Genomic DNA, 57,671 nt, shown 5'->3' on the forward strand with positions numbered 1-57,671 from the left:
CAATAGTGAAAGTCTTAATGCTGATACGGTAAAAAAGCTATCAGAAAAAATTCTTGATAACCGCAAAAATTACTCCAATGATATCCTAGCCAAGGTGTTTTTACTCGCGGCTAATGTGGCTAGCAATCAAGCAAATATCAACCAAGTACATGACTTTGCTCAAAGTGGCTTATCGGTCAATAGTCGGGATAAAAAAATAAAGTTGGCGCTTTTGTTAAAACTTGCGGAAGTTTATGTTGCCAGAGAAAAGTATCAACAGCTACTCATTCTGATTCAAACGGCAGTAAATAATAGTGAATATAGCCGTAATATAAAACATCAATTACTCTTGCTTAGTTATCGTAGCGTCGCGTTTGCTATGCTGGGAGAACATCAAGCTGCTTTAGCTGATTTACAACAAGTTGAACGAGGAATTAACAAAAGTGAATTGACTGAACATATTGAGTTATTAACTATTTTGTCCTTGGCCTATCACTACTTGGGTGATTATCAAACATCATTGACTATGCAGTTAAAGATTTTGAAATTAAGGTTTGAAATGGGGCTATTGGACAATCTGGATCAAACCTATTTATATTTAGGCTATGCCTATTTCTACTTACAGCGCTTTGATGATGCTTATAATGCTTTTTGGCAGTCTAAAAGCTATGCGGAAAATAAGACTGCGCCAATTAGTGCTGCTTATGCCAGTAAAGGTTTAGGTATTGTTTTAATTTCTCAACAGCAGTTTGATGAAGCCATTGAATCACTAGAGCCAACTATTGCTATATTTAAGCACAATGACATGCTTGATGAACAAATTGAAAGTATGGTCGCTTTAGCCAGCGCAAGGTTAGCAATAGCACAAAATAGTGCCGGTTATGCACTGCTAGTTGAGGTATTACAATTACTGGACGGTGAAGATATTTCCTTAGAGTACGCTGGCTTTTATCGTATGGTTGCCGAAATGTACCTTGCCGATAATAATTATCAAAGCGCTTACCTCTGGCGGGAAAAACATAGCAAGGTACTATTAACGAAACTGAAAGATATGAAAAAATCTGCCACTTTAGCTCATGGGTTATCATATTTAATCACCGACCCACAGGCAATCGTTGAGCCTTTGCATGAGTCAAGAAATTTGGCAGTTAAATTAGCACAAAACAGTGAGCTATCGAGTAGTTTTGTTGGTAAATACCAAAAGCAACGCACCATTATTATTAGTTTATCTGCCCTGGTTTGTTTATTGTTGATTACCTTACTTGGCTTTTTCTTGAGGTTAAAAACACAACGAATAAATTTAGCCTATGAAGAAATTGAAAAACCGAGTTATATCATGACTGGGCCGATGCAAACTAAATTTGATTATCAATTGGCTTTTAAAAAAGCCCGTAAATTTCAATACCCCTTGAGTGTCGGCTATCTAGTGGTAGAAAACTGGCAAGAGTTGACTTTTCATTTCAATAATAAAAGCATTAAGGAAGTAACTAAAGATATAGCCAGCTTAATCAATGAACAATTAACTGAGTTTGATTACGCTGGCTTACTTAATCAAGGGGAGTATTTATTGATGTTTGAACACGTAAGTAGTGCGGAGGCGCATATGAAACTGGATAAACTGGTACAAGCCTTAAATAGTCGAGCCTTTGCTAATTTAGGTCGTTTTAGCATCACAATGAAATATTCATTAAAGACGCCGGACTATAAAGATATTGATCCCTATCTATTTTTGGCACATATAGCTGAATCTGTTAACATCAAGCCAGTTAATCAGTCTAAGGTGTCTTAATGTTTTTTGTTTTAATTATAACCGCTGCCTTTGTAGTGATTAGTATCTTTTTTTTCCTTCGCGCTGAGAAGCTACAGCGACAGTTAATAAGCCAAAAACGCGACAGTATAGCTACCCGCAAAGAAAATAAAGCCTTAGTTGACTCTATGATACTCGTTGCTACCCGAGGTCAAGAATTTGCTAAAGCTAGATTGGCAAGTTTAAAAGTGCAGGCAACAGCAAGTGAATATGAACAGCTCATTACACACCTTGAGTTGATTAGCCCATTAATCAATAATTACAGTATTATTTTTAGGGAATGTCTGAAAGGAAAAGGCCGCCTTAAAGCGGTAAGCAAAAAGTGCTTTGAAAACCATAATAGTGCGGCTTATAAGAAATTTGTCGCATTAATCGTCACTGATGATAAACAGCTACAGCGTTATTGGTCTAGTGAAAATTTAAACGGTTTTCTTTTTTTAGTTGAAGCCTTACTAACTATTGATGATAGTAATAATGTATCATCAAAAAATAAAAAAAGTGTTTGTATCTCTTAAGCATAGCGCTTAAGTAATTAGAATTTCTGTACAATAGCCTCTTTTTTATTAGGCTGTTTTTTGTATTAGTAAAATTTCCCAGGATGGGCTGTGGTTAAATATGAGTCATTTTAACGCCAAGTACTTTTTTTTATTTATTGTTGTTATCGTCGTAGTCGCTCTGTCAGCACTATTTTCCCAGCTTTATCGAGAGCAATTACCGATGGGATTAATGGCAATGACTGGCTATATTGTTGCTATTATTATCGCCATTACTTTAGTTTGGTTGCTTACCCAAAAGCTCTTTAGCGCAGAAACTAGCCATACTGGCAATGAAACCATCAGTGTCGAAGAACTCTTTAGTTATACCCATGATCCGGTAACTAACTTACCTACCGCCCAACAAGCATTAAAAATCTTTGCATCTGCAATCAAAGCAAGTACCGGGCAACGTTATGCTGCTGTGGTATTCAAACCTATTAATTTTGAACAAGTAAATAGTTTATTAGGCTATCACAATTCAGATATTTTATTACTTCAGCTTGCTTATTGTTTACGACAAAAAATAGTTAACAATAAAAAATTATTGAGCTTTGCTCATAACCTTGAGCCAGTCCGTATTGCTCGCTTGCAAAGCTTACAGTTTTTAGTGGTATATAATTTAACTGACAATCGCTTCGATGATAAAAGTATGTTGAATGAGTTGTGTCAACAGCTTGGTGATGCAGTTCCGGATGCTTTGAGCTTTAAAAGTTTTTCTTTAAACTTTGAACTGGCCTTTGGTATCGCCATTTCGGGAGAGCATGGTAATAGTGTTGAAGAGGTAATTGCCCATGCTGGAGACGCATTACTTAACGGACTACAATCTCAGCAAGTGATTAGTTATTTTGATAATAGTAGTATTTTATATACACAAAGTCAGCTGGCGCGGATGGAATCACTTCGTCAAGATATAGAAGATGAAAAGTTGTTTTGCTATTTAAAGCCGCAAGTTAATATAAATAATTACCATATTGTTGGCTTTCAATTAAACGTGCATTGGTATGAGAGAAATGATCATAAACCACTTGAATTGTCTGAATTTTCAACCCTCGCTGAGCAAAGTGGCGAACTGTATCGTTTAACAAAGTATATGTTTGAGCAAGCTTTCACCACGCTTGAAACTTTACACCGTATTGGTGTCTATCAGCGTATTTCCGTCAGTTTAGCGAGTGAAAACTTGTTTGAAGTCGATTTAGTTGACTTTATTGAACAAAAGCTACAACAGCATGGCATAGCGGGTAAATATTTAATGATTGAGCTGAATGAACAAGTCATGCTTAATGCAAGTCAGCGGGTAAAAAATATAATAGATCAACTTAAATCATTAGAGATAAAAATTTCTATTGCTAACTTTTCTGGCAGTTATGAATCATTACGATATGTCCGTAAAATGGCCATACATCAATTAAAGGTAGATTGTCAGCAATTAACCAATGACAGTAGCAATCGAGTAGATAAGGCCATTACCAATGCACTTGTTACCTTAACACGCAGCATGAAAATCCCACTTGTTGGTACTAACATTGACCGGCATGATGCCTCACAAGCTTATATAGCTATGGGCGGAGAGTTAATTCAGGGAGATATTATTCATTCAGGTGTAATACCTGAGGAAATAGAACTTTGGTTAGAAAAGTGGTATTTACAGCACCCAGAGTCAATTCCTCCTGAAGCTAAACCGTCAATTTATTAAGCTCATTGGCTTATATAATTAAGGCTGATGCCTTAGCATCAGCCTTGAGGTCATTCAATATCTAGCGCTTCAGGTGACAGTATAATGCCAGTATTATCGGCATAAATATGGTCATCAGGTAGTATAGTCACGCCAGCAAAGTTGATGGCAATATCAGTTTCGCCAATACTTTGATCACTTGCCCCTACAGGAATTGCCACGAGTGCCTGAATACCCATATCGATATCTTCTAAAGCATCGACATCGCGAACACTACCATTGCAAATAATACCTTCCCAGCCGTTGCTAGCAGCACACTGGGCAATATTAATATCAATAAGCGCACGGCGGGTTGAACCACCACCATCAATAACTAGCACCTTTCCTTTGCCATTAAGCTTCACTAACTCAGCTATCAAACCTAAATTTTCAAAACACTTTACCGTGACAACTTGGCCAGCAAATGAGCTGACACCACCATAGTTACAAAAAATAGGATCAACAACATCAATTAAATCGGCATAAAAGTCACATAATTCAGAGGTGTTATATTGCATGCTAGCTCTCTTTTTATTTGAAGATAATATTCAAGGTCAGTATATATTGTTATGAATAAAATAAAACCTATTATATATTTAGCGGGTATTACTTGAATTCAAAGGTAAAAGCCTTTTTAATAGCACTACCTTTGGCTACTAAAACCTCAATTCATTTGTCGACAACGACTGGCTTTAAGTGGATCTCTTGATAGTTATGATTAAACATTTTTTATGATAGATTATATTACGCCACGGACTTTTTTATTCGCGACGCAAGCCGTAGTTTTTTCGGTGTTGTTATTTGTCTTTGTTGTTTACTATCGCACTTTCTTGCGTAAATATGTCATGTATTGGTTAGTCAGTATAGCCATGTTAAGTCTTAGCTATTTTATTAAGGCTTTTCTCCCGTATACCAGTGTGGATTTGGCCAGTAACAACTGGCACTTTATCGCAGAATTCATTCTGCAAACTTGTCAGTATTCGTTTTTATTTTTCCTGGTGCTGGGTGTGTTTAATGCTAAAACGCATAAAGCAATCCCTAATAAGATACCAATAGCTGGACTGAGTTTAATTATAGTTGTCAGTTTAACCACCACACTGTGGTTTTCTTTTGACCCCAGCCAGGCGTTCAATCATTTTTATTTAACGATTAGCCTGCCTAGTTTTATTTTTGGTTGTAGCTTTCTCGCTTTAGCAAGTTACCTTTTATTTGATAAAACGAGTTACTTTTCTAGCAAAGTATTAATGTACTTTGCTGCGGTTATTGGTCTTCGTTATTTAATCCATTCTTTCATTTCTATTGTGGCTTTAACTGAGCCTTGGTTTCGTCAGTTAGAGTTGTTTTTATTATATTTCGATGTCGCTGCCCACAGTATTCTTGGTTTTATTTTACTTATTTGGATGCAAGGTGCAGAGAGGTTTGCCGCTATAAATGCCATTAATAGAGCGCAATACTTAGGTAAACATGACTCGTTAACCGGAGCACTCAATCGCGAACAAGTGATGGCTAAGTTATCCGATAAAATACATGAGCTAAGCCAAGCAAATAAAACCAACAAAAATCAGTTAAAACTGTCGGTTTTCTTAATCGATATAAAACAATTTAAATTTGTTAACGATACCTACGGCTTAAAAATAGGTGATTATATTCTCGGGGAAATTGCCAGCAGACTTAATCACAGTGTTTTTATGCCTCAGGCGGTAGGACGCTTAAGTGGTGATTCTTTTATGTTTGTTATTGAATTTGAGCAGGCTTCCCATGTAGATAGAGCGGTAAGCCATATCCACGAACTTATTGAACGAACCTTTCGTTATGAACAGCAAGAAATATCAATCCAAGCGAGTATTGGTTACTGCTTTTACCCGGACGATGCTGATAAAGCAGAGGAACTTTTACAAAAAGCTAACCTTGCCTTGCATCATGCAGAAACTAACAATATTGCCACTGTCGCCTTTAAAGAAGGAATGCAAGCACAGGGACGACATTTGTTGATCATGGAAAAGCAGTTAAGAGCAGCATTAGAGCATGATGAGTTTATTTTATATTACCAGCCGCAATTAAACTTATTAACAAATAAACTCGAAGGTGTTGAAGCATTAGTTCGTTGGCAGCACCCTGAGAAAGGCCTGCTTGCTCCGAGTGAATTCTTGAGTGAAATTGAAGCTTTGAATATGCATAATGAATTTGATAATTATATTTTAGACAAGGCTTGCCAAGCGAGTGAGCGCTGGTTCAATTTATACCAACGTCGTATTGCTATCGCGGTAAATATAACGGCTATTGAATTTCAAAATGAGCAACTGGTCACGAATATTCAAAATCTATTGCATAAATATAGTATACCTTCTCGCTATCTAGAATTAGAAATCACTGAAAACGTGGTTATGACTGATATTGCCCGAGCAATGGACAGCATTGTTAAATTACAAAGCATGGGCATTAAGGTGTCAATTGATGACTTTGGTACTGGCTATTCATCTCTCGCTTACTTACGAGAGTTACCTATTGATAAAATAAAAATTGATCGTAGCTTTATTCACGAGGTGGCTATTAATGACTCAGATCTAACCATAGTTAAGTCTATGATAGACCTTTCACACGGTTTAGGTAAACGTGTCTTAGCTGAGGGTGTTGAAACTGTCGAGCAACTTAACCTATTACGCCATTTAGGTTGTGATGCGGTGCAAGGCTACTTTATTAGCAAGCCCTTGCCTGAAGATGAACTGGTACTTTACCTTAAAAGAAAAAAACGCTAGGACAAGCTTCTTTATAACCCCATGAACGCTATATTATCTCTCATTAACTTATCTCAGGAAAACTACTAAATTGTAGGAAAATTAGCCATTAATTATAAAGTGTGAATTTAAGTGAAAATAAATTAAAAAAAATCGGATACTTACCGATACAGTCTATACTAAACAAAGAAATAACCTAAGTAACACCTCCTTTTTACACCCTGTGTTTTGTATTATTATTATCATGGCAAGGTGAATTTGGGGTCGCAGATAAGCTGAAAATGGCTTCTGGATAAGTACACCTTTTGTTTTTTTTCTATCTAAGTTCATTTTTAAGGTTAAAAGCTATGCTTATAAAACATAAACTAATCGCCAATACCACAATATTAGTACTCGCAATGAGCCTAATGTTAGTGTTATTGAACTACGCAAGCTCATCGTTACAACACGATATAACTATAGCTAAGGATATTGGCAATATTAAAGTGGCTATTTTAGAGCTAAGGCGTGATGAAAAAGATTTTTCTGCCCGTAAAAAGTTGAAATATTCGCAAAAATTCGATAATAAAATGATGGCTGTGCAACAGCAAATTACGACCCTGAGCAATGACTTTGCGCAAGTGGGCTTGCCTATGCCGGAATTAACCAGTACCGGCAATATTTTAATTGAGTATCAGAGTCAATTTAATAAGATTGTTACTTTGCAAAAGAAAATTGGTTTGGATGCCAAATCTGGCTTATATGGTGAACTTCGCACCGCGGTTCATAATGTTGAAAGCCTCATTGGCACAAATAACTATCGTTTGCGCAGTGAAATGTTACAGCTAAGACGTAATGAAAAAGACTTTATGTTAAGACTCGATGACAAATATGTCGATAAACTGCAACGTAACGTTAGCAAGCTACTAGCAAGTGTGCAAAGTAGTAATTTTTCATCAGCTAAAAGGCAAGACGTTAGTAAGTTAATTAAAGTATACCAAAGGGTTTTCTTAAATTTAGTGACCGCCCAAAAAGAGCTCGGCTATCACGAGAACATGGGCGTGAAGAATGATATGCGTAATATAGTTCACCAAGTTGATAGTGAGCTGTCCAAACTGTTTTTGGCTAGTGATGCGGCGGTAAAAGAAGATGTTGCTTTTGTTAAGACCTTGGCATATAGCCTGTTTACTGTTGTACTTGTGGTCGCTTTAGTCAGTGCCTGGCTAATAGGAAAAAGTATTTTAGATCGCATTAATAACTTACAGCAGACCATGAATAAAATTGCTCAAAGTAATGATTTAACCACTAAAGTTGACGTTAGTGGTGGCGATGAATTATCGGATATGGCCGAAGTATTTAACCACATGTTAACCAACTTCCGTTCACTTATTGTGGAAGTTAATCACTCAGTAAATACCCTTAATTCTGCCACAGGCAGCCTGGCTGAAAATATCTACAATGCTAATGAAGGGGTGGAAACCCAAATGCAGCAAACTGATCTTGTGGCAACCGCCGTCACCGAAATGGTGGCAACCATAGATGAAATTGCAACTAACACGCGAGAAGCCGCTCATAAAGCTGAGTTAACCAATAAGAATGCTGAAAAAGGTAAGGCAGGAGTAGAGCAGACCATAGATAAAATCGGTCAGCTTTCTGCAAAACTTTTAGACTCAGAAAATGTGGTCAAAGAGTTAGAAAAAGAAAGTATCACAATTGCCTCGGTCTTAGGTGTTATTCGTGGCATTGCCGAACAAACTAACTTGCTTGCGTTAAACGCAGCGATTGAAGCGGCAAGAGCCGGAGAGCAGGGTCGAGGTTTTGCCGTGGTCGCTGATGAAGTAAGAACGCTAGCGAGTAGAACACAAGACTCGACTCAAGAAATTGAAACCATTATTAGTTTATTACAAAAACGTACTCAAGAGATTGTTTTGTTAATGGCTGAGTGTCGAAACCAAGGCGAAGAGAGTGCCGAGCAAGCAAGCTCTGCTGGTGCTATGTTAGATGAAATAACCCAAGATGTCGCTTTGATTATGGATATGAACAGTGCTATTGCTACGGCTATTCAAGAGCAAAGTACCGTTGCCTCAGAAGTTAACCAACACGTAGTGATGATCAGAGATGTTACCGAAAAATCTGGAGAGTCAGCTAAGCAAAATGAGCATATGAGTGAAGAGTTATCACAGCAGGCGCAAGTGCTAACTAAAGAAGTCAGCCGATTTACTGTCTAGTTTAATCCTCTAAAAGAGTTAAATGAAAATGCCCTGATTTGTGGCGTCAGGGCATTTTTTATTGGGCTTAAAAGAGCAAACCCTTATTGAATAAAACTTAATTAGTTATTTTATAACTGTTTAATATCAATCATGGCTTCACGGGAGTGACCACTGGCTTTTAGCTCAGTTAAATAATGCTGCCAACGAACTTTATATTCACTGGCTAATATTTGTATATATTGCTCACTATAGATAGCGTTATGGCCATCATCGAAAATCAAGCGATAACCATGTTTTGCGACACTCTCAATTTTAACTAAGCGCACCGCCTTTTTATGACTAGTAATCGCAGCCGGCCCAGTTTTTAGTTTTTTAGCTGAGCTTGCTGGTGAGCTAATACGCAAATATTCAAAACTTAGTAGCGCACTCTCTATCGTCTGGCTAGCAGCAAACTCAATAGCTAGATTGTGCTGGTTATTATCTATAATAAAATGGGTAATATTCATAACAGTACAGTATCTAACCTTTGAGTTATCTTCATTAATTTAATAATAGTCTGGTAATTAAAGAATAAAGCGACTTAAATCTTCGTTTTTAATGACATCGCTTAATATGTTATTAACATAAGCTTGGTCTATGCTAATAGTCTCACCACTACGTTGGTCAGCATTAAAGGATAAATCTTCAACCAAACGTTCCATCATGGTATGTAAACGACGTGCTCCAATGTTTTCAGTGCTCTCATTTACTTGCCATGCAGCATCAGCAATAGCCTTAATACCATCATCGGTAAAGGTTACTTCCACGCCTTCAGTACCGAGTAAAGCAATATACTGTTCGGTTAACGAAGCAAAAGGTTCGGTTAAAATACGCACGAAATCGTCAGCCGTTAACGCTTTTAACTCAACACGAATAGGCAAACGACCTTGTAACTCAGGGATCAAGTCTGAAGGTTTGCACATTTGAAAGGCACCCGAGGCGATAAATAAGATATGATCAGTTTTGATCATGCCATGCTTAGTGCTTACCGTACAACCTTCAATTAAGGGTAACAAGTCTCGTTGCACACCCTCACGAGAAACATCTCCGCCGCCTGAGTTCTCGGCGCGTTTACAGATTTTGTCGATTTCATCGATAAAGACAATACCATTTTGTTCTACCGCATCAATAGCCTTTTGCTTGATGTCATCTTGATTAACGATTTTAGCGGCTTCTTCTTCTTGTAAAGCTTTAAAGGCATCTTTAATTTTAAGTTTACGTTTGCTGGTTTTATCACTCGACATGTTTTGGAACATGCTTTGTAATTGTGAGGTCATGTCTTCCATACCAGGAGGAGCCATGATTTCAACACCCACTTGCGGTGAGGCTAAATCTAGTTCAATTTCTTTATCATCTAGTTTACCTTCACGCAGTTTTTTACGGAATATTTGCCGAGTATTGGTGTTTTCGCTGGTTTCATCATTACCAAAACCGTCACGAGCTGGCGGTAAAAGTACATCTAAAATACGTTCTTCAGCGGCTTCTTCAGCGATATGTTTAACACGTTCCATCTCACTTTCTTTAACCATCTTTATGGCCATATCGGCAAGGTCACGAATAATAGATTCTACTTCTTTACCAACATATCCTACTTCGGTGAACTTAGTCGCTTCTACCTTGATAAACGGTGCATTAGCAAGCTTTGCTAAACGGCGAGCAATTTCAGTTTTGCCAACACCGGTAGGGCCTATCATGAGAATGTTTTTAGGGGTAACTTCGTTACGTAAATCTTTATCAAGTTGCATTCTACGCCAGCGGTTTCGCAGCGCGATGGCAACAGCACGTTTGGCATCACTTTGACCAACAATGTGGCTATCTAATTCATGGACAATTTCGCGTGGGGTCATATCTGACATTTTTATTCCTCTTTACGGCCAGAGGAGTGTTTGACTCATACTCTGGCAGCATATTAATCAGGTTGCTCTTTTGCAAGAGCGAAGGCTAGAGTTCGTCTATGGTGTGTTCTTGGTTGGTAAAAACACAGATATTGCCAGCAATAGTTAATGATTTCTCTACTATCTCTTTGGCACTTAAGTCGGTATTTTCTAACAGTGCTATGGCGGCAGCCTGGGCAAAGTTACCACCACTACCAATGGCGATAAGGTCATTTTCGGGCTGAATAACATCGCCATTACCGGTAATTATTAATGAGGCGGTTTCATCAGCAACGGCAAGTAAAGCTTCTAGCTTTCTTAATGCTCTATCACTGCGCCAGTCTTTAGCAAGCTCTACTGCCGCTTTGGTTAAATGACCTTGATGTTGCTCTAATTTACTTTCAAAACGCTCAAATAGAGTAAATGCATCGGCGGTGCCACCGGCAAAACCTGCCAACACCTTATTATTATACAAACGGCGAACTTTTAGGGCATTGCCTTTCATTATGGTATTGCCAAGTGATACTTGACCATCGCCACCAATAGCCACTTTGCCATTACGTCTTACTGAAATAATAGTAGTCACATTAACCTCATTTTAACTCAATTCATTGATGCTAATGTAATTGGGCTCTTTGTGGTTTTTTCAAGGAGTAGACAAGATATTAATTATCGCCACAACCATATTTGACAATAATTTATATTGTTGCGTTTAAGCTTATGTTTATCTTTTTCTGCAAGGCGTTTACGGGGGTAGGGACCTAAGAAAACTTTATGCCAGAGGCCACTCTTTCCAGTAACACTTTTGACTTGTGCTTCGAGTCCAGTAAAGGCAATTCTTGCTTTTAATGTTTCAGCTTGCTTTTGTGTTCTAAATGAACCGCACTGCATTTTATAAGGGCCTTTTTCGACCACCTTATATTCACCAACTTCAATTTCTTTGCTTGCTAAATTTTTAACATAAGTCCACTTTTCTTTAGGTGGCTCAGGTAACGCTGTACTTTTGTTTATTGCCTTTTGAGCTGGCACTGTTTTAACGGACTCTGCTAAGGGGGTTTTAGTGCTAGGATCTGTCTTTAACGACCATAAACCATAAGAAAACGCGCCAATTAATATCACTAATATTAAGCTGGCTAGTTTAGTTTTTAGTGTTAGTACGTTGGCGTTTTTTGCTGCTCTTTTACCGTTACGGGGTTTTTTTTTATTTTTTGCAGGCGTGCGGGAAACATAATCTTGATTAGCCATGAAAAGGGGAGGGTTACTAGAGGAAAATTTTAGCTAGTGTAACCGAGCTGACAGTAAAAAACATGATTAATACCATTCCATAGAGTAAGTGAGTACTTTGTTTATGAAAATTGCACTATGGCTGTTACCAATTTAAATCGATTGGATCGATATCTAAACTCCAGCGTACCTTGCCTTGCCATTCATTGTTAGGTATCTGGCTAAGGAGTTGCAAAATTGCACGGTGCAAATCTTTTCGGGATTTAGCTTGAATGATTAAGTGGTAACGAAATTTACCGGCTTTTTTCTCCATTGCCGCCGGAACTGGGCCAGCAAACTCACAACCCGCTAATGGCTGTTGGGTAAGCGCACGTAAAAACTTTTCTGGGTACGAAGGGTAATTGGCATCGGCACGTAATAATGCTTGGAAAGTAAAAGGCGGCAGTAGTGCTTGTTTTCTTTCGGTGAGTGCTTGGTGGGCAAAGTGATGATAACCATTATGCACCAAATCTTGCAATAAGGGATGATTAACATAATTACTTTGCACCAATACTTTTCCAGGTTTACTGGCGCGGCCAGCTCGTCCTGCTACTTGTATAAGTAGTTGTGCCATTTGCTCGCTGGCACGAAAATCAAAACTAAATAGAGCACCATCAACATCGAGTACCGCCACTAGAGTCACATCGGGGAAGTGATGGCCCTTGGCCAGCATTTGTGTGCCAACCAGCAGTTGATGTTTTTTATCGATGACTTCTTGCAGTAATTTGGCTAGTTCACCTTTTTTTCGGGTGCTATCACGGTCAATACGCACGATAGAGGCATCAGGAAACAACTCCCCTAAGCGCGATTCTAATTGCTCGGTACCTTGACCTAATGGCGCGATGCGCACACTACCACAACTAGGGCACTGAGGAGGTATACGCTTTTGACTACCACAATGGTGGCAAATAAGTAGCTGCTGTTTTTGGTGTAAAGTGTAGGGTTTATCACATCGCTGACACTCAGCTAGCCAATGACATTCTTGACAGTTGATAGCAGGCGCATAGCCACGTCGGTTCAAAAATAATAGTACTTGCTCACCGCGCGCTAAGGTTTGTTTTATTTCATATTTAAGTGTGCCTGATAAACCATATTCAACTTGCTGATGATTCATATCAATAAGCGCTATTTTAGCCTTATTACTTTTACCGGCTCGATTGAGCAATTGGTGGTAGCGATATTTTCCTGACAAGGCATTTTGTAGCGATTCAAAACTTGGCGTAGCACTACCCAATACAATAGGAATATCTAGCTGTCTGGCACGAAGGATGGCCATATCTCTACCATGATAGCGAAAACTGTCTTGCTGTTTTAATGACGAGTCATGTTCTTCATCGATAATGATCAAGCCTAGACGGTGCAGGGGGGTAAAAATTGCCGAGCGCGTGCCAATAACAATGGCGGCACTGCCTTGCTGAGCACTTAACCAAGTGGCTAAACGTTCTTTATCGTTTAGCCCTGAATGGTGTAGAGCAATAGGCACGTTAAAGCGTTGTTCAAAGCGACTTAGCGTTTGTGGTGTTAAACCAATCTCAGGGACTATCACTAATACTTGTTTGTTATTAGCAAGTACAGTTTCCATGGCTTGTAAATATACTTCGGTTTTGCCACTGCCGGTAACCCCATCAATCAAGTGACAAGAAAACTCTGTTAAGGCGTTATTAATAGCACTGACAATGATGGCTTGTTCACTGGAAAGTCGTAACTTGTCAGCTTTATTTAGGGTATCCTTCTGCCAAGAATATTGGCTAGCAATTTGTTCTTGCTCAATGATTAAACCCTTGCTCTGTAGGGCATTTAACTGGGCTTTGTTATAGCCTAACATGCGAAGTTCAACCCAGCTAATACCATGGTGACTCTGTATTATTTGATATAAGGCATACTGTTTAGCGGCTTTGTTGGCTAATTTAGCCAGTATGTCATTAGCCTTTTCATCTCGCGATTCAGCTAGCCACACCATGGGTGGACTTAAGGTAATGTTGTCTATTTTTCGCAGCAGTACAGGTAGGGCTTGTTGAAAAACATCGCCAATGGGATGGTGATAGTAATGAGCGCATAATTGTAAAAAATTAACTAATGGCGTACTTAAATTAAAGTTATCATTGAGGCGCCCGGCAATATTTTTAACTCGACTGACGTCGAAATTACATTGTGCTTGTTCATCAATAACAATACCAATAACCTTGCGATGACCAAAAGGTACCACGACCCGTTCACCGACTTTAATCGCGGGAGAGCCTAGTGCATCTGGTACTTGATAAGTAAATAACTGCCGCATAGGCACAGGAATAGCAACTTGAATATAATGTTCTGACACTTTTAATGAGTTGATGTAGTGAGTAATTGTTGAGGCTATTTTGCCCGCTGTAATGGAGCCTGCCAAGTAACATTATTGTTTTGTTACTAAATAATGCCAATAAGTCTTTTTTTAGCCGCATTACGCTCTTTTATGTTGAAGTTACTGAAACTATCCTTTACAATTCGCCCCCATTAATTCTTAACTACGTATGGTGCTTAGCATTTCGTCTATGATAAAAATAGACAAGAGGAAATGGCTGAGTGGCGATGCGCCCAAATTCTCATAAAGAGATAGAGGTCCCCATGAAAGACGGTATTCATCCTAAGTACACTGAGTTCACTGCAAATTGTTCTTGTGGTAATGTGATAACAACGCGTTCTACTTTAAGTCAAGATATTCACCTTGACGTATGTTCTGCTTGTCATCCATTCTACACCGGTAAGCAAAAATCTGCTGAGAGCGGTGGTCGTGTTGATAAATTCAACAAACGTTTTGGTGCACTTAGCAAGAAGTAAATTCTGCGTATTTGCAATAAACGTAAAAAGCGCCTCTGGCGCTTTTTTTGTGTCTGCAAGTTGAGGACAGTTCTTATCGCTAAACTCAGGCCTATAAATTAATAGCCAGACAAACTAGAGATAAAAAGCCCAACAAACTTTTTATTTACCGTGCTTGTCGGGCTTTTGTTTTGCTATGCTTAGTTGTGCTAAGTCATTAAACTTTTAGTGCTTTGTTTATCATCAAGCTGATATAAGCATCTTGAGCCTTTGCTTCTACACTCTTACCAAAGCTCATTGACGAGCTATTATCCAAAATTTCGCTAAGCTGGCCTAGTGCGGCAGCTTTTGCTAGGTTGTCGTAAGCGGATGATTTAGCAACACCTGCAATCGCAATTAAGCGCTCGACATACTCTACTTGAATGTTACGACTAATAGAGCTAGCTTTTTTACTCGCCACAAAAATAGCCGCAGTTAAATCTGACAGTACTGCTGTTAATGAATAATCATTGCCGTACAAGCTAGTATCCGAAATACGTTTTAACACCTTTTTATGCAGTAATTGGTTTAATACCGACTTTTGCATATTTAAGATCATATCGTGCGCTTTCGGATCTTCATTTTTATCAAAATGATTAAAACCACGGCGCTGGTGTTGCATGTAATTATAAAGAGGTTGCATGCTTGCTAAGGTATCACCGGCAAAGACATAGCTAGTAAGCGCTTGCATAGCGGCTTGCTGTTTTTCTTTTGGTACTGGCGTATAAGGTAGACTTTGAGTTTTGCTATGATCAACTACGTTACGCTCAATATAAACGCCGCCAATTTGGCGTGAAATAACCTCGGCTTGGCGTCGATATTGACCAAAAAGTGAATTGACTGAAATTAATAACTGCTGATGTGACTGACCGTCAATAAGTGTTTTATCTTTTAGCTCGCTAAGTAAACTTTGGATTAAAGCCATACGATCGCTGGCGTAAGCAACAGGGTTAGATGATAAATCACTGGTCATAATACGTGGATCTATATGACGACCTGGGGCGCGCATATCATCGGCATCATTACCAAAAGCTAAACCCTTTTCATTCGAGCGCGCTAATATTGTTGCTAAGCGCTCGGCTTCTTCTGTTGAGTCCTCAAGAGCAATGGAATAACCATATTCAATGGCCCAATCATCATATAAACCCGGCTCTGTTTGAAAGTAATCACCTTGGGTCGTGCCTCTAGGGGCAACATTAATGGGGGCATAATCCATTACTGAGCCAGTTAGCGCACCCTGGGTCAGTGATTTATCGTGAATTTCTTTTTCATCCCACAAAATGGATGCTTTCATATTGTGGTTTAATCCTAGGGTATGGCCTACTTCATGTAGTACCAAATGACGTAAGCCTTCTTTTAGCACGGCTTTATTTTCTATGTCGCTACCCTTTGACATGGCTTGGCTAAGTAACAAGCCTTGTTGCAATTCATAACCAGCACTACAGTTGAGTGCACCGATTGACCCCGGTCCTTGATGCAATTGCTCTATGTCACTAAAGCCAACACTCACCGCGCCTTGACTATATAAGCTGTTATATATCCAACGGTTTTTCATAAAAACAAATTCAAGCATGATATCAGCGCCGAGCAGCTGACCGGTTAAGGGGTTGGCTAAAGATGGCCCGTAGCCACCAAAGCGTGGTTGTGGTGAAGAGGTCCAGCGTAGGACATTGTAATTTAGGTCGCCAGCTTGCCAGGTGGCATCATCGGGCTGAATTTTAACTTGTAGGGCATTTTTAAAGCCAGCTTTTTCAAAAGATGAATTCCACGCTAATACCGCTTCGCTAATGGTGTTACGCCACTCAATAGGGGTGGTATTTTCAATCCACCACACTATTGGCTCTACAGGCTCAGATAATGCTGCACTTGGATCTTTTTTGACTAAATTCCAGCGGTTAATGACATCTTTATAAGGCGCCCAACTACTTGAGGTCATTTGATCATATTGTTGACCAAAGTAACCAATACGAGCATCTTGATAACGCGGGGTAAATTCATTTTTAGGAAGTTCTATAAAAGAGTGTTGTAGTTTAATTGAGACCGAACGTGGATCTGAAACCGCTTTAGAGCCATAAACACTAGGGTTAGGGTTATTGAAAACATAATCGACAACAATATCAACATTATTATCGTAAGCTCGTTTGGATAGGATGCGTGATTTTTTACTGTTTAACTTACCTAATTTAAAACGTTTTTTAGCATCTTTATCATCAACTCGCGCCCATGGCGAAACTTTATGCAGTGCTTCACTTAAGAAAAGTTTATCGACTTTTAAGACAATTTTGCCATTTTCTACTTTTTCAATTTTTATACTGGCGAGTACTGCTTCACTAATATTGGCATCTTTAGCACGGCTGATGGGATTATTTTCATCAAACTGATAGCGATAGGTTTTTGTGACTATGTCGATACGGTCAAAGTAACGTCTAAATTCAATGATTTTTTCACCACGATAGCCACCGCGGAAATGTCCAGCATCAGCAAGCCCATCAACGGTTTGGGCAAAATGCAAAAAAGGTGTGTCTAATTGACTTTCATCAAGCAACATTAATGTTTCACCTGTCTCTTTATCTTGATAAAAATCAAACAAGCCTAAGGTCGCTGTTTTATTTTCAATCATTTGTGCAATAGTTTGCTCTTCTTTCTTCGCTTTATCTTTTTCAGCATCATCGGCTAATGCTATTTGGCTACTACCTAAAGCGAGGGTAAGTGCTATGGCGAGACGGGTTAATTTCATTGGAATTTCCTTAAGGGGCGGCTGTTGTTATAGTTCTGAAATACTTATGCTAATTTACACATGATTATAGCGAAAGTAACTAAGCAGAATAAGCAAAGCGTAACAAGATGTTACCAATAGTGATTTGACTAGCTATCTATGTACCACTATTTTCAGCTTAATAAATTAACCTTATAAAAGTTAATTTATTAAATATCCTTTAAACCTTTTTATCACCTTCGGTATCTTAGTTAATATTGGACATCACTTTAGCGAGTGATTTTAGCTAGTTATTCTTAGAGAGTAACTTTGCAGCAGAGTGAGGCTTTAGCATTTGGATAGTGAAATAATACAACATAAACAAGTCATCGATGGACCGGCGATATTTCGTGGCAATAAGACGGCGGATGACGGTGAGCAAGTGTGGATAGCACAAGCAAAAGAAGGCAGTCAAAGTGCTTTCTACCATCTTTATGAAAAACATCATAAGCCAATTTATGCCTTGTGCTGGCGCATGTTGGCAGATAAAGACAGCGCCGAGGATGTTTGTCAGGAAGTCTTTGTGGTGCTCTGGCAAAAAATTAATAACTTTCGCGGCGAAAGTAAGTTTAGTACCTGGCTGCATAGTGTTGCGACCAATGTAGTACTGGGACATTTACGGAAACACAAAAACTGGCTGCAGCGGGTGTTTAGTATTGAAGAGCAAGGGACAAATTTTGTCGAGCCAAGTGTCAGTTTAACGGATGACTCAACCTTAATGTTGTTAGACCAGCACATTGCTCGATTACCTGAACGAGCACGTTTAGTGTTTGTTTTATTTGCCGTTGAAGGTTATCGCCATGAGGAAATTGCCAACATGTTGAACATGGCGGTTGGTTCAAGTAAGTCGCAATACCACAGAGCAAGAAATTTATTACAAGCATCATTAAAAGAGCTTGAGTTGTCATCGGGTGAACAGGAGATGAATCATGAATAATCATACGTCCCAAGGCCATTTACCTCAAGACAAGGTGCTTGCAGATAAAGCACTTGCCGAGCAGGTGGCAAAGTTACCTGATGAAATGACCCCCGACAGAGATTTATGGCCGGGTATTGAACGTGCCATTAACGCTAAAAGACAACAAAAACCAGCTGATAAACACAGCAATATTTTTATACCAAGTGCTTGGGCGGCATCTATGGCCATGGTTATGCTGATGTCGTGGTTTACTTTTTCACCCGAGACAAATGAAAAGACCGTGCCGACACTGGTGAAAATACCCAAACAAGCTAGCCCGGCATCAGCACAGTTAGTCAATTTTATGCAGCAAAACTTTATACAACAAAAGCAGATATTACTCGCCAGTTACGGCCAACCCATGGTTGATAGATTGCCAGCGGCGATGCAACAGGAGTTAACGCAATTAGCAGAGGCTAGAGCATCTATAAGAAAAGCACTGTTAGTGGATGAAAATAATAACGACTTATTGAATTTATTAGACTTTACCCAACAACAAGAATTGAAGTTATTACAACAATTATATCACCAATATCAAGTGATTTAGCTAAAGGCTCTTTAATAACGAGCAAGGTTAATTTAAAGCCGAGTGAGCTAAACACAGTAAAATACCCAACAGCAGAGGTTTCTATGAACAGATTAAGCAGAAAAGTACAGCAATGCGCCAATATCATCACAATGGCGACTTGTCTGCTATTCAGTAGCCAATTACTCGCCGCCACCGAGATAGCGCAAAGCTTACCCAGTGAAACGGTTACTAACGTAGCTATCAGTAATCACGGTGGTTTTATTACTGTTATCGGCTGGGATAAAGATAAAATATCGGTTTCCGGAACTTTAGACGACGATGCAGAAAAACTTATTTTTGAACAAAAAGGCGCACAAGTTATTATCGAGGTTGAATATCCAAGAATGGATAATTGGCGCGCGGATGGTTCAAAAATCATCGTCTTTATGCCTAAAAATATTCGCATGAAATCTTCAAGTATTTCTAGCGAGATACATGTATCTAACTTACATGGTGGTGTAGAAGTTAATACGGTAAGTGGTGATATTTTGGCGAAAAACCTAACACAAAGTGTTGAGCTAAATAGTATTAGTGGCAATATCAATAGTCATAACTTAGCTGGCAAGGTGTCGTTAGCTGCGGTCAGTGGTGATATTCAAGATAATAACTCTACGGGGCGTTTAGAAATTAGATCGGTTAGTGGTGAAGTTGTTATTAATAGCCAAGCCAAAGAAGTCTTTTTTAATAATGTTTCCGGCAATAGTGAGCTTAATTTAGCGGAAGTTATTGAGTTGCGTATCAGAACGGTCAGTGGCGATATACAAGCAACACTCACTTTAGTTGAAAAAGCCCTGCTAAAAGCATCTACGGTCAGTGGCGACTTAACTTTCACCTTCCAAAAAGGTGTTGATGCTGATTTTTCCCTAAAATCGAGTGTTGGCGGTGACATAGACAATAATATTACCAAGGAAAAAACCGAACATGCAGAATATGGTCCGGGTGCTAAGTTAAATTTTCAAACCCTAAACGGTAGTGCCTTAGTTAGAGTGTCAACCGTTAGCGGTAATATCGAGGTTAGTAGTAAATAACCTATTTACTCTTTAAGCCCTTTTAGGGAAATATTTTATATTCCCATAAGGCAATTTCTGCTACATTAACACTCCTTTTTAGATACTCGTTATTGCTGTTTTAAGCTAGTTAAAGCTAGCGTTAAAACCAGCGCGAGTATAGTAATGTAGCAGAGTAGGGTTAAGGTAATGGCCGACAAAAAGCCACGTAAATTTGCGAAAGAACAGCAATTGATTAGAGATAAACAAATTGATGAGTTAAAAGTACCTCCGCACTCGTTAGAGGCTGAACAGTCGGTGCTTGGTGGTTTGTTACTTGATAATGAAACCTGGGACCGTGTGGCGGAAAAAGTGGTTGCCGATGATTTTTATAGTCGCTCTCATCGCCTTATCTTTGAAACTATCGCTAGCTTAATTGAGTTAAGTGAACCAGTTGATTTAATTACCCTGTCGGAAGCTTTAGAAAACGATCAAAAACTTGAGGACGCCGGCGGTTTTGTTTATCTCGCCGAGATGATGAAAAACACCCCAAGTGCCGCGAACATTACCGCTTATGCCGACATTGTTCGCGAACGAGCGGTAACCCGTGAAATGATCAGTGTTGCCAATGAAATTGCCGAAGCGGGTTATGATCCCCAAGGGCGTAGCAGCGCAGACTTGCTCGATTTTGCTGAAACCAAAGTTTTCGCTATTGCAGAAAAACGTGCCATTAAATCTCAAGGACCAGAAAGCCTAAATTCGGTCTTAGAAAAAACCGTTGACCGTATTGAAAAGCTTTGTTCAACACCATCAGGTGGTGTTACCGGCGTCCCCAGTGGCTATCCAGACTTAGATAAAATGACTGCTGGTTTACAAAAATCTGATCTTATTATTATTGCCGCGCGTCCATCCATGGGTAAAACCACCTTTGCCATGAACTTGGTCGAGCATGCTGCGATGACACAAGAATACCCCGCATTAGTGTTTAGTTTGGAGATGCCCGCGGAGCAGTTAATGATGCGTATGTTAGCCTCATTAGGTCGTATCGACCAAACTAAAATCCGTACCGGTCAACTAGAAGATGAAGATTGGGCGCGGTTATCATCAACCATGGGCTTGTTGATGGAAAAAGGTAAAATGTTCATTGATGATGCGTCTGCGTTAACGCCGACAGAATTACGAGCCAGAGCACGTAGGATTCACCGCGATCATGGCGGTATCTCTATGATCATGATTGATTATTTACAACTGATGCGCGCACCGCAGTTTTCTGATAACCGAACGTTAGAAATTGCTGAAATATCTCGTTCACTGAAAGCCTTAGCGAAAGAATTAAAAGTACCTGTTGTCGCGCTCTCTCAGTTAAACCGTGGCTTGGAGCAACGCTCTGATAAACGTCCTATTAACTCTGATTTACGTGAGTCGGGTTCAATTGAGCAAGATGCCGATTTAATCATGTTTATTTACCGTGATGAGGTTTATAACGACGATAGTGAATTTAAAGGCATGGCTGAAATCATTATTGGTAAACAACGTAATGGACCTATTGGTCGTATCGCACTAACCTTCCAAGGTAAGTACTCGCGCTTTGACACTTATGCCGGACCACATGTATTACAAGAAGATTAATATGGTCATACTTGGTGTGTTCAAAGTGGTAAACAAAGTAACGGAATAAACTAGTTCAGCTCGTATCGCACTAAGCTTCCAAGGTAAGTACTCGCGCTTTGACACTTATGCCGGACCACATGTATTACAAGAAGATTAATATGGTCATACTTGGTGTGTTCAAAGTGGTAAACAAAGTAACGGAATAAACTAGTTCAGCTCGTATCGCACTAAGCTTCCAAGGTAAGTACTCGCGCTTTGACACTTATGCCGGACCACATGTATTACAAGAAGATTAAATGAATAGTTTAATAGTATTGATATTGTCGTTGTATTGCTCAATTTATGCGTAAAAAGCACTCATTGACTAACGTCATCCCCGTGGTGTTTTAGTCGGGGATCCAGTTTGCGAATAGCTTCGATTTCTAAACATTGGATTCCCGTTCAGTAACTTCGGGAATGACGCCTTAAGTTTAAAAGCATCTAACTTTGTTTGCTATTTAAGTGCTATTCGCCATTGATGGTCGCCACAATCGTGCGGCTACTGGCATGGTTTCTATGCTCACCTAAATATATTCCCTGCCAAATACCTATATTTAATTGCCCGCCGCTAATGGGTAAACTCAAACTATTACCTAGCAGGCTAGCTTTTATATGGGCAGGCATATCATCATCACCTTCATAAGTATGTTGATAATACGGTGCTCTTTCTGGGACAAAATGATTAAAGTGCGCTTCCATGTCGCTGCGTACCGTTGGGTCAGCATTTTCATTCAGGGTTATGGAAGCCGAGCTGTGTTTTATAAAAAGGTGCAGAATGCCACAGTGCACTTTATTTAGCTTAGGCAGCTGGCTTAGTACCTCCTCGGTGATTAAGTGAAAACCACGCTTTCTTGCTTTTAATAATAATTCAGTTTGCTGCCACATAGCTTACTCCAATAATTTAATTCAATTGTCTAAGTCTTCTTCGCATATAAGTTAGCAAATTCCTTGATCGCTTCAGGCAAGAGCTTTTCTATCATGTCTAACTGTTTACTATTTTTATTATAACGGGCATAGAGCTTTTTATGAATGCCGGTCTCGCCTAAGCGCATACAATGAAATAGTGACGGAGCCTTTAATACGGCATTTACTTGTTTAATCTTAGGTAATATCTCTTCGCCAAGGTTCAGGAGCAGTTTACCCGCCTTGGTAAATTCCACCGGCGAAGTGTTACGAATAAATAATGGCGTGTTTAATCTTTGCTCTAAGTCTTTTATTTGATGTGATAAAGCCGATTGACTACTAAATAAAACCTCCGCCGCTTTACGGATATTTGCAGTATTGGCAAGGGTTGCCAGTGTTTATAAATATTTTATTTCGAACATAATGAATTTATTTTATGGGTAAACCCAGATTGTGGGTTAAAAACACGTGGCTGGACAGAAACTAAGCTGGCCTTAGAAAATATGGTCAATGCCGCTAAGCAATTGCGTAAAGAGTATCAGGCTTAGCTTGAGTTAGCTAAAAGCTAATGGCAAAATAAAAAGCCCGCTAGTGAAAACTGGGGGCTTTTTTAGTGCTAGGTCTCGGTGTTAAAAAGAGAGTCCCGTGCTGAAAGGTAGTTCATTTTTCCCACAGCAGTTTAATCTAGCTGGTGCAACCAAGCTGCATGACGTGGCGCACGTTTAGTCACTGACCATTCTTCAATCATCTCATAAGCCACTCTATTCAGTTCTTTAAACTGTTCGGCAGTACCGGTATTGGTCGCAAGTTCTAAACGATGGCCGTTTGGATCGAAAAAATAAATAGACTTAAATACGCCGTGATTTACCGGGCCTAAAACGTCAACACCTTTACTTTCAAGCTCTTCTTTCGCTGATACCAAGGCATCATAACTAGCAACTCTTAGGGCAATATGTTGCACCCAAGTAGGAGTATTTTGATCTCTGTCCATGGCTGGCGAATTAGGCAGTTCAAAAAAGGCTAAAACATTCTCATTACCTGCATCAAGAAAAATGTGCATGTAAGGATCTGGTGCCTTGGTAGAAGGCACTTCATTTTCAGCAATAGCAAGCACTAAGTCCATGTTTAACTTATCTTTGTACCAGTCAGTCGTTTCTTTGGCATCTTTGCAGCGATAGGCAACGTGATGAATTTTTTCAACATTAATCATAATGAGGACTTTTATTAAAATAGGTTATAGAGTAATTTTAATCATAAAGTGGACAATTAGGCGAATTTTAGCGCCATTTAGTGCCTTGCTATACGTCAGGGGGAGTTGACGGCTGTAAATAATTACTTACAGTCGAATTAATTCGCTAGATATTCGCTCAGCTAAAGTTAAGCAAGAATTACCGTTTTATCACCATTTAGACAGACTCGCTGTTCAGCATGCAGCCTTACCGCATGGCTTAAAGCCGTGGCTTCTAAGTCATGTCCCATATGCACCATCTGCTCTATGGTGAAAGTGTGATTAATGGGCTTTACTTCCTGAGCGATAATAGGACCTTCGTCAAGGTGAGCAGTAACATAATGAGCAGTAGCGCCAATGACTTTAACACCACGAGCATGTGCTTGATGATAAGGGCGAGCCCCTTTAAAGCTTGGTAAAAAAGAGTGATGGATATTAATTGCTCGGCCTGATAATTGCTGACAAAAGTCATCAGAGAGTATCTGCATATAGCGTGCTAATACTAATAAGTCCACTTTCAGCTCTGTCATCAAAGCAGTAATTTGTGCTTCTTGCTGCCGCTTAGTTTCTGCGGTTACCGGTAAGTAAAAAAATGGAATATTATGCCATTCACTTAGCGCCTGACAGTTTTGATGATTCGAGATGACGCCAACGATATTAATGGGTAATACGCCGGATTTCCACTTAGTCAATAATGACACTAAACAGTGATCATCTTTAGACACGGCAATCAAAATATTGGGCACATCATCACGTTTACGTAATTGATATTGCATGGCGAGCGGCTTTGCTAATTCATCCAAGGCGGCAACAAATTCACGGCTAGAAACCGTTAAATTACGATCATCAAAAGCAATACGTGAAAAGAAGGTTTCACTATAAGGGTCACTGTACTGTGATGTTTCGGTAATAAAAGCTCCGTGTGAAAAGAGGCTTTGTGATACTTTGGCGAGTACGCCACTATTATCAGGGCATTGCCAAGTTAAAATATAATGGCTGGCTGAAGACATAAGGCACTTATTTCTAATGAGTATTACTGCCATCATTAGACATTTTTCTGCACATTACCAGTGCTTTAATAGCTTGTCTGGCTATATGTTATAGAATTAGTAAGCTGCTAATTAGATGATTATTTAAGCTTAAGTGTGGATTTTATTTTTATTGTTAAGGTAAAGCTGCTCAACCTTCTCTCTGGCCCAGGGAGTTTTTCGTAAAAATTTCAAGCTTGATTGAATGCTGGGATTGTCAGTAAAACATTTTATTTTAATGGTTTTACCTAAGGTCTCAAAGCCAAAATGGCCTTCTAATTCAGTGACTATGGTCTTTAAATTAATACCATGAAGCGGGTTATAAGGCTGGTTATCCATTATTAATTCCAATAAGTAACATTCGTGCTAGCGCTAAGGTGCAGCAGTAGTTGTAAACAAAAACACAATAACGACAGTATATCATTACTGTGTTTTTATTGGGATATTGCTTGCTTTCAGGCTTTAGGCTTAAAGCAAGCAAAGGGCGACTAGCTAAAGTATTTAGTTAACTCATCATTACCACCAATATGTTTACCATCAATAAATATCTGTGGTGTGGTATCCGCTTGGGTAATGGCGCGCATGGCGGTAATGCTGACATCTTCACCTAATACTAGCTCTTCATATTGTAAACCTTGCTCGGCTAATAATGCTTTGGTTTTTGCACAATGTGAACAACCGTGTTTGGTGAATATAGCCACTTCTGTGCTTTGCACTGCTGCAGGGTTGATGAAATTAAGCATGGTATCGGCATCGGAAACTTCAAAGGGGTCGCCGGGTAAATCTGGCTCAATAAACATTTTTTCAACGATGCCATTTTTAACTAACATGGCGTAACGCCAGCTTCGTTTACCAAAACCAATCTCTGCTTTATCAACTAACAAGCCCATGCCTTGGGTAAACTCACCATTTCCATCGGGAATAAAACTAATGTTGTCGGCATCTTGGTCTTTTGCCCACGCATTCATGACAAAGGTATCGTTTACTGAGATACAAATAATCTCATCAACACCATTGGCAAAAAACTTCGGTGCTAATTCGTTATAGCGAGGTAAGTGAGATGATGAGCAGGTTGGGGTAAATGCACCGGGTAATGAAAAAACCACCACTGTTTTGTTAGCAAAAATATCCTGGTAATTACGTGTACTCCAGGTGTCATCAGCTATGATTGGAAAAGTAACTGCAGGGACTTTTTGACCGGTAATATCGTTAAACATAATGAAAATCCTTTCGGGGGTTAATGGTATTTTTTTTGCCGAGTCGCTTAACTCGTTAAGATGAAGCTATTATGCTAGCTCAACTTAGTTAAGTAAAACGCATTAAATCTATCATTACAATAGGTGAAACCTATTTAACTAAGTTGTTAAGAAACGAATTAAAAACTCAGCTTAACCTTGGTTAAGATAAAAAATTCCATCTATCCTTGCTCAGAGTCACTAACGCATGATAAATTAGTAGCGCTTAAGTTGTATATACAATTTGAATAGCAGCCAATTTTGAGGGATAGTATGAATAGAAGTTATGACTTGGTCACGGGCAATATGGGTCTGCTCATTAGCATGCCGCATAACGGGCAATTAATCCCTGACAGTATAGCCAGCACCATGACAAACACTGGCCATCAGGTTGCTGATACTGACTGGTATATGGATAAACTTTATGACTTTGCCCAAGGTCTTGGTATTGCGATTATTAAACCTAGATACAGTCGCTATGTTATCGATTTGAACCGCAATATAGATGGCATAAATTTATACCCTGGAGCAAATAGCACCGAACTTTGTCCCACGACAGCTTTTGATTTATCACCATTATATAAAACTGGGCAAGAGCCCAATGAGGCAGAAATTCAGCGCAGAATTGAGCTTTACTGGCAACCCTATCATCAAGCATTAAACGCTACCTTAACCCAGATGAAAGCACAGTTTGCTAAAGTGGTGTTATTGGATGCCCACTCAATTTTGTCACACGTGCCACGTTTTTTTGATGGGCAATTACCGGACTTTAATTTTGGTAATGCTGATGGTGCAAGCTGCGGCAGCGAACTGATCAATAAAATAGCACAACTTGATTTATCTCCTTATACGAGTGTGGTAAATGGTCGCTTTAAAGGTGGCTATATCACCCGAGGTTATGGCAAGCCAAGAGAAAATATTCATGCGGTGCAGTTAGAGTTATCACAGCATACCTATATGGATGAACCAAGTGATCGTTACAATGAAAAAAAAGCCGCTAAGGTAAAAGAAAAGTTACAAGTATTTGTGCAATGCTTGGTTGATTTTACTCAGCAAAAGTAAAGAATATGCACGTTAATGCTAGCTGGTTTAGCCATGGGCTGGTCTTTTTTTGTAAAGGGTTTAAGTCAATAATTTAAGCCCCTCATTAGTAGAGAAGTTTAGTAGAGCAATATGAAACTATACGCAGAAAATATTTTATTAAAAGATGGTTGGGCCAGTAAGCAAACCATTACTATTGAACAAGGTATCATTACGGCCATTGACGCTGGCATGATTGCCGGCGCTGAAATCGCCCAAGGTGCTGTTATTCCTGGCATGGTAAATTGTCATTCGCACGCTTTTCAACGGGCTTTTGCCGGTTTTAGTGAGCAAGGCAGTGAAGGGCAAGATAGTTTTTGGACTTGGCGAAAGATCATGTACCAATTTTTAGCCGAGCTAACCGTCCTTGATGCTAAAAATATTGCTAAACAACTCTATATTGAAATGCTCAAAATGGGTTATACCCGAGTCGCAGAGTTTCATTATTTACATCATGATATTGATGGCAGTACCTATGAGGGTAAAACTTCTGCAGCTATTTCTTCTGATGAAAAACCAGCAAACCTTGCAACTATGGCGCAAGCCATTTTTGAGGCGGCAAAAGAGTCAGGTATAGGTTTAACCTTATTACCAGTCCTATATCAACACAGTGGTTTTGGTGAACAAGCGCCGAGTGATGGTCAAAAGCGCTTTATCAACTCAACGGAGCAGTTTAATCAATTAGTCAGTGACTGCTTTGCCTTAAGTGAACAATATGAAAATACCAATGTTGGTATCGCGCCACATTCTTTACGTGCCGTTAATAAAACCTCACTACTCAGTGCGGTAGCGCATGTTCGTAGTTTAGATAAGCAAGCCCCTATTCATATTCATATAGCGGAGCAACAAAAAGAAGTTGACGATTGCTTGAACCATTATGGCAAAAGACCGGTGCAATGGTTACTTGATAATATTGAACTTGATAAATATTGGTGTTTAATTCATGCCACTCATATTGATGAGGCAGAAATAAAAGGCATTATTGCTAAACAAGCCATTGCCGGAATTTGTCCAACCACGGAAGCTAATTTAGGTGATGGTATTTTTCCGACCGCAGAGTTTTTAGCACAGCAGGGCACTATTGCCATTGGCTCTGATAGTCATATTTCAGTGAACCCTATTGAGGAATTACGCTGGCTTGAATATGTACAGCGCCTGATAAAGCAGCAACGCGCTATTTTAGCAACAGATGAACAAGCATCTGTAGGGCAAAATTTATGGCAGCGAGCGGCCATAGGTGGCGCGCAAAGTACCAATAGTAATACCGGCTGTTTAGCCATTGGCAAACAAGCTGATTTATTGGTACTAGATAGTGATAAAACTAAGTTATTTGCTAATGCCAACCAACATTTATTAGATAGTATGATTTTTGCCAGTCAGCAAAATCCAGTCTTTGATGTAATGGTAAATGGTTTGTGGCAGATCAGAGCTCAACAGCATGTTGAGCAGGAGCAAGCCAGTGAAAACTTTGCCAAATTATTAGTGAGGTTATCTGCTAGTTAATAGTGCTATTGGCAGGTGCTTTAACCCGAGCGGTTAAAGCATATTGGCATAGCGACTTATGGTTGAGCAGACTTTCTTTTCATTGTTGATATGAAAATCAACATCTCTTTTTTCGGTTTTACAAATGGTGAAATAAAATGTTTTAACATTTTCTCTTGATGAGGTGATTTCTTTTAAGCGTGCCACTTCTGCTTCTGAAAAGGCTGCCAGTTCAGGTACTAAATCTAGATAAATTTTATCTGCTTTTAACCTTACTTTGGTATCACTGAACTTAGCAAAACCATCAAGTAACACTTGTTTCTGCTCGTTATAAAATTGTGTCACTTCTTTATTTGGGTAGAAATGTAAATAGAGTGCCACAGCTACGATTAAGATCAATAAATGCTTCATAATATGTCATATAATAAATTAGAAGAGCTGATTTTATATTAATTGACTCGCTAAGTTAATAAATTATTAGCTATTATGTGCATTTGTTAATAAAATTAAACTTCTTTTAAGGCTAGCAAGTAGCCCATTAGTAGTATTTTACTCGCTTACCAAGGATTCATCGTGAGAGCAAACGACCCATCATCATCTACGCCTAAAACAAATAAGGCGGTAGTTGAACAGTATATTCCTATTAAAAATGTAAAAATTCATGGCAGTAAAAACACCGGTAAAGAGCGTTATAAGCCAGGTGACCAAATATATGTCCGTAAAGTGTCTGGTTTTTTTCAAAAACTCAGGCAACGAATGAACCTAGTCTATTTTGCGTTTTTTCTAATGCTGCCTTGGTTGCAGTTTAATGGTCATCAAGCGGTCTTGTTTGATATCAGTGAGCAACGTTTTACCTTGTGGAGCCTTACTTTATGGCCACAAGATTTAACCTTGTTGGCGTGGATTTGCATACTGGGGGCTTTTTTACTGTTCTTTGTTACTACCTTTCTTGGTCGAGTCTGGTGTGGTTATATGTGCCCACAAACCGTATGGACGTTCATCTTTATTTGGTTTGAAGAGAAAATTGAAGGTACTGCCAATCAGCGACGAAAATTAGATCAGCAAAAATTAAATCGTAAGAAAGTCATACGAAAAACATTAAAACACAGTGCTTGGTTATTATTCTCGCTTTATACCGCGATGACTTTTGCGGGTTATTTTTCGCCGATGCAGGACTTGTTTATTGATGTTGTCACCCTAAATACTAGTGTGATGATGGCTGGTATTTTGGTTTTTTTTACTTTGGCTACCTATGGTAACGCGGGTTGGATGCGAGAAACCGTATGTTTACATATGTGTCCTTATGCGCGTTTTCAATCAGCCATGTTTGATAAAGATACCGTAACGGTTGCTTATGATAGTAAACGCGGCGAAAGTAGAGGTGCTCGTGGTCGTAAACAAGACCATAAAGCCATGGGGCTGGGCGATTGCATTGATTGTAATCTATGTGTTGAGGTTTGCCCTACCGGCATAGATATTCGCAATGGCTTGCAATATGAATGTATTAACTGTGGTGCCTGTGCGGATGCTTGTGATGGTGTTATGGATAAAATGGATTATGAGCCCGGCCTTATTCGTTATACCACAGAGCATGAATTGCAAGGAAAAAAAGTAAATATAGTACGCTCTAAACTTATTGGTTATGCGGTGTTACTCGTTATTATGAGCACGTTGTTAGTTCTTGAAATAGTGAATCGTGTGCCTTTATCTTTAGAAATTATTCGCGACCGTACTGAACTGGCAAAAGAGAACTTTAATGGCGATATTGAAAATGTCTTTACCTTAAAAATTCTCAATATGTCGCAAACAGATAATACCTATAAACTTTCAATGCAGGGTATTGCTAATACCCAATGGCATGGTAAACAAGAAGTGACCGTTAAGGCCGCTACTGTCTATACCTTGCCGATAAGTATTTCTGTTGACCCTTATGAATTGGAACATTATATGACTACTATTACTTTTACCGTAGAACAAGTTGCACCGATAGGTGAGGCGAAAATTGAGCAAGAAAGCCGATTTTTTAATAAACATTAATGGCCTCCTTTGATTTTAGTGCTTTGTCACCAGACTTAATTATTGATGGTTTAGAAAGTGCAGGATTTAGTGTTGATAGCGGTTTACTGGCGCTCAATAGTTATGAAAATCGTGTCTATCAATTTCATGATGATAACTTAGTTAAATATGTGACTAAGTTCTACCGTCCTCAGCGATGGCAGCTTAAGCAGATTCACGAAGAGCATGACTTTTCCTTTGAACTTGCTAAACAAGAATTACCGATAGTTGCGCCACTGAAAGTCAATGGCGAAAGCTTGTTTGAATATAAAGGTTATCATTTTGCCGTGTTTCCTTGTCGGGGAGGGCGTATTTTTGAGGTTGACAATCTTAACCAGTTAGAGTGGATGGGACGATTTATTGCTCGTATTCATGCCGTTTCATCGCAAAATGACTTTCAACATAGACCAAATTTTAATACTGATGAGCTACTGTTACAAGCACGTGAAGGTATCATAGCCTCGAACTATGTGCCAAAAAGTTTATCAACAGCATTTTTTACCATTTTAGATCATGTCATTGCGGTTGCCACCGAGCAGTATTTGCCCGCACAACATACTAAGCAAATTCGCTTACATGGTGATTGTCATGCCGGTAATATATTATGGCGTGATGAAGGACCTCACTTTGTTGACTTCGATGATTGTCGAACCGGTCCAGCCATTCAAGATCTATGGATGATGTTATCAGGAGACAGACAACAGCAGTTATTACAGCTTGATACTTTATTGATGGGTTATGAGGAGTTTTTTACCTTTGAAAGTGAGCAGTTGCTCTTGATAGAATCATTAAGAACTATGCGACTGGTTAATTATATGGCATGGTTGTGTAAACGCTGGCAAGATCCGGCTTTCCCCCTAAATTTTCCTTGGTTTAATACTGAGAAATATTGGGAACAGCAAATACTGATGTTGAAAGAGCAAATGTCTGCCTTACAACAAGCGCCGTTAAGTTTGAATAATTTTTAGCTCTAGTTATGATAAATAGGGCCATTTTACTTTAGGAAAAAATAATGAACAAATTACTAAAATCTCTTTTGTTAATGCCGCTATTGGTCTTATCTGTAGGTGCTGCAGCGGCACAATACACTGAAGGGGTGCAATATACTAAAGTGAATGAAACGGTCACTAAGAAAAAAGAAGTGCGAGAATATTTCTCAGTATATTGTGGTCACTGTTTTAAGTCTGAGCCGCTGATGCATGGCATTAAAAAAAGCTTACCTGAGGGCGCTTCGTTTAAACGTAATCATGTCGATTTTCTTCGTGGTGCTAGCCCTAAAATTCAACAAATGATCACTAAAGCAACTGTTGTCGCTGAGCAACTAGGTGATGCCGACAAATTAATTGGTGCTGTCTTTAATTATATTCATGTGCAAAAATCTGTGATTACTTCTGAAAAAGATATCCGTAATATCTTTGTGCTAAATGGCGCAGATGGTGATAAATTCGATAAACTGATGAAAAGCTTTAGTGTTAATTCACAAGCTAAATCAATGAAAAAACACCAAGACAACATGAGTGCTAAACGAGCGTTAACGGGTGTGCCAACCATTATTGTTAATGGTAAGTATAAAATTGACGCAACTAAATTAGATAGAAATAATTTTGAGCAAGATTACCAAAACCTAGTTAAATACTTACTTGAATTAGACTCATAAGTATTATTGCTAGTAGCAGCATCGCTGCGGTGAGTTTTTATTTCTAGTGAATGATTGCTAGATAATAACGCTCATTGCACCAAGCTAACAAAAAAGGCAGACGGTAAATTATACCGTCTGCCTTTTTTTAGCTGATAAATTAACTAGCATCCGTATTAATTTGATAGCTCAATAATTTTAACTTTGATGGTTATGGCATTACCTTGTCGATAAACCTTAAAGGTTAACTCGGTATTTGGCGGTGTTTCAGCAATGATATCTAAGGCGTCAGTGACGCTATCAATCGACTCGTTATCAATTTGATAAACCACATCGTTTACTTGTATACCGGCAATTTCTGCTGGGCTATTTGCCATTACTTCATCAACAACAAAGCCTTTTAACTCTCTATGGTAGTTGTTAGTGGAAATACCTAACCAGCCACGGACAACTTTGCCATTTTCAATGATCTGACGCATTACCTTATAGGCGAGTTGATAAGGCACAGCGAAGAAAATTCCTTGAATCGTTAGTTGAGGATTAGACTGGGTGAATTTTCTTGAATTGATGCCCACTAAAATACCATTGCTATTGATGAGTGCTCCGCCTGAGTTGCCTTCATTGATGGCGGCATCCATTTGTAAAAACTCTAAATAGCTGGTATTGCTCAAGCCATTTCGTCCCGTCGCACTAATGATGCCTTGGGTTACGGTTTGGCCTAAATTGAGCGGGTTACCTATGGCTAGAACTATATCGCCCACTAATGATGTTTGTTGTTCTTTTTGTGGAATGACCGGCAGATCACTAGCATTTACTTTCAACACGGCTAAATCAGTATAATGATCAAAACCTATCAGCTCTGCCGGATAGATCTGACCACTTTGTAGTAGTACCTGAATAAGATCTGCTTGGCGAATAACATGTAAGTTAGTCAAAATATAGCCATGGCTGTCCATAATCACCCCTGAACCTAAGCGGGTACTTTTACGCGCTTTACGGCCGTATTGCGGATTCACTTCAATTTGTTCAGAGTAAATGTTTACCACAGCGGGGCTGGCGATGCTAACCGCCTTAGCAAAGGACAGTGGCGCCTGCTGCGCTTGACTACCTTTAAAAAGGCTGGTTACCAAACTAGTGCCATTTAAACCAGGAACTAAGCCAGGCATCAGTAGTAAGAGCACCACGGCTAATAATACGCCGTAACTGATTGCTGTGAATATATATTTTATTGAAGAGAAGAGTTTCAAAGGCTATCTTATTTTATGTTGTGCCAAGATTTTCAGTGTAACATAAAAAAAGCTGATCATATTGACCCTGCTATTGAATAGCAGGGTCAATATGATCAGCTTAAGATGTAAATTTAGCTATTAGCGGATCATTATATACTGGGCATGATTATCACGAACAATATTGAGTGCTAAGACACCGGTTTTATCCTTAAGGTAATCACGTAATTGCGCAATATCCTTGATACGTTTACGATTAACACCAGTGATAATATCACCCGCTTTTAATCCGGCCATTTGAGCCGGAGAGCCTTGCGCAACTTGCTCTATGATTATCGCCTGCTTTTTAGTGCTATTTTCTAGTTGAGCACCCGCTAACATACGGTGAATACTTGCCGGACTAATATCTGCACTTTGATCTTGTTTTAATTTTACGGTAAATACTTTTTTGTCACCATCTCTTATTATCGTTAAATTAACCGTGGTATTGGCGCCAATTGAGCCTATTTTAGCGCGTAATTCAAGGAAGCTTTTAATGCTTTTACCGTTCATGCCAACGATAACATCACCAGCTTTAATGCCTGCTTCATCAGCCGCTGAGTCTGGCATTACTTGTTCAATAAAGCCGCCTTGGCTGATATTTAGCTCCATAGCTTTGGCTATTTCGCTATTAACACTGCGCCCTGATACACCAAGAATGCCTCTATGGACTTCACCAAACTCTATAATTTGTTTGATAAGGTTATGCATCATATTACTTGGGATAGCAAAACCAATACCGACATTACCACCACCAGGGCCTATTATAGCGGTATTAATGCCAATTAATTCACCGCGTAAATTAACTAAAGCGCCGCCGGAATTACCACTATTTATGGCCGCATCGGTTTGAATAAAGTCTTCATAATGTTCAATATTTAAGTTGCTGCGACCAAGGGCACTAACAATGCCGGACGTTACTGTCTGTCCTAAGCCAAAGGGACTACCAATAGCGATAGCGAAATCGCCAACGCGCAGCTCATCAGAGTCCGCCAACTTAATTTCAATTAAATTGTCCGACTTAATTTGTAATAAGGCGATATCACTTTTTGCATCGCTCCCTATTTTTATTGCTTCTAATTGACGACCATCTTTTAAGGTGACCATTATTTCATCAGCGTTTTCTATCACATGATAATTGGTAACTATATAACCTTTTTCGCTATCGATAATGACACCTGAACCCAGGCCACGAAAAGGCTGTGGTTGGGGCTGACTTTGCCTCTTATTACCAAAGAAAAATTTAAAAGCATCTGGGACATTTTGCTGCGGGACTTTATGAGTGCCTATCACAGAGATACTGACTACGGCTGGCGTGATATGTTCAAGCATGGGGGCCAAACTAGGCATAACTTGACCATCGACTTGCACGGGCCAATTTGCTAAAACTGGCGCGCTAGTGAGTGCTAGGGTTGATGAGAATAATGCAGCACTGATGACAAGTGATAATTTAGACAGTTTAGATGACTTTTTCATATTTAAGAGTTCTCCGAGATATTTTGTTATACCAATAAAAAAGCTAACCAGTGTGCTGTTAACTTTTATAAATACGCCAAAATAGACTGAACTAAAAGGCTTTAGTTCAGACAATTGTGTATCAAATTACTCTGCAGTTGTAACTTTTTGTTTCTGATCGTTAAATAGGCCACTTGGATTATCCGAATAATCAAGAGGTGCTTCTGTGATGGCCTCTGCGGTATCACTGCTTCGTTTTTGATGACGTAACGTTGCTGTTTGCGCCAGTTGTTGCTGAGTCTCGGCTGAAAAAAATGGCATGCTGTCGACTTCAATAGAGGTTGCTTTTTGTAGCAGATGGGTACTTTCTTGCATTTGTTTCATCGCTGTTTGGCAAGTATTATTCATTTGGTCTAGTAACTTGGCTGAGCTTGATAAATGATCGGCAACATCAAGTTTGTATTGTTCCAAAGCCGCTTCACTTTTATTAACTTGCTCCGCTAATTTACGTTGCTCTTGGCTAGTATTGGAAAGAAGACGAGTTGCGAAAAAACCACCAATGCCGCCGATGATAAAAATGACTAGAGCTATTACTACATCCATAGGGTGTACCTTACATTGTAAAGAGAAATTGATTCGTTGGGTATAAATATGATACCGAGATAGATTATACTAGCATCAAAACAATTTGCTTAGCTAATGCTTAGTTATATATCTTAGCAAATTGCTCTTTTTCAAGTACCTCAGAACACCTTAAAAATTGATTTTAAATAACGTAGGCTCTCAATGATAAAGCTCTCTCCTATAGATAAGTATAAACAAGATTTAACCAGAGATGATTTTCTTTTTGATGCAGCACAGGAAAATGCTGTTATTCATCTGCAACGTTTATATGACGATTTACAAAATAAGCCCTTAGCGGTTTCCGGCTTTAAAAAAGTACTGAACCGTTGGAAAAAAATATATAAAAAACAAGAACACAAACCCATTAAAGGTTTGTACTTATGGGGCGGTGTTGGTCGAGGCAAAACCTATTTGGTTGATACTTTTTATGATAGCTTACCTTTTGATAATAAAATTCGTGTGCACTTTCATCGCTTTATGCACAGAGTTCACCAAGAGCTGAAAAGTTTATCAGGTCAAGCAGACCCGCTGAAAATCATTGCTAAAAAGTTTGCCGATGAAACACAGATTATTTGCTTTGATGAGTTTTTTGTCTCAGATATTACTGATGCCATGATTTTGGGGACATTATTTGAAGAGTTATTTGCTCATAATGTCATCCTAGTCGCGACCTCAAATATTATTCCCGATGAACTGTATCCTAATGGTTTACAAAGAGAACGATTTTTACCAGCAATAAAACTCATCAACGAGCATACCCTAGTCGTTAATGTTGATAGTGGTATCGATTATCGCTTAAGAACCTTAGAGCAGGCGGAAATATATCATTATCCTCTTGATGCTCAAGCGGAAGAGAACTTAATACATTACTTTAAGCAACTATCGAGTGATGAGGGTAAAGCAGGTCAATCTATTGAGATTCATAATCGTCAATTAGAGACTGTTTTAGTGAGTGATGGTGTGGTTTATTTTGACTTCGCCGTACTGTGTGAAAGTGCTCGTAGCCAGGGTGATTACATGGAAATCAGTCAAGTATATCACACGGTATTAATGGCCAATGTCAAAGCAATGGGGCCAGACAGTGATGATACCACGCGCCGTTTTATTGCCTTGGTTGATGAGTTTTATGAACGTAATGTGAAGTTAATTATGTCGGCAGAATTGCCTTTAGAAGACTTGTATAGCGGAGGTCGCCTCGCCTTTCAATTTAAACGTTGCTTAAGCCGTTTACAAGAAATGCAATCACATGACTACCTAGCTAGTGAGCATATACCCTAAAAATCAGTTCAGATTAGTTCAGGTTAGTTAGCTGAATAGTAAAAAAGCCCGGCTCACGGTTAAAGTGAGTCGGGCTTTTTATTGGCTATATAGGTCGAGACAGTAGCCTAAATGCTTGTTCGCGCTATCTTATGGACTAAACACCGTTGAATATTATCAATCAAGGCTAATACACTAGGCCTAGGTATTAGTGCACTAGATTCTTAGTACATTAGCGTGTAAAGCTTGCGACGAAACTTAGCTGAAAGAGAGTCGCCATCAGGTAACGCTTTTAACACATCTAAAAACAGTTCCTTACTTTTGTCTTTAGTGCTTTCATCACCGGCTTGTACCAAACGAAATAATATCGTTAGTGCTTCTTCTTGACGATTAACTTGGCTGTATTGAGTAGCAAGTTGCTGACTGAGGTTGATATCATCAGGTGTTGTTGCTAATTGTGCTTCTAAGGACTGAATTTCAGGAGAGTTTTCTGCCTGCTGTGCTAATTCTACTTTAGCCAGCAATGCTTGATAGTCACTATCTTGATCAACCATCATTATGCTATCTAATAACGCCTTTGCTTCAGTTGTATTGCCGGTTTGCAAGTTAACATCAATTAAGACTAATTTAATATCGGCACGACTATTATCAATTTGATAGGCTTGCTTGATGGCTGTTTGTGCCTCGATTAACTGCTCTTCATCAAGAGCATTTTTCGCTTGCCCTAACAATATATCTTCTGGCTTAGGTAAGTATTTCTCTAAAAATGTCGCGATGCTAGCGTCATCTTGTGGTCCTGAAATACCATCAAGGGGTTGGCCATCTTTTAGTAAAATAGCGGTAGGTAAGCCCTTAATGCCAAACTGCTCAGCAATTTTCTCTTGTTTTTGACAATCCACTGTCGCCAACGTTATATGGTCACTTAAGTCGGATAACTTGGCGGCTAATTTATCTCGTAATTCAATACTTTCAGGGACTTGTTCAGCCCAAAAGGTAACTAGGACTAATTTGTTTTTTGACTGTTCAACAACGACTTCTTGAAAATTATCTAGGGTAATGGCAATCATATTTATTTCTCGAGTGTAATGATTTTCTGAACGGTAAAGTGTTCACTAGTGAAGTTTAACTGGTGAACATTTTAACATGAAATGGGGGGACGCTTGTTATAGATTTACTTATTGAACCTAGGTTCATAGCAAGCAAAGGTAAAGAAAAAGCTAAGCTAAAATATACCAAAATAAGCCAACACCTAATATTAATCGGTAGATAACAAACGGCATCATACCCAGTTTTTCTAACAATATTAGAAAGTAATGAATACAAGCATAAGCACTGACAAAAGCTATTAAGCTGCCTAAACCCATGGCAAACCAATCAACACCCTCAGCGGATAACACCAATTTTAACGTTAAATAACTACCGGCCATGGTGATGGCAGGAATAGACAGTAAAAACGAAAAACGAGCAGCGCTAGCACGGCTTAAGCCCAGCATTAAACCAATGGTCATGGTAATGCCTGAGCGCGAGGTGCCTGGAATTAAGGCAATTGCTTGTGCTAAGCCAATTAACATAGCACCTTTAAAACCCAATTTTTCCATCGGCTTATGTGTTGCACGTTTACCCGCTTTGATATCAGCAAAGCCTAAAAGAAAGCCAAACAGTAATGTTGTCGCGGCAATGACTAAGGCAGAACGTAAATGTTCTTCGATAAAGTCCTTACCTAATAAACCAAATAAACCGGCGGGAATGGTGGCAAATAAAATCCACCAGGCAAGTTTGCCATCAAAGCTTTGCTTGCCTTTTTCTGGGCCAACGCCGACAGTGCCTAACCAAGCGACAGCCATAGCACCCACTTCTTTACGAAAATACATGATTACTGCTAATAAAGTGCCAACATGCACGGCAACATCAAAGGCTAGCCCCTGATCTTGCCAGCCAAAAATTTGTGAGGGTAAGATGAGATGAGCGGAACTGGAAATAGGTAAAAATTCGGTTAAACCTTGTAATAAGGCCAGGATGATTATTTCTAAAGTACTCATGTGTCGTTAGTTGTCCTTTACTTTGGGAGTAATAATGTCAGCTAGTCTACCAGCAGTTAGCCACTATACTGAGTTGTTGACTGGTTTTATTATAACTTTGCCATAAATCGCGATAGTTTTGTGGTAAAACGGGGTGTGCCAACTCAGGGGCAACCTGACTCAGAGGCCATAAGACAAAAGCATTCTTAGTTATTTCATCACGAGGGATCTGTACCGGTTGCTCAATAACTAAATTATCATATAATAATAAATCTAGGTCTAAGGTACGTGGGCTAAATTTCTTGGCCTTATGGTCGCGACCATGAGAAAACTCTATTTCGCGTAACATACTCGCCACTTGTTCGACACTCTGTCGGCATTTGATAGCGATTACCATGTTATAAAAAGCGGGGCCATTAAAACCTATCGCCTCACATTCAAATAACGAAGATAAAGTTAACTGGGCAAAAGGCAGTTCAAATGCTTTAGCTAACGAGATTAAGCCTTGTTTAACATTATGTTCACGTTCGACATTACTACCTAGTGAGATGTAGATTTGAGCCATTAAATTACAGTCTCGGTGATTTGTTGACCACGTTCGATTTCCACACCAACGGTTTGTGCATTATGTACCGCCCCTGGTTTGCCAATACTGAGTTTTAACCAGGGAATATGGTATTGGGTCATTAAGTAGCTCGCTAAGCGCTCAGCCAGTGTTTCAATTAAGTCTACCGGGTTGTCATTAGCAAAGCGCTCTATAGCGACTGAAATATCGGCATAATCTAAAGTTTTAGCCAGCTCATCATTGACTGCCGCATTCGCCGTATTCCAGCCCATGGCAAGATCAATGACCAAGGTTTGCTTTATTTCTTTTTCCCACTGGAAAAAACCAATAGTGGTTTGAATACTTAAACCTTTAATGAACACCTTATCCATGACTTACCTAATATGTTGTTAGAAGAACTATTGCAGTAATTATGCAATTGTTACAAAATAAAGGACGATTTTACCTGCGAAGTGCTAGAAAAACTAGCAGAGATGAAGATAGAATAATAATTCTATCTTTTGTGCCAATAATGGATTTTATCATTTTAATGTTACTACTCACGCTTACTATGATCATTGCCGCGTATTTAATAGGCTCTATTTCCAGTGCCATATTAGTGTGTAAATTTTTAGGCTTGCCAGATCCAAGAACAACGGGCTCAAAAAACCCGGGCGCAACCAATGTCTTACGCATGAGCAATAAGCTTACTGCCGCCACGGTATTATTTTTAGATATACTCAAAGGCACTATCCCAGTATGGGGCGCGTATTTTTTAAAAATAGAACCGCTATATTTAGGTGTGATTAGTGTTGCCGCTTGTTTAGGGCATATGTATCCGATATTTTTCAATTTTAAAGGTGGGAAAGCTGTCGCTACCGCCTTGGGTACCTTACTGCCTATCGGTTTTACTTTGGGAGCGATGCTCATTATTACTTGGGTGTTAGTGGTGAAATTAAGTAAGTATTCTAGTCTGGCGGCTATTGTTACCGTTGCTATTGCGCCACTTTATGTCTATTTTTTAAAGCCTTTATATGTTTATCCAACATTAATGCTCTGCGCTCTGATACTCTTTCGGCATCGCGAAAATATTAAACGTTTACTTAAAGGTACAGAGAGTAAAATAACTCATAAAATATAATAAAGCCCCCGATAACATCAGGAGTGTTACCGAGAGAGAGCAAGTTCTAACTCAGCTACTATATTAGCGGTGGTAATGAATCCAAAGGCCATCCTAGGGTTGGCTTTAAACGCTTTGCTTGTTAGCTCGGTATCTGTGTCTGCTTTTATGCGCCGAAGTTCTTATAAAAAATCATAGCCAAGTTCTAACTCAGCTACTATATTAGCGGTGGTAATGAATCCAAAGGCCAGTCTAGGGTTGGCTTTAAACGCTTTGCTTGTTAGCTCGGTATCTGTGCCTGCTTTTATGCGCCGAAGTTCTACCTCAGCTACTATTTTAGCGGTGGTAATGAATCCAAAGGCCATCTAGGGTGAGCTTTAAACGTTAAGTCGGTATCTGTACCCGCTTTTAACCGCTGTAAACCCGCGTAAGCAATCATGGCGCCGTTATCGGTACAATATTCCGGGCGAGGATAGAAAACACTGCCACCAAGCTTCTTGGTCGTTATCGCCAGTTTTTCACGTAAAGCAGTATTTGCACTAACACCACCTGCAATGACTAATCGCTTTAATTGCTCTTGTTGTAAGGCACGTTTACATTTTATCGCTAAGGTATCTATCACAGCTTGTTGAAAGGCATGAGCAATATCTGCGTGGGTTTGCTTTAATTGGCTTGGTGATAAAGCTGGCTCGATATTAAGGCATTCTTTACGTATTAAAACAGCCGCGGCTGTTTTTAAACCACTAAAACTAAAGTCCAAACCGGGTCTATCTGTCATAGGACGAGGTAATTTAAAACGTCCGGCTAGACCGCTTTCAGCCATCTTGGCAAGGGCAGGGCCGCCTGGGTAATCTAAACCGAGCAACTTAGCGGTTTTATCAAAAGCTTCACCAGCAGCATCATCTACTGATTCACCGAGTAATTTATATTCACCTATAGCATCGACACGTACTAGCATGGTATGGCCACCAGATACTAATAAAGCGACAAAAGGGAATTCAGGTACATCATCTTCAAGCATAGGCGCTAATAAGTGACCTTCCATATGATGTACTGGTACCGCAGGTAAATCCCAGCCATAAGCTAAACTTCGACCAATAGAGCAACCTACTAAAAGTGCACCGACTAAACCTGGGCCAGCAGTATAAGCAACGCCATCTAAATCTTGAGGGGTAAGGTTGGCATCTGCTAAGACTTGCTTAATTAATGGAATAGTTTTACGGACATGATCTCTTGATGCCAGCTCTGGTACCACACCACCGTAATCGGCATGAACGGCTATTTGACTATATAAGCGATGAGCGAGTATACCTTGTGGACGATCACCCTGACCATCATCATAAATGGCAATGCCAGTTTCATCACAAGAAGTTTCAATACCTAAAATACGCATAATATATATAGTCTCAAAAAATAGAAATATTACCCCACATTTACTCACTTTAAGCACAGTAAATACAAGCGCAGTAATTTTACCGTGTTTGTTAGTAAGTCACCAGTGGATTTACTACATTGTCATTAAATTAATCTTTACATTGCTAGGTGCTTAGCAGTAGAATATGGCACCCATTTTTGATAGAGCGGGTGCAGATGAGGTGCATATTGTGAGTTAATACAATGTCAGACCGAAATCAGTCACCGATTTATATAGATTTATACTAAGGTAAAAAGTACATGCCAGTAATTAAAGTTAGAGAAAACGAACCATTTGACGTTGCATTACGTCGTTTTAAACGTTCATGTGAAAAAGCAGGAATCCTTTCTGAAGTTCGTCGTCGCGAATCTTACGAAAAACCGACTTGGGAACGTAAACGTAAAAAAGCAGCTGCTGTTAAACGTGCTGCGAAAAAAGTTTCTCGTGAAAGCGCTCGTCGCGTTCGCATGTACTAAGATTCTTAGCAGAATCCTTAGTAGTCTTTCCCTTTAGAAAGAGTGAGCTTGATTTAGATGTCACTTCTAATACAACTCAAAGATGAAATGAAAATTGCTATGCGAGCCAAAGACAAGTTACGTCTTGGTGTTATTCGCATGGCGCTTTCTGCAATAAAACTAGCAGAGATTGATCACAAAACCGAAGCAACTGATGACAATATTATTGCCATATTAACCAAAATGGTTAAGCAGCGTAAAGAGTCAATTAAAATGTTTAGCGAAGGTGGTCGTGATGATTTGGCTGAAAAAGAAGCCGCAGAAGTAACTGCGATAGAATTTTTCATGCCAGAGCCGCTTAGTGCAGAAGAAATTAATGAATTAATAAATAAAGCAATTACTGAATCTGGTGCGGCTTCTATGGCTGACATGGGGAAAGTGATGGCGGTGTTAAAACCATTAATGCAAGGTAAAGCAGACATGGGCGCGGTTAGCGGTCAAGTCAGAGCAGCACTCAATGCATCATAGTTAACACCCTATTTAATACATTAAATTAAACCGTAATGGCTCTGGCTATTACGGTTTTTTTATCAGTTTTTTTTAGCTTTAACTTAATTATTTCTGCTACTTTTTCACTAGTATTGTGTAGAATACTTGTGTAATACCTTTTCTTTTGACGATGATTTTTAAATATTATGGCTGGACGCATTTCCCGACAATTTATTGATGATTTACTTAGCCGAGCAGATATTGTTGCGCTGATAGATAGTCGAGTACCGTTAAAAAAAGCAGGGAAAAATCACCAAGCGTGCTGCCCCTTTCATAATGAAAAATCACCTTCTTTTACGGTTAGCCAAGATAAGCAGTTTTATCATTGTTTTGGCTGCGGCGAACACGGCAATGCCATTTCCTTTTTAATGGAATTCGAACGTCTCGATTTTGTTGATGCGGTAGAAGAGCTTGCTTCACATTGCGGTATGGAAGTTATCCGCGAGGAAAATACCGCCAGCCCAGCAGAGCAACGCCGACAACAACAAATTTATCAGCAAAAGCAAGATGATTATGAGTTGATGGCGCAAATAAGTCGATTTTTTCAGCAACAATTGAAAGTATCTACCGATAAAGATACGGCTATTAAGTATTTAAAAGGCCGTGGTTTAAGTGGTGAAATTGTTAAGCGTTTTGGTATAGGCTACATAAGTGATGCTTGGGACGGTATGATGAATTCCTTCTCACGCAATGGCCAAGCCAACCAGCAATTGATTGATTTAGGTATGGCTGTTGCGGGCGATAAAAAGCGACCCTATGATCGTTTTCGTGGTCGTATCATGTTTCCTATTAGCGATAAGCGTGGCCGAGTTATCGGCTTTGGCGGCCGAGTGTTAGGTGATGCCAAACCCAAATACTTAAACTCTCCTGAAACGCGTATCTACCATAAAGGCCAAGAGCTTTATGGTTTACATGAAGCGAAACAAGCCAATAAAAAACTTAAACGCTTAGTTGTCGTTGAAGGTTATATGGACGTTGTCGCTTTAGCCCAACATGGCGTTGATTATGCTGTGGCCTCATTAGGAACTGCAACAACCTTTGAGCAGTTACAAACGCTATTTCGCACTGTGCCTAATGTGGTTTGTTGCTACGATGGCGATAGAGCTGGGCGAGATGCTGCATGGCGCGCCATGGACAATGCCTTGCCACTTATTCGTGATGGTTTTTCGTTGAAATTTGTTTTTCTCCCCGATGGTGAAGACCCAGACTCATTGATTCGGGCACAAGGGCAACAAGCTTTTGAAAAAATTCTTGATAATGCCATGCCATTATCAAAATTTTTATTTGAACAATTAATGCAACAAGTCGATATGAGCTCTCTTGAAGGAAGAGCGGCTTTAGTTGAATCTTTTCAGCCTTTTTTAGCCAAGCTTCCGGATAGCATTTTAAAAGATGCCATGATTAATGAAATAGCGAACAATTTTGGTACGGGTAGTGAGCAGTTTCTGGCAAAGTTCACTAAACATATAAAAGGTGGCTTGGTAAAACCTGCTGTTAAAGTCAGTACAAAAGTCACTCCCGTGAGGTTAGCACTTGCTTTATTATTAGAACATCCCCATATAGCCAATAGCTTAGGTGATAAAAATGTATTGCAGCCATTAACTACACCAGGAATACCTTTGTTAATACAGGTATTAGGTGTATGCCAGCAAAACCCTGATATTAAATCAGCGCAATTGCTGGAATATTTTCGTGATACCGAGCAAGGCAAACAATTAGCAAAGTTGATGTGTTGGCAGCACCATGTGGCAGCTGAAGCAGCAACCGATGTTTTTCTTGATAGTATTGAAAAACTACTCAATAACTTTGTTGAACAACGTGCAGAAGTGTTATTACAAAAAGCACGAGCCGGACAAATGACTAGTGCGGAAAAACAAGAGTTACAAGCAATACTCAATGCTTAACGGCTGGTTTTGGCTATACTTAGCATGCCGTGAGTAAGATTAGCGGAATTATTTAGCCTTGAAATTTCCACAAACAATTAGGCTGGTAAATGTTTGGGGAATTCGTTATAATTCTCCGCTTTATTGCGCCATTTATTAGCTTTTACTAATGTTTTTAGCGCATATTTTACATCCCATATTTATATAATACAGGTGGACACTCGTCAATGGAACAAGCCCCTAAATCTAGACTTAAAGAGTTAATAACCAAAGGTAAAGAACAAGGTTATTTAACGTTTGCGCAAGTTAACGATCATCTTCCACAAGACATTATTGATACTGATCAAGTTGAAGAAATCGTTAGTATGATTAATGATATGGGCATTCAAGTATTTGAAAATGCACCCGATCAAGATACCTTGATGATGAGTGGAGGTAATACCGATGAAGATGCTGCCGAAGCGGCAGCGCAAGCATTGGCTACCGTTGAAAGCGAAATTGGTCGTACAACTGACCCAGTACGTATGTATATGCGTGAAATGGGTACCGTTGAGCTTCTTACCCGTAAAGGCGAAATCGTTATTGCCAAGCGTATAGAAGAAGGTATAAGAGAAGTTCAGCGTAGTGTTTCAGAATATCCACCAGCGATAAACTTCTTATTAGACATGTGGGATAACTTTGAAGCGGAAGAGCTGCGCTTAACGGATATTATCACGGGCTTTTTAGACCCAGATGCGGAAGAAGAAGTTGCTCCCGCAGCTACACACGTAGGTAGTGAACTGTCAAAATCAGACCTTGCTGATGAAGATAAGTCAAAACAAGAAGATGAGGAAGAGGAAGAAGAAGATACGGGTCCTTGCCCTGAATTAGCACGTGAGAAGTTTACTGCTTTACGCGAAGCTTATGAACATGCCAATAAAGTTATTGAAAAACTTGGTCGTGGCCATAAAGATGCTCAAGAAGCTATCGATGCAGTAGCTGAAGTCTTTAAAGAATTCCGTTTGATCCCTAAATTATTTGATAAATTAGTTAAAAACATGCGTAGCATGATGGACAGGTTACGTGTGCAAGAACGCTTGATCATGAAACATTGTGTTGTTGGTGCAGGTATGCCCAAGACCACCTTTATCAAAAAGTTCCCAGGTAATGAAGTCTCAAAAGAATGGTTTACAGCAGAGCAAGCAGCCGGCAAACCCTACTCAGCCAAGCTTAGTGAAGTTGAGCGTGATGTAGAACGTTGTATCTACAAACTAAACCAAATTCAAGAAGAAACGCATCTTAATATTCATGGCATTAAAGACATTAACCGTCGTATGTCAATTGGTGAAGCAAAAGCACGTCGTGCTAAGAAAGAAATGGTTGAGGCAAACTTACGTCTAGTTATCTCAATTGCTAAAAAATACACCAACCGTGGCTTACAGTTCCTTGATTTAATTCAAGAAGGTAATATTGGCTTGATGAAAGCGGTTGATAAGTTTGAATACCGTCGTGGTTATAAGTTCTCAACGTATGCAACGTGGTGGATTCGTCAAGCCATAACCCGTTCTATTGCTGATCAAGCACGTACCATTCGTATTCCTGTGCATATGATTGAAACGATTAACAAACTTAACCGTGTTTCTCGTCAAATGCTACAAGAAATGGGCCGTGAACCGACGCCAGAAGAGTTAGCTGAGCGTATGGTCATGCCAGAGGATAAAATTCGTAAAGTATTGAAAATAGCTAAAGAGCCAATTTCAATGGAAACACCGATTGGTGATGATGAAGACTCACACTTAGGTGACTTTATTGAAGATGCCAGCGGTGAACTTCCAGTTGACTCAGCGACGTCTGAAAACCTTAGAGGTGCTACTCATGAAGTGCTTGCTGGCTTAACGGCTCGTGAAGCTAAAGTACTTAGAATGCGTTTTGGTATCGATATGAATACCGACCACACTTTGGAAGAAGTTGGTAAGCAATTTGACGTTACTCGTGAACGTATTCGTCAAATTGAAGCAAAAGCGTTACGTAAGTTACGTCATCCTTCTCGCTCAGAGCAGCTGAAAAGCTTCCTTGATGGTGAGTAAGTAATAAAAATTTGAAATAGTGTTTTAAATTCTGTTTTAAATAGACATAAAAAAGAGTAAGTTAGTAATACTAGCTTACTCTTTTTACTTTCTAATATAAGGAAATCTCTATGCGTGTTGTTATCGCTATTGCTGGTGTACTTGCCCTAACCTCTATGCCTTCTATGGCAAAACAAGCGTTAAATTTTGAAATAACTCCCTTGATTGGTTATCGCTTTGGTGGAAATTTTGATAGCAGTAAAGAGCCGGAACATCATCGCATCAAATTAAGCGAAGAGACCAGCTACGGCCTTTTAACGGCTTGGTCTTTTGATCGTGAGCGTCAAGGTGAGTTCTTAATAAGTCATTATAATACCAGCTTCTCCCAATCAGATGGCTTTTCTGCCAGTAATAGTGATCTTAGTATTACCTATGCTCATATAGGGGGTAATGTCCCTATCTCTGACGGTTTTATGCCTTTTTATATTGCCGGTGGTTTTGGCTTAACTCACTTTGTACCAAAAGATGAGCAGCTTGGTAATGAAACACGTTTTTCTATCAATATTGGTTTAGCAACAAAATTTGAGCTAAGTGAGCATATTAGCTTACGACTAGACAGTCGTATTTATGGCACCTTTTTTAACTCGAATAGCGCAATTTTTTGTAAACAAGATACCTGCGCCATTTATATATCGAGTGATATCTGGTTCCAAAGTGAAGTGAGTGCCGGGCTAACCTATCGTTTTTAGCGAAAAAGCAGGCTATTTAGTTTAATAAATAAGCGGTCAGCAAAAAAACGTCACTTTTTAAAGTTCATTAGGTGACAACAAATTAAAAAATGCTTATACTGCACCCGCTTTGTTAGCCCATTCACTTTATGGCACTAACAAACGCATTAGAATACATTTGGCCAAATATGTGAAAATGGGCCTTTAGCTCAGTTGGTTAGAGCATCCGACTCATAATCGGCAGGTCCCCAGTTCAAGTCTGGGAAGGCCCACCATTTTCACTTCCAAGTAAGTCCAAAACACCCTTTAAACCCAGATAAAACAGCGGTTTCAAGGTGTTTTTATGTCCAAGTGGAATCAAGTAAACTTCACACTATCCAACGTTTAATGTACCATCGGTTGTACCAACCACATATTTTATCTTTTTCATTGGTACATCATGGCAAAACAAAATACTCCTTTAATACTTACCGAAGCTTAAACAAGCTAGTACCAATGGCATTAATTAAGTTTCCACATTTATCCAGTCTCGATCACATAACTTTACATGTCTATGTACATGGTTCAGGATCGTCATCCCCGTGGTCTCTTAATCGGGGATCCAGCTTCTAAAAGCAATGGATCTTCGATCAGAGACTTCGAAGATGACGTTTACAACGACGTCCTGAGCTAACTACATAGCCATGTAACTTTATCACTCTTGACGTATCAGGTATAAAGCTATTCCATGCCCGAGAACATGCATCAACAATATGCTAGTGCTTTTTTTAGTCAGTTTAGCTTTTCTATTAATTGGTCGTAGCACTTGAATGGATAGGTTTATTTGAAGTGAAATTTAATTGAATTATTTGATGGTTATTGATATGACTGTTAAATTTGTAAAGGTTTTATATTTCGCCTTAACTATCTACCCAATGTTAATTAACAACAACAATTTTATGATGTAAATCAATTGCATTTTGTATTTCCTCGTGTGAAAGTATATCTACAAAGTGGATAACTATGTAGCAGGGATATGTCAAAAGAAGCGAGAGAGCGTTTTACGTTTATTAATAACGTAGTGGGGTGGGAAGGACAGATAAATTCTACCCATATTGCCACTAAGTTTCAGCTTTCAAGACAGGCAGCAAGTAGCATATTAAAGCAGTATCGAGAACATTTCCCTACATACTTACAGTATGATTTGTCTCAAAAAGCCTATATTGCTACCGATGATTTTAACCATTCTTTTATTCACAGCAACGCTTTAAATACTTTTTCGAAGTATCTAGCCGCTATAGAGTTTACTGATTCAACTGATTTAGTTTCAAGTGTGTTTTTAGAAGTTGAAGCACCATTGCGTAATATCAACCCGCTACAAATTAGACCTATTCTTCGGGCTATACGAGAACAACTTCAAATAGATATTGGTTATATATCACTTTCAAGCCCTAATTACTTAGACCGCATAATACAACCACATGCATTGATATTTGACGGGTTACGTTGGCATGTTCGTGCTTACTGTAACAAAAATGGTGAGTTTAGAGATTTTACCTTATCGCGTTTTAATGGAGAGGCAACGTTTGAAGGCAAAGCCTCACACAGCGTTGCACAAGATGATCAATGGAATACAATCGTTGATGTAGCGATAGAAGCTGATCCAAGGTTTAACGACCAGCAAAAAGGCATAATTGAACAAGACTTTCAAATGCAGCAGGGACAGAAAATAATCCCTACACGAGCAGCGTTGGTCAATTACTTATTACGTCGTTTACGTATAGACAGCTATAAAAACACCCCCGAAGAACAACAAATAGTGCTTACCAGAGAAAGTCGTCAGGCGATAACACCTTATTTACCGCAACCTGTATAGTTTATTTACATGTTATAAATTACAGTATTGATGCAAAGGACAGATTTAAATAAAGTTATTAAAATTCCAGTCTTATCAACGTAAAAGTGGCAGTAAAATGAAAGATTTATCACCATCAGATTTAAAAGCCATATTGCATTCTAAACGTGCCAATATTTATTATTTGGAATATTGCCGAGTAATGCAAAAAGATGGCCGAGTACTTTATTTAACTGAGTCCCTCTCTAATAAAGGGCAAGAAAACCAATATTTTAATATCCCTATCGCCAATACCACGGTAATACTACTGGGTAATGGCACCTCAATAACCCAAGCGGCGGTAAGAATGCTCGCCCAAGCGGGCGTATTAATAGGTTTTAGTGGTGGCGGTGGTACACCACTTTATATGGCAAATGACGTTGAACAAGCAATAGAATGGTTTACCCCACAAAGTGAATACCGACCCACAGAATACTTACAAGGTTGGATGAAATTTTGGTTTGATGATGAAAAACGACTAAGCGCGGCTAAACAATTCCAACAAGCGCGTATTGAATTTCTACATAAGGTATGGGGTAAAGACAAAGACTTAAAAAACGAAGGTTTTACCCTGACAGATAGCGGTATTAAAACTGCATTAATACGCTTTAACGAGAGAACCCAAGCTGCCACCAAGCAAAGTGACTTATTACTCACAGAAGCTCAACTTACCAAAACACTGTATAAACTTGCCGCTAATAGCACCAAAACAGAAGGCTTTAACCGGCAGCATCAAAGTACCGATCTTGCTAATGACTTTCTGAACCACGGTAACTACTTAGCCTATGGACTAGCCGCCTGTACTTTATGGGTATTAGGCATACCGCACGGTTTTGCCGTAATGCATGGTAAAACGCGCCGTGGCGCATTGGTGTTTGATATTGCGGACCTCATTAAAGATGCCATCGTACTACCATGGGCATTTATTTGCGCCAAAGAAAACGCCACAGAACAAGAATTTAGACAACAAATATTACAAGCCTTTACCGACCACAAAGCCCTCGATTTTATGTTTGAGCAGGTGAAATCCGTCGCTTTAGCGCATGGTGAAGATGAATCAGGGGAAAATAGCCTTGAGAAAACTAAAGGTGAACAGCCATGATGGTCACCTTTGTCAGCCAATGCGAAAAAAACGCGCTAAAGAAAACACGGCGTGTGCTTGACGCCTTCGCTAATCGCATTGGCGACAATACCTGGCAAACCCTTATCACCGAAGATGGTCTGCTTACGGTAAAAAAAATGTTGCGTCAAACGGCGAGCAAAAGCACTGCGGTGAGTTGTTTTTGGATTAGATCACGATCAAGAAGTCAGTTTTTGTGGGTGGTGGGTAATAAGGCAAAGTTTAATAGCGAGGGCATAGTGCCAGTGAATACAACAAGTAAAGAGGTGCCAATGGATATATCAAGAGACAAACCGATTAAAGGTTGTGTTTATGCAAATACACAATTGCAACGACTGGAACAACATTTGTTTGCTGTTGGTTTTGTTGCCCGTGAGCTTTTTATATATTTTTACCCTGATAAAAAAGCGCAAGCCAATGCTACCTTTGTCGCGGGGTGTTTGCATGATATCGGGAAAATAGATCCAAGCTTTCAAGAATGGGTAATAAAAGATAAGAGTAAATCATATATCCCAGAAGATGGTCAACATATAGATGGCTTGACAAAATTCAGCTTTGAAAAACACCCAAGACACAATGAAATATCAGTTCTACTTTATCAATTATTGGATGATAAAAGTTTAAAAGCACTTAATGGGCCTAATAAAAATGCAGTTAAACATGCCGTTTATTGGCATCACGCCAAACCTTTTCGGCCTAAAGGTGGTTTTGAAACATTAAGTGATATTTATGAAAAAATAAATTCAGTATCTAAAGGTGATGCTTGGAACTTAATTGTGCTGAAATCGGTTGAAATTCTTAATAAAGTGAGTGAAATAGATAAACAATATAACCAAACCAGTGAAAGCTTTTTGTCTAAATGCTATCTCAATGATCCGGATGTAGATGGGCTAGATTATATTAATTCAAATTTACCTGAGTATAAAACATACAAACCTAAAGAGCAGTTAAGTGATTATTGTGCTGATGTAGCGACTAATGCCAATAACAATGCAATAAGATCTTGTTTAATTACCGCAGACAGATGGATTTCTTCATTGTCAGCACATGAGTTAGCGTCGGCGATTAAACATAAAACACTGATGGCATTTATTAGTGAAAAGCTTGAAACCAGCCAAATAATAACGGAAAGCAATTTAGTCTCCCATATTACTGAATGCCTAAAATCATTTGAAGACAGTGAACGTACCAGAAAACAAGCGGATGTTGCTAATAAATTAGTTGATGATATTAAAGACGTAGGTGTACTTGCGGGTGCTGCAGGCTGTGGTAAAACTAAAATCGCACTGGAATGGGCGAAATTAAAAAATGCCCAACAAATTATTTGGATTTGTCCTCGTGTTCAAATATGCCAAGGGATTTTTACTGAATTAACCAATAAACCTTATTTACCTGATGCCACTATAGAACTGCATACGGGTGAGTTTAAATGCACAAATAGCTATGAAAATATCACTAACGAGAAGGAGTACTTTACCGGTGATGTGGTGATCACCACCATAGATCAAATGTTAAGTAGTGTTATCAGTCACACCAAGGCGGATAGATTACTCAATTATTTATCCGCTCATATTATTTTTGACGAGTATCACGAATACATTAATATGCCAGCATTTAATCTTTTGTTTGCTGAATTAATAACCGCTAAAAAAGAGCTTAAAGGCGGTGGCAATACCCTGCTAGTGTCAGCAACGCCACATTACTATTATTTAGAAAAAACTCTTGATTTACATAAAGATGATGTTATTGAAATGCCGGCGTTTAATCAAAGTCGTTATCAGTTCGATTTTTTACCCTACGATGAAAATGCAGATGATGATAGTAACCCTCTATATAAATCACAGCAAGCAACCACCTTTGTTATTAGTAATACCGCCATAACCGCACAAAAAAGTTTCATTAAAAATCAGCATGATGAAAATGCCATATTATTGCATTCAAAATATAAAAAGAGTGATAAACAACAATTATTTGAAAGCGTCTTTGAGTCATTTAAGCGTGAGGGTGATAACCGATTTGATTTGTTAAGAAGTGGCCCTATTGTGCAAGCTTCTTTGAATATTAGTTGTGACTATATGATTTCTGAAATCACCCATGCGGAGAATTGTTTACAACGACTTGGACGTTTAGACCGTTTTGGTGAAAACAAAACGGGCATTAATCAATATACCATTGTGATACCAGAGACTTTTCATGAAAGAAAAGGCAGCGGTGCAGTTGAGCGTTTTCTTTCATCAACCAATACCTTGGCGTCAGCAAAAGCGTGGTACGAGTTTTTATATGAGGCAACCGACCAAGGTAATAAAATAGTCACCTTGCCCGATGTTTACGCTATTTATAAACAGTTTTATGAAAATTCCACTGCCATTAAATGGATAGAAAGTGACTTACTCGCCAGCATGAAAAAAAGCTCAGCGTTAATTGTTGCCAAAGTGTCTGAGCCGCAAACCATTTCAAAACCGAAAAAAGACAGTAAACAACGGGCTAAAATAGGTAAAAACTCATTGCGTGGCGATAATCGTTTTGTGCAAATGGCGGTGTGTGATGTAAATGCGCCTAATGCCCCAAAATTTATAGAGGAATATGCCTATACGGTTCCAATCAATGAAACTGATAATATTGATGGTTTAACAATGTCCTGTGCCGCAATAGAAGGATATGGAGATAGCTCAAATAGTTTGCTTATCCATATGATGAAAAAGCATCACAACATTATGGGTGGTATAAAAGCGTTTAAAGATTTTATTTTACTCAATGATGCTAAAGATCCGGAACTCCCTATTTATCTAAGTTATACGACAAATGATTTACTCGCTGTAGGTGGCGAAAGTGCAAGGCATAGTGCCGCAATTTATTATGGGGTTTGTGAAAAACAGCCCATAGGTTCAATTTCAATCAAACAGCTAAAAAGCCAAGAAGGATAAAAACATGGAAAAAGTTACAGGAATTAAAAGCGTAGATTTTAAAATTACCGCCGTAGGTCATGGTGTGGTGAATTGGAATGGGCCTACTACTTTGGTCGGGGACGGAGGTAAAACCGTTGATAATCACAGCTTACCTAAATTGCGCGGCTATACCAATTTAAGTGGTCGTATCAAAGAGGAAACAGGTTATAAATATAAAAAAGAAGCTACAGATATTGATTTTAAAAAGACACCGTTATACATCAGTCAAAATTGTATTCGTCATCATCTATTTAGAGATCAAGCGTTTGATCTTCATTATGCTGCAGATAAAAACCTAACCGATGTATTAGCGTCAATAACAGGGTTGATTCGTGGTTATGTGGTGCCATCAAGTCAATGTAAACGTACAAGTCCTTTGATGATTGAAGACTTTGTTGATCAACTGGGTAATGGCAATTTTGAACAGTTTGGTCAAGCCGGAGAACGAGATAGTTCTTCATTCTTTTCAAAAACCACCTTTGGTGATACTAAATATATTTCATATGGGTCAATCAGTATTGAGCAATTACAATTTATTTCACTAGACAAAAAATTTGATCGCGCTTCAATGGTAATTAAAGACGGAGAAGGTGAAAGTATTGCAAAAACAGTGCAAGTATTTATTCAATCATTAAATGCCGATTTAAATCCCATGGTTACTTTTCATGAAAATTATGTGCGTAAAGGCACTATTTTCGAAGAAGGAGAAGTGGGCTTGTTATTAGATAGTGATGCTATTCAAGTATTAGTTGAATACACCATTGAAATGGTCGCTGATCTGTCAATTCGTCAAGCGAGAAGTTACATGTATGTTGATGAAATCGAAGTGGATTATAACGATAGTTCGAAAATGATGCGTATTAAACGTGATCCAAGTGCAGTTTCAGAACAAGCTGAATCTGATTATGCCGTTTATTTTTATGGTAAATAATAAACGGAGTAAGCTATGAAAATCATAATTGATTATGAGGCATCTTGGCGCAATTCATTTTTAGATGGCGATAATAACAAACCATTACCCAAAAAAGGACGTGGTTTTATTGGTTCAATGACCACGTTAAAAAAAGAAGGCAACTTTATTCGCCGAGAAGTAACGCTTGATACTGTGATGGGGTTATTGAATCGTTTGATTGGTGATCAGCGTAAGTTGTACCAAGCGCGTGAAAAATTGTATGAACAGGATTATTATTTTGAAGACTTAGAGCCGCTAGTAACGTTTAGCGACTGCCCTGAATTTGTGAATAATGAATTGGTTTATATTCGTAATATGAAAGGCAGTAATGATCAAAACTCGTTTACGGGCATGATTAAGTCGAATGATGTGATGTTCTCAGCTGATTATGCCGCTGAATTTTGGGGCGTTTTAGCCTTGAATTTTAATGAAGTTTGCCAGTTTATTCTTAATGGAGAAAGAGTAAGCAAGACATTACAGACCGATCCTTTAAGCATTATTGCTCGCTTAGAGTTTTTGGATAAAGAAAAAACAGTCGCTAATGAAGGTAAAGTTGCCGAGGCCATGGCGGAATTAGTTAACACCTTAGCTGATGATAAATACCCTGAAGGTGATCAGTATCTTAATAATAAAGGCCAAGTTAAACCTATTATGTTTTATTGCTCGGCCTTGTATTTACAATTACAGCGTTTATCGAAACATTTTGATATGACCTCTGCTAAAACAAAAGCAGGTGGTATTAGCGGTATTTCAAAACGGGGCTTTACCAAAAAAGATTTTATGAAGCGTTTCACCTCAGGTGAGGGGAAAAAAATATGGGGTAACCCCTATATTCTAAAAGAAAGGATAAAAGGTATTGGAGAAGTGACTTCATTACTTAAAAAAGTCAGTGGTCAGCTGGAAATAACCCTTGATATTGATAAACCCAAAGCCAAAGAAATTGAAAATATGATTGAAAACGCAGGTGTTTCAAGTTTTTACTTAGGTAAAAAAGGTCTAGCTTTTGTTTCAAATATTCGAGTATAGGAGGATAAATAATGAATCATTATATTGATATTAGGCTCAAGCCGGATGCCGAAATGCGAGAGAATGTTTTGATGAATACAGTTTATAGCAAGCTTCATAAAGCTTTAGTTATATTGCAATCGACAAGTATCGGCATTAGTTTTCCTAAATACAAAGTATTGTTTGGTAATGTGCTGCGTATCCACGGAGAACAAAGCTACTTGAATGATTTACAAGGGGTAGATTGGTTAGGTGGTATTAAAGGTTATTGTAAACTTTCTGATGTCTTATCTATCCCTGAAATGGTGCAATACCGAACCATTTCAAGAAAACAAGCCAACATGACCGAAGCAAAATTAAGACGGTTAATTACTCGTAAATCTATCACTAAAGATGAAGTAAAATTGTATAAAGCAAAAATGTTTAGTCAAGGATTAGACAATGCTTATTTGGAATTAGTCAGTAGCTCTACTGGTGAAAAACATCGACGCTATATTCAATTTGGTGAGTTAAAAGATACACCAGTTGCAGGTGACTTTGATTCTTTTGGTTTAAGCAAACAAGCCACAGTCCCTTGGTTTTAAGGGAATATGGTTACTTTTAAAACCCGTTGAATGCAACGGGTTTATTTTTTCGGAAAAATTAACGTTTACCCTAAAAATCAACTCTTTAAAAATATGGTTAAATATTAACAAGTTACGAATCAGCTAAAAATTTAGGTTAAAAAGTCTAAAATCACCTAGCTGTTTGTTGTAACTTGTTTTTTTACTGTTATTCTATTGTTCACTGCCGCACAGGCAGCTTAGAAATTTCAAAGTGAATAAAAAAGTGAATAAGTGAAGTTCACTGCCGCACAGGCAGCTTAGAAAAGTAACTTTTAATGATGATTGCGAGCCGTTGTGTTCACTGCCGCACAGGCAGCTTAGAAAAAAAGTGTTAAGCGTTAATTGCATTTCCTTTGGTTCACTGCCGCACAGGCAGCTTAGAAATTAGCGCCTACGATTATCGTTAATGTTCTTGGGTTCACTGCCGCACAGGCAGCTTAGAAAATCATCTAAAAAGTTTGTTGTACTAACACCAAGTTCACTGCCGCACAGGCAGCTTAGAAATCTTTCATCTATAGTGTTAAGTGTATCAAACAGTTCACTGCCGCACAGGCAGCTTAGAAATATTAGGTGTAAATCAAAAGTTTAGCATTATGGTTCACTGCCGCACAGGCAGCTTAGAAATGTCATTACTATTATTGGTGTAACATCGTCTAGTTCACTGCCGCACAGGCAGCTTAGAAAAATACTCCGTATAGTTAACCTTATCCCCTGCTGTTCACTGCCGCACAGGCAGCTTAGAAAAGTAGCGCGCGTTTATTAAGAATTAGTATCGGGTTCACTGCCGCACAGGCAGCTTAGAAAGGACGGAAGCGGCGGCACTATAATTGAATATGGTTCACTGCCGCACAGGCAGCTTAGAAATATACCATACTTCGCTAGTAGACAATACATCAGTTCACTGCCGCACAGGCAGCTTAGAAAGTTGAAACTGATTTGTATTTTATTACCGCTTTGTTCACTGCCGCACAGGCAGCTTAGAAATTTCAAGGAAAAAAAATCAATAAATGTTTAACGTTCACTGCCGCACAGGCAGCTTAGAAAATACTTATGCACTCATCAATAATCAATAAACAGTTCACTGCCGCACAGGCAGCTTAGAAATTAATGTCAGTAACCTTTATTGATCCCTCAAAGTTCACTGCCGCACAGGCAGCTTAGAAATAGTCAATCTCCAGTGGATTTATCAAACGGTAGTTCACTGCCGCACAGGCAGCTTAGAAATACCTACGGGCGTTACCATCACTGATGTTTCAGTTCACTGCCGCACAGGCAGCTTAGAAAG

General features: G+C 39.0%; 50 protein-coding genes, 1 tRNA gene, 1 pseudogene and 1 CRISPR repeat array (2 of these 53 cut by a window edge). Of the genes and pseudogenes, 30 read left to right on the forward strand and 22 right to left on the reverse strand.

What is annotated here, in order from left to right:
• From MTCD1_RS00965 to MTCD1_RS00975, 3 genes are all read left to right on the forward strand, one after another.
• Positions 1-1,768, forward strand: partial view of a tetratricopeptide repeat protein gene (locus MTCD1_RS00965; protein WP_057182377.1) — the 3' portion only. 176 nt of this gene lie to the left of the window's left edge; the window shows 1,768 of its 1,944 coding nt (coding positions 177-1,944); its start codon lies off the left edge, out of view; its stop codon occupies positions 1,766-1,768.
• Positions 1,768-2,301: a hypothetical protein gene (locus tag MTCD1_RS00970; protein ID WP_057182375.1), complete on the forward strand. Its 534-nt coding sequence runs from the start codon at positions 1,768-1,770 to the stop codon at positions 2,299-2,301. The genes MTCD1_RS00965 and MTCD1_RS00970 overlap by 1 nt, the downstream gene beginning before the upstream one ends.
• Before the next feature lie 100 nt (positions 2,302-2,401).
• Positions 2,402-4,015: a GGDEF domain-containing phosphodiesterase gene (locus tag MTCD1_RS00975; protein ID WP_057182374.1), complete on the forward strand. Its 1,614-nt coding sequence runs from the start codon at positions 2,402-2,404 to the stop codon at positions 4,013-4,015.
• Between the two features lie 50 nt (positions 4,016-4,065).
• On the opposite strand, the gene rraA is transcribed toward MTCD1_RS00975, so the two are convergent.
• On the reverse strand, positions 4,066-4,551 hold the full coding sequence (rraA, locus tag MTCD1_RS00980; protein WP_057182372.1) for a ribonuclease E activity regulator RraA: 486 nt from the start codon (positions 4,549-4,551) through the stop codon (positions 4,066-4,068).
• A gap of 213 nt (positions 4,552-4,764) precedes the next feature.
• Between rraA and MTCD1_RS00985 the strand changes: the two genes are divergently transcribed.
• Positions 4,765-6,789, forward strand: a complete 2,025-nt coding sequence (locus MTCD1_RS00985; RefSeq protein WP_057182370.1) for a putative bifunctional diguanylate cyclase/phosphodiesterase — start codon at positions 4,765-4,767, stop codon at positions 6,787-6,789.
• Between the two features lie 326 nt (positions 6,790-7,115).
• Positions 7,116-8,975, forward strand: a complete 1,860-nt coding sequence (locus MTCD1_RS00990) for a methyl-accepting chemotaxis protein (protein WP_057182368.1) — start codon at positions 7,116-7,118, stop codon at positions 8,973-8,975.
• 110 nt (positions 8,976-9,085) lie between these two features.
• On the opposite strand, the gene MTCD1_RS00995 is transcribed toward MTCD1_RS00990, so the two are convergent.
• The 5 genes from MTCD1_RS00995 to priA all read right to left on the reverse strand — a co-directional run bounded on the left by MTCD1_RS00995 (position 9,086) and on the right by priA (position 14,516).
• A complete protein-coding gene (locus MTCD1_RS00995) occupies positions 9,086-9,463 on the reverse strand; it encodes a gamma-butyrobetaine hydroxylase-like domain-containing protein (protein ID WP_057182366.1) in 378 nt (125 codons plus the stop codon).
• A 57-nt stretch (positions 9,464-9,520) separates the two neighbouring features.
• Positions 9,521-10,852: an ATP-dependent protease ATPase subunit HslU gene (gene hslU, locus MTCD1_RS01000; protein WP_057182365.1), complete on the reverse strand. Its 1,332-nt coding sequence runs from the start codon at positions 10,850-10,852 to the stop codon at positions 9,521-9,523.
• 85 nt (positions 10,853-10,937) lie between these two features.
• Positions 10,938-11,456: an ATP-dependent protease subunit HslV gene (hslV, locus tag MTCD1_RS01005; protein ID WP_057182363.1), complete on the reverse strand. Its 519-nt coding sequence runs from the start codon at positions 11,454-11,456 to the stop codon at positions 10,938-10,940.
• A gap of 83 nt (positions 11,457-11,539) precedes the next feature.
• A complete protein-coding gene (locus tag MTCD1_RS01010) occupies positions 11,540-12,115 on the reverse strand; it encodes an SPOR domain-containing protein (protein ID WP_057182361.1) in 576 nt (191 codons plus the stop codon).
• Positions 12,116-12,239: 124 nt separating this feature from the next.
• Complete coding sequence (priA, locus tag MTCD1_RS01015; RefSeq protein WP_231733079.1) at positions 12,240-14,516, reverse strand: primosomal protein N'; 2,277 nt, start codon at positions 14,514-14,516, stop codon at positions 12,240-12,242.
• 218 nt (positions 14,517-14,734) lie between these two features.
• Between priA and rpmE the strand changes: the two genes are divergently transcribed.
• Positions 14,735-14,947: a 50S ribosomal protein L31 gene (gene rpmE / locus MTCD1_RS01020; RefSeq protein WP_057182685.1), complete on the forward strand. Its 213-nt coding sequence runs from the start codon at positions 14,735-14,737 to the stop codon at positions 14,945-14,947.
• A gap of 196 nt (positions 14,948-15,143) precedes the next feature.
• Here the strand turns inward: rpmE and MTCD1_RS01025 are convergent, their stop codons facing one another.
• Entirely contained in the window at positions 15,144-17,702 is a 2,559-nt protein-coding gene (locus tag MTCD1_RS01025; protein WP_057182359.1) for a zinc-dependent metalloprotease, read from the reverse strand.
• A gap of 361 nt (positions 17,703-18,063) precedes the next feature.
• Here MTCD1_RS01025 and MTCD1_RS01030 point away from each other — a divergent pair, with 361 nt between their 5' ends.
• From MTCD1_RS01030 to dnaB, 4 genes are all read left to right on the forward strand, one after another.
• Entirely contained in the window at positions 18,064-18,657 is a 594-nt protein-coding gene (locus MTCD1_RS01030; RefSeq protein WP_057182684.1) for an RNA polymerase sigma factor, read from the forward strand.
• Positions 18,650-19,225: a hypothetical protein gene (locus tag MTCD1_RS01035; RefSeq protein ID WP_057182358.1), complete on the forward strand. Its 576-nt coding sequence runs from the start codon at positions 18,650-18,652 to the stop codon at positions 19,223-19,225. The genes MTCD1_RS01030 and MTCD1_RS01035 overlap by 8 nt, the downstream gene beginning before the upstream one ends.
• An 83-nt stretch (positions 19,226-19,308) precedes the next feature.
• The gene (locus MTCD1_RS01040) at positions 19,309-20,274 is read left to right on the forward strand and encodes a DUF4097 family beta strand repeat-containing protein (RefSeq protein ID WP_057182356.1); all 966 of its coding nucleotides are present in this window, start codon (positions 19,309-19,311) and stop codon (positions 20,272-20,274) included.
• Between the two features lie 168 nt (positions 20,275-20,442).
• Positions 20,443-21,861 (forward strand): replicative DNA helicase, encoded by a 1,419-nt coding sequence (gene dnaB, locus MTCD1_RS01045; protein ID WP_057182354.1) that lies wholly within the window; start codon positions 20,443-20,445, stop codon positions 21,859-21,861.
• Between the two features lie 486 nt (positions 21,862-22,347).
• Here the strand turns inward: dnaB and MTCD1_RS01050 are convergent, their stop codons facing one another.
• Together MTCD1_RS01050 and MTCD1_RS22090 are read right to left on the reverse strand one after the other, a co-directional pair.
• Positions 22,348-22,767, reverse strand: coding sequence for a secondary thiamine-phosphate synthase enzyme YjbQ (locus MTCD1_RS01050; protein ID WP_057182352.1), 420 nt, complete (start codon positions 22,765-22,767; stop codon positions 22,348-22,350).
• 29 nt (positions 22,768-22,796) lie between these two features.
• Positions 22,797-23,180, reverse strand: coding sequence for a LysR family transcriptional regulator (locus tag MTCD1_RS22090; RefSeq protein WP_268807340.1), 384 nt, complete (start codon positions 23,178-23,180; stop codon positions 22,797-22,799).
• Positions 23,181-23,219: 39 nt separating this feature from the next.
• Here MTCD1_RS22090 and MTCD1_RS22655 point away from each other — a divergent pair.
• Positions 23,220-23,333: pseudogene (locus MTCD1_RS22655) on the forward strand (hypothetical protein); the annotation flags it as partial.
• 131 nt (positions 23,334-23,464) lie between these two features.
• On the opposite strand, the gene MTCD1_RS01065 reads toward MTCD1_RS22655, so the two are convergent.
• The 4 genes from MTCD1_RS01065 to MTCD1_RS01080 form a co-directional block, all read right to left on the reverse strand.
• Positions 23,465-23,995 (reverse strand): VOC family protein, encoded by a 531-nt coding sequence (locus MTCD1_RS01065; protein WP_057182348.1) that lies wholly within the window; start codon positions 23,993-23,995, stop codon positions 23,465-23,467.
• A gap of 167 nt (positions 23,996-24,162) precedes the next feature.
• Positions 24,163-25,023 (reverse strand): formyltetrahydrofolate deformylase, encoded by an 861-nt coding sequence (purU, locus tag MTCD1_RS01070; RefSeq protein ID WP_057182346.1) that lies wholly within the window; start codon positions 25,021-25,023, stop codon positions 24,163-24,165.
• 129 nt (positions 25,024-25,152) lie between these two features.
• Positions 25,153-25,380, reverse strand: a complete 228-nt coding sequence (locus MTCD1_RS01075; protein WP_057182344.1) for a VF530 family protein — start codon at positions 25,378-25,380, stop codon at positions 25,153-25,155.
• 149 nt (positions 25,381-25,529) lie between these two features.
• Complete coding sequence (locus MTCD1_RS01080; protein ID WP_057182342.1) at positions 25,530-26,258, reverse strand: glutathione peroxidase; 729 nt, start codon at positions 26,256-26,258, stop codon at positions 25,530-25,532.
• A 291-nt stretch (positions 26,259-26,549) separates the two neighbouring features.
• Here MTCD1_RS01080 and hutG point away from each other — a divergent pair, with 291 nt between their 5' ends.
• Together hutG and MTCD1_RS01090 are read left to right on the forward strand one after the other, a co-directional pair.
• Positions 26,550-27,338: an N-formylglutamate deformylase gene (hutG, locus tag MTCD1_RS01085; protein WP_057182341.1), complete on the forward strand. Its 789-nt coding sequence runs from the start codon at positions 26,550-26,552 to the stop codon at positions 27,336-27,338.
• A gap of 111 nt (positions 27,339-27,449) precedes the next feature.
• Entirely contained in the window at positions 27,450-28,859 is a 1,410-nt protein-coding gene (locus MTCD1_RS01090) for a formimidoylglutamate deiminase (protein WP_057182339.1), read from the forward strand.
• A 33-nt stretch (positions 28,860-28,892) separates the two neighbouring features.
• Here MTCD1_RS01090 and MTCD1_RS01095 read toward each other — a convergent pair whose 3' ends face one another.
• Complete coding sequence (locus tag MTCD1_RS01095; RefSeq protein WP_057182337.1) at positions 28,893-29,249, reverse strand: hypothetical protein; 357 nt, start codon at positions 29,247-29,249, stop codon at positions 28,893-28,895.
• 162 nt (positions 29,250-29,411) lie between these two features.
• On the opposite strand from MTCD1_RS01095, the gene ccoG reads away from it, so the two are divergent.
• Genes ccoG through MTCD1_RS01110 form a run of 3 tightly spaced genes read left to right on the forward strand, consistent with a single transcriptional unit; the run spans position 29,412 to position 32,550 of the window.
• Positions 29,412-30,875, forward strand: coding sequence for a cytochrome c oxidase accessory protein CcoG (gene ccoG / locus MTCD1_RS01100; RefSeq protein WP_082606579.1), 1,464 nt, complete (start codon positions 29,412-29,414; stop codon positions 30,873-30,875).
• The gene (locus MTCD1_RS01105) at positions 30,875-31,861 is read left to right on the forward strand and encodes a serine/threonine protein kinase (protein ID WP_057182335.1); all 987 of its coding nucleotides are present in this window, start codon (positions 30,875-30,877) and stop codon (positions 31,859-31,861) included. The genes ccoG and MTCD1_RS01105 overlap by 1 nt, the downstream gene beginning before the upstream one ends.
• Positions 31,862-31,905: 44 nt before the next feature.
• A complete protein-coding gene (locus MTCD1_RS01110; protein ID WP_057182333.1) occupies positions 31,906-32,550 on the forward strand; it encodes a thiol:disulfide interchange protein DsbA/DsbL in 645 nt (214 codons plus the stop codon).
• 155 nt (positions 32,551-32,705) lie between these two features.
• Here MTCD1_RS01110 and MTCD1_RS01115 read toward each other — a convergent pair whose 3' ends face one another.
• From MTCD1_RS01115 to MTCD1_RS01125, 3 genes are all read right to left on the reverse strand, one after another.
• Entirely contained in the window at positions 32,706-33,776 is a 1,071-nt protein-coding gene (locus MTCD1_RS01115) for a trypsin-like peptidase domain-containing protein (protein WP_057182331.1), read from the reverse strand.
• A gap of 120 nt (positions 33,777-33,896) precedes the next feature.
• Complete coding sequence (locus MTCD1_RS01120) at positions 33,897-35,270, reverse strand: Do family serine endopeptidase (RefSeq protein ID WP_057182329.1); 1,374 nt, start codon at positions 35,268-35,270, stop codon at positions 33,897-33,899.
• A 126-nt stretch (positions 35,271-35,396) separates the two neighbouring features.
• Positions 35,397-35,852 carry a Z-ring associated ZapG family protein gene (locus MTCD1_RS01125; protein ID WP_057182327.1) on the reverse strand — a complete coding sequence of 152 codons (456 nt, stop codon included), beginning with the start codon at positions 35,850-35,852 and terminating at the stop codon, positions 35,397-35,399.
• Between the two features lie 183 nt (positions 35,853-36,035).
• Here MTCD1_RS01125 and zapE point away from each other — a divergent pair, with 183 nt between their 5' ends.
• On the forward strand, positions 36,036-37,151 hold the full coding sequence (gene zapE / locus MTCD1_RS01130; protein WP_057182325.1) for a cell division protein ZapE: 1,116 nt from the start codon (positions 36,036-36,038) through the stop codon (positions 37,149-37,151).
• 203 nt (positions 37,152-37,354) lie between these two features.
• Here zapE and MTCD1_RS01135 read toward each other — a convergent pair whose 3' ends face one another.
• From MTCD1_RS01135 to folB, 4 genes are all read right to left on the reverse strand, one after another.
• Positions 37,355-38,197, reverse strand: a complete 843-nt coding sequence (locus MTCD1_RS01135) for a tetratricopeptide repeat protein (protein WP_057182323.1) — start codon at positions 38,195-38,197, stop codon at positions 37,355-37,357.
• 150 nt (positions 38,198-38,347) lie between these two features.
• Positions 38,348-39,169: an undecaprenyl-diphosphate phosphatase gene (locus tag MTCD1_RS01140; protein ID WP_057182322.1), complete on the reverse strand. Its 822-nt coding sequence runs from the start codon at positions 39,167-39,169 to the stop codon at positions 38,348-38,350.
• A 46-nt stretch (positions 39,170-39,215) separates the two neighbouring features.
• Positions 39,216-39,713 carry a 2-amino-4-hydroxy-6-hydroxymethyldihydropteridine diphosphokinase gene (gene folK, locus MTCD1_RS01145; protein ID WP_057182320.1) on the reverse strand — a complete coding sequence of 166 codons (498 nt, stop codon included), beginning with the start codon at positions 39,711-39,713 and terminating at the stop codon, positions 39,216-39,218.
• On the reverse strand, positions 39,713-40,084 hold the full coding sequence (gene folB / locus MTCD1_RS01150) for a dihydroneopterin aldolase (protein WP_057182319.1): 372 nt from the start codon (positions 40,082-40,084) through the stop codon (positions 39,713-39,715). The genes folK and folB overlap by 1 nt, the downstream gene beginning before the upstream one ends.
• Before the next feature lie 158 nt (positions 40,085-40,242).
• Between folB and plsY the strand changes: the two genes are divergently transcribed.
• Positions 40,243-40,833, forward strand: a complete 591-nt coding sequence (plsY, locus tag MTCD1_RS01155; protein WP_057182680.1) for a glycerol-3-phosphate 1-O-acyltransferase PlsY — start codon at positions 40,243-40,245, stop codon at positions 40,831-40,833.
• Positions 40,834-41,143: 310 nt separating this feature from the next.
• Here the strand turns inward: plsY and tsaD are convergent, their stop codons facing one another.
• The gene (gene tsaD, locus MTCD1_RS01165; protein ID WP_057182316.1) at positions 41,144-42,205 is read right to left on the reverse strand and encodes a tRNA (adenosine(37)-N6)-threonylcarbamoyltransferase complex transferase subunit TsaD; all 1,062 of its coding nucleotides are present in this window, start codon (positions 42,203-42,205) and stop codon (positions 41,144-41,146) included.
• Positions 42,206-42,486: 281 nt separating this feature from the next.
• Between tsaD and rpsU the strand changes: the two genes are divergently transcribed.
• From rpsU to cas6f, 12 genes are all read left to right on the forward strand, one after another.
• The gene (gene rpsU, locus MTCD1_RS01170; RefSeq protein WP_057182314.1) at positions 42,487-42,702 is read left to right on the forward strand and encodes a 30S ribosomal protein S21; all 216 of its coding nucleotides are present in this window, start codon (positions 42,487-42,489) and stop codon (positions 42,700-42,702) included.
• Positions 42,703-42,759: 57 nt separating this feature from the next.
• Positions 42,760-43,209, forward strand: coding sequence for a GatB/YqeY domain-containing protein (locus tag MTCD1_RS01175; RefSeq protein WP_057182312.1), 450 nt, complete (start codon positions 42,760-42,762; stop codon positions 43,207-43,209).
• 167 nt (positions 43,210-43,376) lie between these two features.
• Positions 43,377-45,134, forward strand: a complete 1,758-nt coding sequence (dnaG, locus tag MTCD1_RS01180; RefSeq protein ID WP_057182310.1) for a DNA primase — start codon at positions 43,377-43,379, stop codon at positions 45,132-45,134.
• A 206-nt stretch (positions 45,135-45,340) separates the two neighbouring features.
• Positions 45,341-47,179, forward strand: coding sequence for an RNA polymerase sigma factor RpoD (gene rpoD, locus MTCD1_RS01185; protein WP_057182309.1), 1,839 nt, complete (start codon positions 45,341-45,343; stop codon positions 47,177-47,179).
• Positions 47,180-47,289: 110 nt separating this feature from the next.
• Positions 47,290-47,907, forward strand: a complete 618-nt coding sequence (locus MTCD1_RS01190) for an outer membrane protein (protein ID WP_057182307.1) — start codon at positions 47,290-47,292, stop codon at positions 47,905-47,907.
• 177 nt (positions 47,908-48,084) lie between these two features.
• Positions 48,085-48,161: transfer RNA gene (locus MTCD1_RS01195), tRNA-Ile, on the forward strand.
• Positions 48,162-48,901: 740 nt separating this feature from the next.
• Positions 48,902-49,741, forward strand: coding sequence for a BrxR family helix-turn-helix transcriptional regulator (locus tag MTCD1_RS01200; protein WP_057182306.1), 840 nt, complete (start codon positions 48,902-48,904; stop codon positions 49,739-49,741).
• Positions 49,742-49,838: 97 nt separating this feature from the next.
• Positions 49,839-50,861: a type I-F CRISPR-associated endonuclease Cas1f gene (gene cas1f, locus MTCD1_RS01205; protein WP_057182304.1), complete on the forward strand. Its 1,023-nt coding sequence runs from the start codon at positions 49,839-49,841 to the stop codon at positions 50,859-50,861.
• A complete protein-coding gene (locus MTCD1_RS01210; protein WP_057182302.1) occupies positions 50,858-53,803 on the forward strand; it encodes a CRISPR-associated endonuclease Cas3'' in 2,946 nt (981 codons plus the stop codon). Before cas1f ends, MTCD1_RS01210 begins: the two co-directional genes overlap by 4 nt.
• A 4-nt stretch (positions 53,804-53,807) precedes the next feature.
• On the forward strand, positions 53,808-54,755 hold the full coding sequence (gene cas7fv, locus MTCD1_RS01215; protein WP_057182300.1) for a type I-Fv CRISPR-associated protein Cas7fv: 948 nt from the start codon (positions 53,808-53,810) through the stop codon (positions 54,753-54,755).
• A 15-nt stretch (positions 54,756-54,770) separates the two neighbouring features.
• The gene (gene cas5fv / locus MTCD1_RS01220; protein WP_057182298.1) at positions 54,771-55,802 is read left to right on the forward strand and encodes a type I-Fv CRISPR-associated protein Cas5fv; all 1,032 of its coding nucleotides are present in this window, start codon (positions 54,771-54,773) and stop codon (positions 55,800-55,802) included.
• 11 nt (positions 55,803-55,813) lie between these two features.
• A complete protein-coding gene (cas6f, locus tag MTCD1_RS01225) occupies positions 55,814-56,365 on the forward strand; it encodes a type I-F CRISPR-associated endoribonuclease Cas6/Csy4 (protein WP_057182296.1) in 552 nt (183 codons plus the stop codon).
• A gap of 197 nt (positions 56,366-56,562) precedes the next feature.
• A CRISPR array of direct repeats spans positions 56,563-57,671; the repeat unit is 28 nt; unit sequence GTTCACTGCCGCACAGGCAGCTTAGAAA (it continues 2,161 nt past the right edge of the window).

This window comes from Colwellia marinimaniae (assembly GCF_002207865.1).
GTDB classification, from domain to species: domain Bacteria; phylum Pseudomonadota; class Gammaproteobacteria; order Enterobacterales; family Alteromonadaceae; genus Colwellia; species Colwellia marinimaniae.

Bases quoted from the DNA above. Each gene is read 5' to 3' on its own strand.
- MTCD1_RS00975 (WP_057182374.1), top strand. From the start codon at position 2,402: ATGAGTCATTTTAACGCCAAGTACTTTTTTTTATTTATTGTTGTTATC.
- rpoD (WP_057182309.1), top strand. From the start codon at position 45,341: ATGGAACAAGCCCCTAAATCTAGACTTAAAGAGTTAATAACCAAAGGT.
- MTCD1_RS01140 (WP_057182322.1), bottom strand. From the start codon at position 39,169: ATGAGTACTTTAGAAATAATCATCCTGGCCTTATTACAAGGTTTAACC.
- MTCD1_RS01105 (WP_057182335.1), top strand. From the start codon at position 30,875: ATGGCCTCCTTTGATTTTAGTGCTTTGTCACCAGACTTAATTATTGAT.
- dnaG (WP_057182310.1), top strand. From the start codon at position 43,377: ATGGCTGGACGCATTTCCCGACAATTTATTGATGATTTACTTAGCCGA.
- MTCD1_RS01120 (WP_057182329.1), bottom strand. From the start codon at position 35,270: ATGAAAAAGTCATCTAAACTGTCTAAATTATCACTTGTCATCAGTGCT.
- MTCD1_RS01135 (WP_057182323.1), bottom strand. From the start codon at position 38,197: ATGATTGCCATTACCCTAGATAATTTTCAAGAAGTCGTTGTTGAACAG.
- MTCD1_RS01040 (WP_057182356.1), top strand. From the start codon at position 19,309: ATGAACAGATTAAGCAGAAAAGTACAGCAATGCGCCAATATCATCACA.
- rpsU (WP_057182314.1), top strand. From the start codon at position 42,487: ATGCCAGTAATTAAAGTTAGAGAAAACGAACCATTTGACGTTGCATTA.
- MTCD1_RS01125 (WP_057182327.1), bottom strand. From the start codon at position 35,852: ATGGATGTAGTAATAGCTCTAGTCATTTTTATCATCGGCGGCATTGGT.
- zapE (WP_057182325.1), top strand. From the start codon at position 36,036: ATGATAAAGCTCTCTCCTATAGATAAGTATAAACAAGATTTAACCAGA.
- MTCD1_RS01065 (WP_057182348.1), bottom strand. From the start codon at position 23,995: ATGATTAATGTTGAAAAAATTCATCACGTTGCCTATCGCTGCAAAGAT.
- hslU (WP_057182365.1), bottom strand. From the start codon at position 10,852: ATGTCAGATATGACCCCACGCGAAATTGTCCATGAATTAGATAGCCAC.
- cas1f (WP_057182304.1), top strand. From the start codon at position 49,839: ATGAAAGATTTATCACCATCAGATTTAAAAGCCATATTGCATTCTAAA.
- MTCD1_RS00985 (WP_057182370.1), top strand. From the start codon at position 4,765: ATGATAGATTATATTACGCCACGGACTTTTTTATTCGCGACGCAAGCC.
- plsY (WP_057182680.1), top strand. From the start codon at position 40,243: ATGTTACTACTCACGCTTACTATGATCATTGCCGCGTATTTAATAGGC.
- MTCD1_RS01095 (WP_057182337.1), bottom strand. From the start codon at position 29,249: ATGAAGCATTTATTGATCTTAATCGTAGCTGTGGCACTCTATTTACAT.
- dnaB (WP_057182354.1), top strand. From the start codon at position 20,443: ATGGCCGACAAAAAGCCACGTAAATTTGCGAAAGAACAGCAATTGATT.
- MTCD1_RS01175 (WP_057182312.1), top strand. From the start codon at position 42,760: ATGTCACTTCTAATACAACTCAAAGATGAAATGAAAATTGCTATGCGA.
- MTCD1_RS01025 (WP_057182359.1), bottom strand. From the start codon at position 17,702: ATGAAATTAACCCGTCTCGCCATAGCACTTACCCTCGCTTTAGGTAGT.
- MTCD1_RS00990 (WP_057182368.1), top strand. From the start codon at position 7,116: ATGCTTATAAAACATAAACTAATCGCCAATACCACAATATTAGTACTC.
- MTCD1_RS01010 (WP_057182361.1), bottom strand. From the start codon at position 12,115: ATGGCTAATCAAGATTATGTTTCCCGCACGCCTGCAAAAAATAAAAAA.
- MTCD1_RS01035 (WP_057182358.1), top strand. From the start codon at position 18,650: ATGAATAATCATACGTCCCAAGGCCATTTACCTCAAGACAAGGTGCTT.
- MTCD1_RS01080 (WP_057182342.1), bottom strand. From the start codon at position 26,258: ATGTTTAACGATATTACCGGTCAAAAAGTCCCTGCAGTTACTTTTCCA.
- MTCD1_RS00995 (WP_057182366.1), bottom strand. From the start codon at position 9,463: ATGAATATTACCCATTTTATTATAGATAATAACCAGCACAATCTAGCT.
- rraA (WP_057182372.1), bottom strand. From the start codon at position 4,551: ATGCAATATAACACCTCTGAATTATGTGACTTTTATGCCGATTTAATT.
- tsaD (WP_057182316.1), bottom strand. From the start codon at position 42,205: ATGCGTATTTTAGGTATTGAAACTTCTTGTGATGAAACTGGCATTGCC.
- MTCD1_RS01190 (WP_057182307.1), top strand. From the start codon at position 47,290: ATGCGTGTTGTTATCGCTATTGCTGGTGTACTTGCCCTAACCTCTATG.
- folB (WP_057182319.1), bottom strand. From the start codon at position 40,084: ATGGATAAGGTGTTCATTAAAGGTTTAAGTATTCAAACCACTATTGGT.
- hutG (WP_057182341.1), top strand. From the start codon at position 26,550: ATGAATAGAAGTTATGACTTGGTCACGGGCAATATGGGTCTGCTCATT.
- MTCD1_RS01075 (WP_057182344.1), bottom strand. From the start codon at position 25,380: ATGGATAACCAGCCTTATAACCCGCTTCATGGTATTAATTTAAAGACC.
- rpmE (WP_057182685.1), top strand. From the start codon at position 14,735: ATGAAAGACGGTATTCATCCTAAGTACACTGAGTTCACTGCAAATTGT.
- MTCD1_RS01200 (WP_057182306.1), top strand. From the start codon at position 48,902: ATGTCAAAAGAAGCGAGAGAGCGTTTTACGTTTATTAATAACGTAGTG.
- cas5fv (WP_057182298.1), top strand. From the start codon at position 54,771: ATGAAAATCATAATTGATTATGAGGCATCTTGGCGCAATTCATTTTTA.
- cas7fv (WP_057182300.1), top strand. From the start codon at position 53,808: ATGGAAAAAGTTACAGGAATTAAAAGCGTAGATTTTAAAATTACCGCC.
- MTCD1_RS01050 (WP_057182352.1), bottom strand. From the start codon at position 22,767: ATGTGGCAGCAAACTGAATTATTATTAAAAGCAAGAAAGCGTGGTTTT.
- folK (WP_057182320.1), bottom strand. From the start codon at position 39,713: ATGGCTCAAATCTACATCTCACTAGGTAGTAATGTCGAACGTGAACAT.
- MTCD1_RS01090 (WP_057182339.1), top strand. From the start codon at position 27,450: ATGAAACTATACGCAGAAAATATTTTATTAAAAGATGGTTGGGCCAGT.
- MTCD1_RS01110 (WP_057182333.1), top strand. From the start codon at position 31,906: ATGAACAAATTACTAAAATCTCTTTTGTTAATGCCGCTATTGGTCTTA.
- MTCD1_RS00970 (WP_057182375.1), top strand. From the start codon at position 1,768: ATGTTTTTTGTTTTAATTATAACCGCTGCCTTTGTAGTGATTAGTATC.
- MTCD1_RS01210 (WP_057182302.1), top strand. From the start codon at position 50,858: ATGATGGTCACCTTTGTCAGCCAATGCGAAAAAAACGCGCTAAAGAAA.
- purU (WP_057182346.1), bottom strand. From the start codon at position 25,023: ATGTCTTCAGCCAGCCATTATATTTTAACTTGGCAATGCCCTGATAAT.
- cas6f (WP_057182296.1), top strand. From the start codon at position 55,814: ATGAATCATTATATTGATATTAGGCTCAAGCCGGATGCCGAAATGCGA.